Source organism: Spirosoma montaniterrae (assembly GCF_001988955.1).
GTDB lineage: Bacteria > Bacteroidota > Bacteroidia > Cytophagales > Spirosomataceae > Spirosoma > Spirosoma montaniterrae.
In genome coordinates, this window is record NZ_CP014263.1 from 5,599,646 (window position 1) to 5,657,316 (window position 57,671).

Sequence of the window (57,671 nt, forward strand, 5' to 3'; positions counted from 1 at the left end):
AATACTTTAAAGATACACAGAAAGTACTTGAAAGTAAGCGATTTCAGTTGGAAAACGAACTGGCAACCAAAGGCCGCAACTTGCAAAATAAAGCCGCTTTTTTCCAGCAACAGGCCAGTCAGGGAAAGTTGACCCAGGAACAGGGCCGTGCTACCGAAGTGTCTCTGCAAAAAGAACAACAGGATATTCTGGCCTACCGCGAACGGGCGGCCCAGAATCTGGCGGTTGAAGAGCAGAACAAGAACAAGGAGTTATATGACCAGATATATGACTATCTGAAAAAAGTAAATGCCCAGAATAAATACCAGTTTGTATTGGGGTATACCAAAGGTGGTGGCATTCTGTTTGCTAACCCCGATGCCGACCAAACCAAAGTTGTTCTGGACGGTCTGAACAAAGAGTACAAGGAGAAACAGACAAAGAAAAAATAGCATCTGTTGTACGCTACACCAAAAAGAGGTCGGCCTATACGTGTGGGTCGACCTCCTTTTGGTATAGCGTACAACAATAAATTTTTATTGTGTACCAATGGCATAGTTATTGCGACAATTTACCGCATTAGATGTATAGTAACTCTGTACATTACTGAAAACTAATAAATGATATGTGTTGCATATATTTACTGAAATTTCAAGCGGAATTTCAGGTAGGGTATGATTTTTGCCTGTGAAAAGCTAATTCGGTAAGTTTGTCGCGCCTACAGCCGAGGATTAGAACATCGTCCGGTTGGGCCGGTGCCGTATTAGGTCTTGAGGCTGTGATTCTAATACCACTTTTCGGAGTGCTGGCACCGGCCCGCTGGGCGTCCTTCTTTGTCGAGACTGGGTTTTGGCATTTCGTCACAAACCTCTCCCTGATTTCCGGTGTTGTCCCAAATGGCGGCTATCTTTGCGGCCCCATTTCTGTAGTCTTATGGCCTCTGCCCCGATTGTAAAACAAGTTGATATCCGAAACCGGCGAGCGTCGTTTGAGTACGCTTTTCTGGAAAAATATACGGCAGGCATCGTGCTTACCGGCACCGAAATCAAATCGGTACGGCAGGGCAAGGTGAACCTTCAGGATGCCTATTGCCTGATTCATGGCGATGAACTGTTCATCCGTCAGATGAATATCTCTACGTATTCAGAAGGAACGCATTACAACCATGAACCCCTGCGCGACCGAAAGTTGTTGCTCACCAAGCGCGAAATCAAGCGATTGGCCGACAAGCTGAAAGATCAGGGACTGACCATTGTACCGATCCGGATGTTTACGAGTGAACGCGGTTTTGCCAAAATTGAGATTGCGCTGGCGAAGGGTAAAAAGCTGTTCGACAAGCGGGAGAGCATTAAAGAACGCGATGTTGAGCGCGACATGCGCCGGGGAAGCGAATAGTTTTTTTGCTCAATTCTTGCCATTCTGTGGATAACTCTGTAAATTGCTTGCGTACAGAGGGTTCTAAACGCGATATGGGCAGGAAAGTATTAGTCTTAAATCAAGATTACAGCGCACTCAGCATCTGCTCCGTTCCTAAAGCATTTTTGCTGGTTTACTTAGACAAAGCCGAACTCGTAGCCGAATCGGAACAATTTACGCTTCGAACCGTTTCTGCCGAGTTCCCGATGCCGTCGGTGATTCGGTTGCATCGATACGTGAATCTGCCTTACAAGGGCGTTATGCTGACCCGGCAGAATATCTTCAAGCGCGATGGGCACCGCTGCCAATACTGCGGCACTACAGAAGACCTGACGCTCGACCACGTCCTGCCAAAGTCGAGAGGAGGCAAAACCAGTTGGGACAATCTGGCTACGGCCTGTAAACGGTGCAACTCCAGAAAAGGAGACGACACCCCCGACGAAGCGAATATGAAACTGCGCCAGAAACCGTTCAAACCTACGTTTCTGGTTTTTTTACGCGAATTTTCTGACTCCATCGAAGAAAGCTGGATGCCATTCTTAGCCAAGAAAGAAAAGGCATACGTGTAGGGAGGAGTAGGGTTTTAGGGTGTAGGGTGTAAGTGGCTTCGCTGGAAGTACTTACACCCTACACCTTTTTATAGCTTATACCTTATCATTGAACTATTTGGCCGAAAAGTTTGCTTATCTTTGCAGTCCTTTTTTAAGGGCAACTAATTTATAAACTAAAAGTCAGTTCGCCATTGACTCAGCGGCTGACGTACTGAGTGGGTCAGGAAACCGTTTTTTATGAGCAAAACGCAGCAACGCGAACTGCCGGCATTTGATTGGGACCGGGCAGACAACAAAGGATTCGGAAGTGGCTATTCGGATGTGGAGCGCAACCGAATGTTGGAACTCTACGACAACACCCTGTCGGAGGTTAAAGAGAAAGAAGTGGTGATGGGAACCGTAGTAGGAATCACAGACCGTGAGGTGCTGCTGAACATCGGTTTCAAGTCGGATGGGTTGGTGCCAGCTTCCGAATTCCGCGATATGCCGGAACTGAAGATGGGTGATGAAATTGAAGTTTACGTAGAAAATCAGGAAGACCCGAACGGTCAGCTGGTGCTGTCGCGCAAGAAAGCGAAAGTTATCACCGCCTGGCAGAAAATTCAGCGCGCGCTCGACGAAGACCTCGTTATCGATGGTTTCGTAAAACGCCGGACCAAAGGTGGTCTGATTGTCGATATTTATAGTGTAGAAGCTTTCTTGCCAGGTTCGCAGATCGACGTGAAGCCAATTCGCGATTTCGACGTTTTTGTAGGCAAGAAAATGGAAGTGAAGGTCGTGAAGATCAATTATGCAAATGACAACGTAGTTGTATCGCATAAGGTCCTGATCGAAAAAGACCTCGAAGCGCAACGCGCCCAAATCCTGAATAACCTCGAAAAAGGGCAGGTACTCGAAGGCGTTATCAAGAACATGACCAATTTTGGTGTGTTCATCGATCTCGGCGGTGTAGACGGTCTGTTGCACATCACCGATATTTCGTGGGGCCGTATCAGCCACCCGTCGGAAGTGCTCCACCTCGATCAGAAAGTCAATGTTGTAGTACTTGACTTCGATGAGGATAAGAAGCGTATTTCGCTGGGTATGAAGCAATTGCAGGCCCATCCTTGGGATGCCCTCGTTGCTGATATTCAGGTTGGCTCGAAAGTTAAAGGCAAAATCGTGAATGTGGCCGACTATGGTGCATTCCTCGAAATCATGCCGGGCGTTGAAGGACTGATCCACGTATCCGAGATGTCGTGGTCGCAGCACCTGCGCAACCCACAGGAGTTCTTGAAAGTGGGCGATGAGGTAGAAGCCGTAGTGCTGACACTGGATCGTAACGAGCGGAAAATGTCGCTGGGTATCAAGCAATTGACTGAAGACCCCTGGACCCGCCCCGAACTACGTGCCAAATACGCTATTGGCACCAAACACAAAGGTGTTGTGCGTAACCTGACCAACTTTGGCCTGTTCCTCGAATTGGAAGAAGGCATCGATGGTCTGGTACACGTATCGGATCTGTCGTGGACGAAGAAAATTAAACATCCGTCAGACTTCATCAAAGTGGGTGAAGAACTCGACGTGGTTGTACTCGAACTCGATGTCGACAACCGTCGTCTGGCTTTGGGCCACAAGCAACTCGAAGAGAACCCGTGGGATACCTTTGAGACCATTTTCGCCGTGGGCACGGTTCACCGTTGCACAATCCTGAGCAAAAATGACAAAATGGCAACCCTCGAACTGCCCTACGGCATCGAAGGATTCTCGTCGTTGAAGAATTTGGCGAAAGAAGACGGTTCGTTTGCCGAAGCAGGTGAGTCGCTCGACTTTAAAGTGACCGAGTTCTCGAAAGATGAGAAGCGCATCATGCTCTCGCACAGCAAGACGTGGGGTGAGAAAAACGAGCCGGTTAAAGAAGCTAAAGCCCCGAAAGCGGCTAAGCCTTCGACCAGCACGAACCAGCCGGAGCGCGGTGCTACCCTGGGCGACCTCGACGCGCTGGCCGCGTTAAAAGAGCAAATGGAAGGCCGCAACTAAGCTGCCGACTACGAGATAATAAAATGCCCCTGCATCAAGTGTGATACAGGGGCATTTTTTGTTACTTACACGTCATGCACTGACCATTTAAGCAACACGCCGGGAAAACGCAGCCATGTTGATTCGTAATTAATCTGTATTTTTTCTGGCTCGGTTTTCGCCTTGTTGAATAAACGCATATATTTGCAGTCCCAAATGCGCTGGCTTAGGCGCCTGGAAAAAGTGGTTCCGTGGCCGAGAGGCTAGGCTCAGCTCTGCAAAAGCTGCTACAGCGGTTCGAATCCGCTCGGAACCTCCACATAACTGCTCTTCTCAACTGTGTTGTAAGCACAGATGGAAAGAGCAGTTTTTTTGTGAACAACCTCTTTAACAAACCGTTACACACGCATCACGCTTGTGGGCGCACGTAATTACTTAGAACCTTTACAAATAAAATTCAGGGCAAAAAATAACTAAACGTCTATTTTTGCCTATACAGTAATCGTATCGTACTTTTGTGGGCCGATGAAAAATTGGTAGCGAATATGGTGTTCAATTCAACAAATAGATTTGTCAAAATGAGTCGCTTGTCAAGGTTTTGCGGGGTATTGACCCTGTCGATGGCTCTGCTCGTAAATAGCGGTCAGACAAACGCACAGGACTCAGTAGCAGCCGCTGGCGGTGGTCCGGCTGCGGCCACACCAGCCGCTGGCGGTGGGGGTGATGCTGAAAAAGGAAAAACGTTATTTAACAACAACTGTGCTCAATGCCATGCCGTTGGCGATGAAGTAATTGTAGGACCTGGTCTGAAAGGAATTCAGCAGCGTGCTCCAAGTAAAGATTGGCTGTATAAATGGATTCGAAATTCGTCGGCCTTAATTGCGACGGGTGATCCGTATGCTGTTCAGGTATTCAATAAGTTCAACAAAGTACAAATGTCGAACTTCCCGAATCTGACGGACGCCGATATTGATGGCATTCTGGCGTACATCGATCAGGCGAGTGCTCCGGCACAGCAAGCTACTACAGCACCTGCTGGGGGCGGTACTGCTGCTCCGGCTGCTACAGCTACGTCGGGCCCTTCAGAGTTGTTCACTTTCGTATTAGTAGCATTACTTATTGTGATGTTGCTCGTGTTGGGTGTTCTGCTGGCGATTGTAACGATTTTGTCGAAAGCTGTTACGCCTGTTACCCCTGAAGGCACAACCACACAGGCTCCACTGGCGCAGCGTCTGAAAGAGGGATTGTCGAGTGCGTTTAACAATTCGACTCTTCGTTCGATTGTTATCTGGCTTTTTATTCTGGTTGCCACTAAGGAAACAATCGATGGCGCGTTTAGCATAGGTATTCAGCAGGGATACGCACCCAAGCAACCAATAGCGTACTCACACAAACTGCACGCTGGTCAGTACAAGATTGATTGTAATTACTGCCACACAGGTGTAAACAAAGGCAAGTCTGCGCATATTCCAGCGGCTAACGTTTGTATGAATTGCCACGGCGTGATTAAAAAAGAATCGCCTGAAATTCAAAAGATTTATGCGGCAATTGAGCAGAATCGTCCTATTGAATGGGTACGGGTACATAATCTACCTGATTTAGCTTACTTCAACCATGCTCAACACGTAAATGTGGGTAACGTTCAGTGTCAGACTTGCCACGGCGAAATTGAGAAGATGGAAGTGGTTCAGCAGCGTTCGTCGCTGACTATGGGCTGGTGTATTGACTGCCACCGGAAAACGGAGGTCAACACGAAAGACAACGCCTATTACGATAAGTTAGTGGCTTTGCACCGCAAGGAGAGCAAAGAGCCATTAAAGGTTGCTAATATTGGCGGTCTGGAATGTTCAAAGTGTCACTACTAAGCCAATGAGTAATGAACAGTGCCTGCGAATAGGCTCGTTGTTCATTAGTCCATTTACATTATCATTCACAAATACCACGCATGGAAAATACAACCAAACGGTATTGGAAAGGGGTTGAAGAACTGCGCAACGATGCAACGTTTATTAAAAACGCCAACAGCGAGTTCGCTAACCCTGATCTGGGTGAGTCGTCGAACGATCTGGATGGTTTGCTCGGAGGCTCCAATACCCAACGCCGTGACTTCCTTAAAGTAATGGGCTTTGGTATGGCGGCAGTATCGCTCGCTGCCTGTGAAACACCGGTTCACAAAGCCATACCATACATCAACAAGCCGGAAAATGCTTTTCCGTCAATCTCTGATTATTATGCGTCAACTTATGTAGACGGAGGAGATTATGCCGCTATTTTGGTGGAAACCCGCGATGGTCGTCCTATTAAAATTGAAGGCAATCCGGAGTCGAGCATATCAAAGGGCGGTACTACAGCTCGCGTTCAGGCTTCAATATTGTCATTGTATGACATTGACAAATTGAAGAAAGGACCGAGACGGGGTGAAGCTGACATTGACTGGGCTACGGCTGACCGCGAAATCGTTAATCAGTTAAATTCGGTTGCTGGCAGAAGTGGTTCTATTCGCATCGTCACGTCGACTATTCTCAGCCCGGCTACAAAAGCTGTCGTTGCTGAGTTTGTGGCGAAGTACCCGACTACGCGCCACATTATGTATGATGCCAACTCAGCATTTGGCATTGTGCAGGCTAATCAGCTTTCGTTTGGCAAGGCGGTGGTTCCTTCCTATGATTTCAGCAAAGCACAGATTATCGTAAGTCTCGGTGCCGATTTCCTTGGCACATGGATTGCTCCATTGGAGTATGCGAAGCCATACGCACAGGGCCGGAAAATCGGAGCTGTTGGAGGTGGAAAGAAAACCATGTCGCGGCATTATCAGTTTGAGACAGGGCTGTCGATGACTGGTGCTAACGCTGATTATCGCGGTACATATAAGCCGTCGCAGGAAGGCCTGGTCGTTGCGAATCTGTATAATAAGGTAGCAGCTAAATTAGGCGGCAGTCAAATCAGTGTTCCAGCCGTTACGGTTCAATACCTCGACAAGGCTGCCAATGATCTTGCCCGTTCGCGTGGTCAGGCTTTGGTGGTGTCGGGTTCGAATGACCCGAACGTGCAGGTGATTGTGAACGCGCTCAATAACTTGCTTGGTAGCTACAGCAGTACTATCGACCTGAACACGCCGGTCAATTACCGTCAAGGTAATGATGTGCAGATGGACGCCTTCATCAACGACGCCAAAGCAGGTCGTGTGGGAGCTGCGCTGTTCTTTAATGCAAACCCAGTTTACGATCACCCACGTGGTGCCGAACTGGCCGAAGCACTGCCAAGGATTGCACTGTCCGTTTCTTTTGCCGACCGTGTAGACGAAACGGCCTCGTTGTCGAAATATATCACGCCTGCTCCACACTTTTTAGAGTGTTGGGATGATGCCGAACCAAAGGCAGGGCATTATAGCCTGATGCAGCCGGCTATCACGCACATCTTCAAAACTCGTCAGTTTCAATCAAGTTTGCTGACGTGGCTTGGTAAGCCAAATGATTATCAGACGTATTTGAAAAACTTTTGGCGGACCACCTACTACCCGCAGGCATCTGGGTTTGCTTCGTTTGACGCTTTCTGGATCAAGTGCCTGCACGATGGTGTTTTCGAACCGCGTAAGAGTCAGGCAGTTGCGGGTGGTGCCTCGTTTGCAGGTAACGTAACACAGGCTGCTGCTGCCATCGCACAACGTTATAAGCCGACAACGGGCATAGAAGTGGCGTTGTACGAGAAGGTTGGGATTGGCACAGGTTCGATGGCAAACAACCCTTGGTTGCAGGAGATGCCTGACCCAGTATCCAAAGCCTGCTGGGATAATTATGCTGCCATATCCCAGAAAACTGCCAACGAGATGGGTCTCGCCCAAAACGATCTTGTAACGGTTTCAGCTAATGGCAAATCGATAGAACTGCCGGTACTTGTTCAACCCGGTCAGGCCGACAATACGGTTTCGATAGCAATTGGCTATGGCCGAGAAAAGGCGGGTAAAGCGGCAAATGGAGTTGGTAAAAATGCGTTTCCGCTTGCGACATTAGCTGGCGGTTTCGTAAGCTTCTCAGCCGTCAATGCGAAAGTAGAGAAAGCCAGTGGTCGCCGTGAAATAGCACAGACGCAAACGCACGACACAGTGATGGGGCGCCGGGCGGTATTGCAGGAAGCCAAACTGGTTGACTACATAAAGAACCCAATGGCAGGCCGGTATGTGCCGAAGGTAGAAACCTCGGAAGGGCCAACCGAATCAACCAATATTACTCTCTGGCACGGTTACGGGAAGCCAAATCATTCGTGGGGCATGGTCATTGACCTGAACTCGTGCATTGGTTGTAATGCCTGCGTAATTGGTTGTCAGTCAGAAAATAATGTTCAGGTTGTAGGTCGCGATGAAGTAATTATGCGTCGTGAAATGCACTGGATTCGGATTGACCGCTATTACAGCAGCGATGCTGAAGCTGAAGACCTGAAAGGTTTGGAGGTGGCCTCGGCAAATCCTGAAGTTACATTCCAGCCGATGCTTTGTCAGCATTGTAGCAACGCTCCCTGCGAAACAGTATGTCCGGTTCTGGCAACTACGCACAGTACCGAAGGGTTGAACCAGATGACGTATAACCGTTGTATCGGTACGCGTTACTGTGCCAACAACTGCCCATACAAAGTGCGTCGATTCAACTGGTTTAAGTACCATGATAACGACAATTTCGATTACCACTTTAATAATGACCTTGGCAAGATGGTCATCAACCCGGATGTAACGGTTCGGTCGCGGGGGGTTATCGAAAAATGTTCGTTCTGTGTGCAACGGATTCAGGAAGGCAAGCTAACGGCGAAAAAAGAACGTCGCCGACCTATGCCGGATGAGATTCAAACGGCCTGCGCCCAAGCCTGCCCAACAAACGCCATTGTTTTTGGCGATATGAATAATCCGGAGAGTACAATTTCTAAAGTGCTCGAAACGGAGATGAAGGGCCGTGCATTCCATGTATTGGAGGAAATCAACGTAAGGCCGCAGATTTCGTACCTGACGAAGATTAGAAACAAAGACGAGGAACCGAAACAGGAAACACGTCAGGAGTCACAAGCATAGTCATTTTGATTTATGGGGATGTATGGCTGATATTGCAAACAATTGGCTGCAACAAACTGTAAATCGTTTTCTAACAACCAGCAATTAATTCAGTAATAATATGTCGCATGTAACATCAGCCGTAAGAACTCCGCTCGTCACTGGTGGCAAGACCTACGCCGACGTGACGGAGGACATCAGCAGACAGGTTGAAGGGCGTCCTACCCGTGAGTGGACGATTGCTTTTACCATCTCGGTGATTGTACTCATCTACGGATTTGCCTGCGTGTTCTGGACCTGGTGGGAAGGTTTGGGCGTTTGGGGCCTGAATAAAACCGTTGGCTGGGCGTGGGACATCACCAACTTCGTATGGTGGGTAGGTATCGGTCATGCCGGTACGCTGATCTCAGCCATTCTGCTGCTGTTTCGTCAGAAGTGGCGGACGGCTGTAAACCGCTCAGCGGAAGCCATGACCATTTTCGCCGTTATTTGCGCGGCCAGTTTCATTATCATGCACATGGGCCGTCCGTGGCTGGCTTACTGGGCACTCCCTCTGCCAAACACGTTTGGTTCATTATGGGTGAATTTTAAGTCGCCACTTGTTTGGGACGTATTTGCCATCAGTACTTATTTTACTGTGTCTTTGGTATTCTGGTACATGGGCCTGTTGCCTGATCTGGCAACTATCCGTGACCGGGCACGCAGCAAAGTGTCACGCTATATTTATGGTGCGTTTTCGTTAGGCTGGAATGGTTCTGCTAAAACCTGGGCGCGTTATGAATACATGAGCCTGATTCTGGCGGGTCTGTCTACTCCGCTCGTATTATCAGTTCATACGATTGTAAGTATGGACTTTGCAACGTCCGTAATTCCAGGCTGGCACACGACTATCTTCCCACCGTACTTTGTGGCTGGTGCTATCTTCTCGGGCTTTGCGATGGTGCAGAACCTGATGTTGATTATCCGTGTGGTGTTCAAACTCGAAGATTACATTACAGTCGAGCATATTGAGTCGATGAATAAAATCATCACGCTCACCGGTTCGATTGTAGGGGTTGCTTACCTGACAGAGTTTTTCATCGCATGGTATTCGGGTGTTGAATTTGAAAGTTACGCATTCATCAACCGGGCAACCGGGCCGTATTGGTGGGCTTACTGGGCCATGATGACCTGCAATGTGATTTCGCCACAGTTGTTCTGGTCTCGGGCCATTCGACGGAGCGTTGTCTGGACGTTCACCTTGTCGGTTGTTGTGAACATTGGTATGTGGTTCGAGCGGTTTGTGATTATTGTTACGTCGCTGCACCGCGATTACCTGCCGTCGAGTTGGGCAATGTTCCACCCTACACTTTTCGACATCAGCGATTATATCTTCTCGTTTGGGTTGTTTTTTACACTGTTTCTACTTTTCTCGAAATTCCTGCCTGTTGTTAATATGGCGGAGGTGAAGACGATCATTAAGTCGTCTTCAGAAAAACTGCCTGCTTCAGTATCGGGAGTGGCAAAGGGAGAGCGCGTTACGAGTCCAACCTTTAACAAGAGTGCAGAGTAAACTTTAAAATTCTGCTAAATATTGCTCTGAGCAATATTTAGCAGAATTGAAACTGAACCATCACTATGTCAGACGTAACTAATAACAGTAAATTTCTGGTCGGTATTTACGACGACGATGATGTTGTACTTCATGCCGTTAAAGAAGTTAAAACGGCTGGTGTCCGTATCCACGAAGTATATACGCCATTTCCCATTCACGGATTAGACGTTGCACTGGGGCATCCACGCACTCGTTTGGGTATAGCTGCTTTTCTGTTCGGATTATCGGGTACTATTACGGCCCTAACTTTGACTGCCTACACGGAAAGCTTCGACTGGCCGATGATCGTAGGTGGTAAAGATTCATACTCGCCGATTGTATATGTACCGGTAATTTTTGAACTGACGGTATTATTCTGTGCATTAGGTATGGTTGGTACTTTCTTGGTATCAAATGGATTAGGCCCAACCGTAAAGCCATTAATGTACGATCTGCGTACAACGGACAACAAATTTGCAATGGCTATCGATCTGAGCAAAAATAGTCTTGGCGAAGGTGACATTGAACGGATTTTAAAGAATTCGGGAGCCGCTGAGGTAAACATCAAGCAGTTTTAATCGGCAGAAGCAAGAAAATGAGTAAACATACAACGATTACCACACTGGTTGCAGTTGGGCTGCTTTTGGGAGGAGTTTCCTGTAAGCGTAGCCATAACGATACGGGGTTGGAGTTTGCCCCGCAGATGTACGATGCAGTTGGTTATGAGCCATACCGGCAAATACGTCCGAATACGATAAACCCATATGGGCTGAACATGCGTGATCCTGCTCGGGGAACGGTGTCTCGCGCCAACTACCGTACCACATTCGGGACGGGAGATAGCGCAACGACTGATCTGATGGTGTACAATATTCCTAAAGACAGCATCTCAATAGCTGAGCGCACGTTGACCAATCCTATTCCGGAGACTGAAAAATCCCTTGAAGAGGGCAAAGTTCTGTACGGTCGTTATTGTGTCCACTGTCATGGTGAAGGTGGTAAAGGCGATGGGCTGGTAGGCAAGGAGTATAAAGGTGTACCCAGCTATTCGGCAGATGCCTACAAAACCATGAACGACGGTCATATATACCATGTCATCACGCATGGTAAGGGCCGCATGTGGCCACACGGCTCGCAAATGACGCCTGAAGAGCGTTGGAAGATCGTACAATATGTACACAAGTTACAACAAGGATAATTTGAATCATTAAGTTTAGGCGAATCGTACGCCACGACTTAAGAATCGAAAACTGAAAACTGTACAGAATGGCATCGGCTCATGCAATACCGTCGTTAGACGAACAATATGAATTTACTGCCGAATCGAAGCGTCGACTTCTGATCGGTATTGGCACCGGAGTGGCATTAGTTGCTATCGGTTCGTATCTGCTGGCTTCAGGAGCAGGTGGTCATGAAGCACACGAAGTTGTCCATGGAACCGGGGCCAGTGAAGGGCATGATGCAGGACATCATGCTTACAAATGGACTAACCGACTGTGGGCAAATGTCTGGCTTAATGCAGTCTATTTTGCTGGTGCGTCTGTTATTGGAATGTTTTTCATTTCCTATAACTATCTGGCGCAGGCGGGCTGGTCGTCTGCATTTAAGCGTATTCCGGAAGCAATGCCTGCCTACTTGCCATTTATGGGTGTAGCTATTCTGGCCGTTTTCTTCATTGCTGGTCATGATCTCTTTCATTGGACACATGAGGGATTATATGACCCTAAGAGTCCTGATTATGATCATATTATTGCGGGTAAGAAGGGGTTTCTTAATACGCCCTTCTATTTGACCCGCTTGGTTCTGTACTTCACGCTTTGGTACGTATTGTGGCGTATGCTGCGCAATTTCTCACTTCAGGAAGACCTTCATGGTGGAACGGAGTATTATGAGAAAAGTATTAAGTGGGGAACGGCTTTCTTGGTGGTATTCGCTGTAACCTCATCTACTTCAGCCTGGGATTTCGTTATGTCAATCGATACCCACTGGTTTAGCACCATGTTCGGTTGGTATACATTAGCGAGCTGGCACGTTACAGGTCTGGCAATCATCACGTTAACTGTCGTAACGCTGAAAGAGCGTGGTTACTTGGCTATTGTTAACGAAAGCCATCTACATGATTTAGGTAAATTTATGTTTGCGTTCAGCATTTTCTGGACATACGTCTGGTTTGCCCAATTTATGCTGATCTACTATGCAAATTTACCGGAGGAGACTATCTACTACCAGGAACGTTTTAGCGGATACGGAGGCATCTACAAAGCACCGTTTTTTATAAACATCTTCCTAAACTTTGTTTTTCCATTCCTTGTTCTAATGACGAGGGATGCAAAGCGTACATACATCTTCCTGAAGTTAGCTGCCATCGGTATTATTGTTGGTCACTATTTCGATTTTTACACCAACATTATGCCGGGTACAGTGGGTGAACATGGTGGGTTTGGTCTGATTGAATTTGGGATGATACTTATTTTTGCCTGTGGCTTTATGTGGTCGCTTTCTACACAACTTACCAAGGCAAACCTCATCCCTAAAAATCACCCGATGCTTGAAGAAACACTGCATCACGACATTTAACAATTAATCGTTCGTAACATGGTTTATATAGTCGTTTTATTATCGGTAATTTTCCTGGGACTGGCGGGTTTGGTCGTCTCACGGATGGCCGCCGTTGTTAAGAACGCAGCCGGGCCAGTTGAAGAAGAGCGGATTGGTATGAGTAATCGCATCAATGGCGCAATGATGCTCGTTTTCCTTGTTCTTGGATTATTGGGCGCGGTTTGGTCTTACTTGCACGCATCACAGTACTTCTTACCAGAAGCATCGTCACCCCACGGACGTCGGACGGATTTTCTGTTTTGGCTTTCGATGGGCATTATTACTGCGGCCTTCTTTATCACTAACGCGCTGCTGTTTATCTTTTCATGGCGTTACCAGTATAAAGCAGGTCGAAAAGCTGCTTACTATCCGGAGAACCACAAGTTAGAACTCATCTGGACGGTTATTCCGGCTGTGGTAATGGCTGTGTTGGTGTTCACTGGTTGGCGTGCATGGCGGGACATTATGTCAGAAGCTCCGGCAGATGCGCAGGTGTTTGAGATTGTTGGCAAGCAGTTTAACTGGATTGTGCGTTATCCGGGAGTTGATGACAACAAGCTTGGTGCTTACAACTATAAGTTGATTGATAATAACAATGACAACGGGATTGACTACACGGATGAAGCTTCTTTTGATGATTTTACGTCTACAACGGAACTTCATATTCCAGTAAACAAGCCTATCCTGTTGAAGATTCGTGCACGTGATGTGTTGCACAGTGTGTTTATTCCTCACATGCGGGTGAAGATGGATGCTGTTCCCGGTATGCCAACGCGATTCTGGTTTGTTGCCGATAAGACGACCGACGAAATGCGTAACATGACAGGTAATCCTGATTTTGGATACGAGATTGCTTGTACGGAAGTATGCGGACGGGGCCACTTTTCAATGCGTATTCGATTGATTGTGGAGGATGAAGCATCGTGGCAGGCGTGGTGTAAGGAGCAGAAGCCTTTGCTGTCATCTACACCGGAATTGGCTGCACGTATTCCAGCAAACCTGAAAGCCAAAGCAGCTAAGTATTTGCCCGCAGACGAAACGGCAGCTTCTGCCGACAGTGCAACGGCTTTAAACGCACGGGGAGGCATTTCACTGACTCGGGCTTCTATTCGATAACTTCTAATAACAACTACCAAATACTATGGCGACTTCAGTAGCTAACCCGGCAATTGATGTTCATGCCGTTGAGCATGACCACCACGAGCCGCAGAGTTTTTGGCGTAAATACATTTTCTCGGAAGATCATAAGACCATTGCAAAACAATACCTGATATCAGGTATTTTCTGGTCGATCATCGGGATTAGTATGTCTGTGATTTTCCGTCTTCAGTTGGGTTTCCCAGCAATGAAAATGGACTGGCTGCGTCCCGTTCTGGGTGGCTGGATTGACGATGCCGGCAAGTTGGATCCGGATTTTTATCTGGCACTGATTACCATGCACGGTACTATCATGGTATTTTTTGTACTGACGGCTGGGTTGAGTGGCACGTTCTCTAACTTTCTGATTCCTCTTCAGGTTGGTGCACGTGACATGGCTTCAGGATTTTTGAACATGTTATCATACTGGTTCTTCTTTTTAGCCAGTGTTATCATGTTGTGGTCGTTATTTATCGAAACAGGACCAGCAGCAGGTGGTTGGGTTGTTTATCCGCCCTTAAGCGCATTGCCACAGGCACATAAAGGTTCTGAATTGGGTATGACGTTATGGTTAGTTAGTATGGCCCTGTTTATTGTGTCACAATTGCTGGGTGGTATTAACTATATTACAACGGTGATTAACTTGCGGACGCGGGGTATGTCGTTCAGCAAATTGCCGTTGACTATATGGGCATTTTTTCTGACGGCAGTATTAGGTCTGATTTCATTCCCCGTGTTGCTGTCGGCTGCATTGCTGCTGATTTTCGACCGCAGTTTTGGTACAAGCTTCTACCTATCAGAGATTTACATCAACGGAGAAGCTTTGCCGAATGTGGGTGGTAGTCCGATTCTTTTCCAGCACTTGTTCTGGTTTTTAGGACACCCGGAGGTATACATCGTACTACTACCGGCTCTGGGTATGACTTCGGAGATTATTGCTACGAACTCCCGTAAGCCTATTTTTGGCTACCGTGCTATGATCGCGTCCATGATGGGTATTGCGTTTCTTGCCTTTATCGTGTGGGCGCACCATATGTTTGTGACTGGTATGAACCCATTCTTAGGTTCGATCTTTATGTTTCTTACGCTTATTATCGCTGTTCCTTCGGCTGTAAAAGCGTTTAACTACATCACAACCTTGTGGCGTGGTAACATCCGGTTTACTCCGGCTATGTTATTCTCAATCGGTTTAGTGTCGTTCTTTATTTCAGGTGGCCTAACAGGTTTGATTCTGGGTAACTCGGCTCTTGATATTCAATTGCACGACACTTACTTCGTAGTAGCACACTTCCACCTTGTAATGGGTGCTGCTTCGGCTTTTGGTCTACTGGCGGGTGTTTATCACTGGTTCCCGAAAATGTTCGGTCGTATGATGAACGAAAAATTGGGATACATCCACTTCTGGCTCACGTTTATCGGTATTTATTTAGTATTCTTCCCGATGCATTACGTAGGCATTGCTGGCTTCCCTCGCCGTTATTACGCTTTCACAAGCTATGACTTCACGAAGAATATCTTCGCAGATATGAATAGCTTCATCAGTCTGGCGGCTATCTTCACATTTACGGCACAGTGGATTTTTGTCTGGAACTTTGTGTATAGCATATTCAAAGGCAAAAAAGCTCCTCAAAATCCCTGGAAGTCGAATACGCTGGAGTGGACGACACCCATCAATCCAGGTCATGGTAACTGGCCGGGCGAGATTCCTGCCGTGTACCGTTGGCCGTATGATTATAGTAAGCCTGGTGCTAAGGATGACTTCATTCCGCAAAACGTACCTTACTCGCAAACTCCAGAATCAAATCTTCCGCATGAGAACGAGTTGATTGTCATGGAGAAAGAAATCGAGGCTCAGAACTTTAATGACCAGTTCAAGCAACCTCATTAATCATACAGAACGCCGATTCCAGAGCTTGTTGTCGCTGACGATTGTAGTTATCTTCCTGCTGATTCTGGCAGGTGGAATCGTCAGGGGAACAGGCTCTGGGATGGGGTGTCCTGACTGGCCTAAATGCTTTGGGCAATGGATTCCGCCCACGGAGGTGTCTCAATTGCCACCAAATTACCAGCAGATATACGGTGCAAAGCTTAAGGGCGAAGTGGAATTCAATGCCGTAAAAACCTGGATTGAATACGTTAACCGGTTATTAGGTGTTCTTTCCGGGTTACTCGTCTTCGCTACAGTAGTCTCTTCCTTCTCTTTTTTACGCAAAGACAAAGCTATTTTCTGGGGCAGTGTAGCTGCGCTTCTCTTAATTGGAGCGAACGGATGGCTGGGTTCGCGCGTGGTGGCAACAGAACTGGCCCATTACATGATCACGTTGCACCTGCTGCTGGCAATACTCGTAGTTTTCTCTTTGCTATTTGTTTACGTTCGTGTCAGTAGCCCGCAACGAGATATTCTGACACCAAAAAAAATACTAGTTAGCCGTTCGTTCAATAAGCTGTTGCTTGTAACTATGCTACTGTCTTTTGGACAGATATTGCTGGGTACACAGGTTCGGGAAGCGTTGGATGAAGTTGTTGGGCGGTTAGGATACGAGCAGCGTGCAAACTGGGTTGATTCGCTGGATTGGCGATTCTATGTGCATCGCTCTTTCTCATTGATCATCCTGGCCTTTCATATAGCTGTAATAGTACGACTTCGAAAAGCATTACATTCTGTATGGCTGACTCAAATCGCTAACGCGCTTATTTGGTTAGTGGTCGCTGAGATAGCTACAGGAGCTATAATGGGATATTTTGGCGTACCAGCATTCGCGCAACCTATTCACTTGCTGTTAGCTGTTGTTATGATTGGCTTTCAATTTATGGCCTGGCTCATTGTAAATCCAAGTTTAAGTTTGTCGAAGGAGGCAAGTCGTAAAGCACACTTACTGGAGATTTAAGATGGAGAAAGTTATTGCCTTACGCATGGTAAATGCGAAAGTAAAGGCTTATGTAGAGCTACTAAAACTTAAACTAACACTGGCCGTTGTCTTCTCTGGCGTGTTTGGTTATTGTTTGGCGGCTGACCATATTGATTGGTTAAAAGTGGCGGTTCTGGTTATAGCTTCAATAGCGATGACGGGAGCGGCTAATATTATTAACCAGATTATCGAGAAGGAGTCTGACAAAGTCATGAAGCGCACGGCGACGCGACCTCTGCCTACCGGGCGGTTATCTGTGGCGGAGGCTGCTACGTTTGCGTTTGTCTTGTTCAGTATCGCCTGTTTCCTGTACGTTGAAGTATTCAATCTACGAGCCGCAGCGTTGGCCGTTTTGTCACTGCTGCTGTATGGGTTTGTTTACACACCGTTGAAGCGTAAAGGGCAAGTTGCGGTGTACGTAGGCGCATTGCCAGGCGCGTTCCCGCCGATGATTGGCTGGGTAGCTGCTACCAATCATTTTGGCTGGGAACCGGGTATATTGTTTGCCATTCAGTTTTTCTGGCAATTCCCGCATTTCTGGGCTATCGGCTGGCTGGCGTTCGACGAGTACAAAAAAGCAGGCATTCAAATGATGCCAGGAAGTGGAAAAAACACTGAAACTGCGTTTCGGATCATGATTTACACCCTTTTCCTGGTTCCTGTTGGTTGGTTGCCTTATATGCTTGGTATGACGGGTATTCATTCGGCATTAGTCGCTATGATTGGCGGAATCTTGTTCCTTGCCCAAACGTTTCACTTAATGAGAACCTGCACTGATAAAGCAGCTCTGCAAATGATGTTCGGATCATTGCTGTATCTGCCAGTTGTGCAAATTGTTTATCTGTTAGACAAAGTTTAAGGAACCATGAGTGAGCTGGTAAAAGATATTTCGATTATTGAGGAGCCTGAAGAAACGCTCTCGATGAATCCCCGCAAGTTTATCCTGTGGTTATTTATCGTGAGTATCATCATGCTGTTTGCTGCTATGACCAGTGCCTATCTGGTTCGGCGTGCTGAAGGAAACTGGCTGGAATATAGTATTCCACCTGTGTTCTCGTATAGTTCAGTTGTATTAGTACTTAGTAGTCTGACGATACACTGGGCTTACTTAGCTGCAAAAAAAGACAACTTTGGCAGTCTGAAAATAGCAATAACTGTTACTTTTGCACTCGGTATTGCCTTCCTGTACATGCAGTTTCAGGGTTGGGTGGCCTTAGTCGATCAGAAGGTTTTTTTTGTGGGTAATCCAGCAGGCTCGTTTATGTACATTTTCACCGGTCTGCACGGGTTTCACTTAATTTCCGGCCTGATTGTTCTGGTGTTCGCCTTAGTTGCTGCATTTCGCTTGAAGATCCATGCCAAAAGCTTAAATCAGCTTGAAATAGCCGCCACCTATTGGCATTTTCTGGATGTACTTTGGCTGTATCTGTTTTTCTTTTTAGTGTATTTTCATTGATAATCGTTTAGACGCATGGCGGCTACTGCAACGACCGAGGCTGTGACAAATGACTCGGAACAACTATTCGACAAAAAGACCTGGATGGGTGGCGTAGAGCCGATGAAAGTGAGTTACGGAAAACTTATGATGTGGTTTTTCTTAATCTCAGATACTTTCACGTTCTCAGCTCTGCTTGTTACGTACGGTCTGATTCGCTACAGTTACCCGGCCTGGGATCCGGCTATTCATGGGCAGGAGTTTGCATTCTCAAACCTCTACTGGCCCGTACCCGACCATGTGTTTGATGCCCTGCCGTTTTTACACGGTGTACACGCTCCTCTGATCTTCGTGGGTATCATGACGTTCATTCTCATTTTCAGTAGTGTGACGATGGTGCTTGCCGTTGAAGCAGGCCACCGCATGGACCGCGCTGATGTGGAGAAGTATATGCTTTGGACAATTCTGGGCGGATTCACCTTTTTGGGTAGTCAGGCGTGGGAATGGTCACACTTTATTCATGGCACAGAAACGGGCACAGTCATCAGCGAAATCGTGAACGGACAAACAATCCAGCGAACAATTTTCGGTGCTAACTTAGTGGAGAACCAATATGGCCCACCAGCGTTTGCTGACCTCTTTTTCTTCATTACAGGTTTCCATGGTACGCACGTATTTAGCGGTGTTGTGCTCAATATCCTGATTTTCTATCGGGCCGCTACGGGTCTGTATGACCGGCGTGGTCATTACGAAATGGTGGAGAAAGTGGGTCTTTATTGGCACTTCGTTGATCTGGTCTGGGTATTTGTGTTCACCTTCTTTTACCTTGTCTAAGCTACACTATTATCATGGCAGATAACACACATCACCACAGCGGCCACAATACAAACGAAATCCCGGCAGCGAATACGGGGAAAATCTGGCGTACATTCTGGATTCTGGCCGGAATTACGGCGATTGAATTTACATTGGCCTACGTCATGAAGGCTGGTGGTTTCAGAACCTCGCTGTTCGTTATCATGACCCTTGTAAAAGCGTTTTACATTGTTGGCGAGTTCATGCACCTGAAGCACGAAGTGAAAAGCCTGATCTGGGCTATCGTTGTGCCGATCATCTTTATCATATGGTTATTGTTGGCCCTGATGCTTGAAGGCGGGTCAATTTTCCAACTAAGATAAGTTATGAGTACTAAATTAAAAGCCGGGATCCTGCTTGCAACGCTGGTGGTCCCGGCTTTGCTATATCTATTCCTTCGGTTCGGCACGCAAAACCACTTTACGTTACCCCGCTACCTGCCTAAAATCGATTCGGCAAAAGGTGAACCATTAATGGGTAAGGTTGTAATGCCCGATGGCAGTGAGAAGATTGATACAATTTACAACCGGATTCCACCTTTCAAGCTGATTGACCAGAACAGTGATACCGTTGGTCAGTCGCTGGTAGAGGGTAAAATATATGTAGCCAGTTTCTTCTTTACGCGTTGCGGGACTATCTGTCCTAAAATCTCTTCGCAGCTTACGCGGGTACAAAGTATTTTCCAGAAAAATCCCGATATTCTATTCCTTTCACATACAGTTGATCCTGAACATGACCGGCCCGAACAACTAATGGCGTATGCAAAACGCTATGAGGCCATTCCCGGAAAGTGGTATTTCCTGACCGGAACCAAGACCGACATTTACGAACTCGCCATGCACGGCTACTTCCTGCCCGTTGTCGATGCCGGTCTGAAAGAGGGTAAACCCGACGAAACTTTTATCCATAGCGAAAAGTTGGTATTAGTAGATAAAGACGGCATTGTACGCGGTTTTTATGACGGTACCGACAAGAAAGACGTTGACCGGTTGGTGCTCGAAATCAGAGTTTTGCTGGACATCTACAGCAAAGTCTGAAACTGTTCTGAGTCGCAAAAAAGCTTCGCTCGCTACGTAAATCAGGGAAGTATTGTATGGAAACGCTGCAACCTATTCAGGAACGCAAGGCAAATCGCATTATTAACATTTTGTCGATTGTTATTCCAGTAGCCGTAGCAATCTTGCTGGGTATTCGGCAAAAGGCGGATTTAGGTTATTGGACAACTTATCTGCCTCATATCAACGCTGTTATCAATTCCATCACGAGTCTGCTGCTGGTTTTAGGGCTATATTTCATACGGCAGGGAAATGTGCTGGCGCATAAACGCACGATGTTAACAGCCTTTGCGCTCGGTTCCGTGTTTCTGGTGAGTTATGTTCTTTATCACCTAACTAACGAATCGACGCCGTTTGGCGGACAGGGCTGGATTCGCCCGGTGTACTATTTCCTGCTTGTGTCGCACATTGTGTTGTCGATTGTTGTTGTATGGTTTGTATTACGGGCAGTTTATTTTGCGCTGACCAGTCAGATCGCAAAACACAAACAAACAGTGAAGTGGGCATATCCCATTTGGTTGTATGTAAGCATAACGGGTGTGATTGTGTATTTTCTGATTGCCCCGTACTACACTCATTAAATCAAATAAAGCGATGAGAAATGGTAAGGTGTGGTTAATATTGGTTGCATTGCTGTTGGTATCTGCATCCGATCTGCTGGCGCAATGTGCTATGTGCCGGGGTACGGTTGAAAGTACGGTTAGCAATGGCCGGAGCATTATAGCCTCGGAACTGAACTTTGGTATTCTTTATTTATTGATTGTTCCGTACCTGATTGTTGCCACCATCGGTTACCTCTGGTATCGCAACAGTAAACGTGAACATGAAAGACGTCTCGAAATTACAGGCCGTGTTCGGCGGGCTTTGTCCCAAATGTAGACAGGGTAAAATTTTTTGTAAGCCTTTCTACTCCCCGCGCGGCTTCGACGATATGCACGAACATTGTCCGCACTGCGGGTTGCGTTACGAAGTAGAACCCGGTTATTTCATTGGGGCGATGTATGTCAGTTACGCCATTTCGGGTGGGGTTGCGCTTGTGCTGGGATTCCTGCTTTTTTATGTCTTCAATGACCCTGAAGGCTGGATTTACGCAGCCATTATTGCACCAGCAATGATAGTGATTGCGCCGGTAAACTTTCGCATGTCGCGCGTTATTTGGCTACACTACGTGGCTGGCATTAAATACCAGCCGGGACTGTAAAAGCGGTTCTAACACAAAGACACGGAGAACATAGAGAGAAATCTTTGTGAACTCCGTGTTTTTGTGTTTAAAAAAATTATATCTACGCAACCTTGTCTGCTTTTCGTGCATCTTGCCGTTGAACCTAAACGTATATGCTGCGAATTATACCATTCTTCACGACTGAAAACCAGCTTGTAGCCGCGTTGAAGCGGGGCGAAAGCAGGGCGCATAAAGTCGTGTATGAGCGGTTTGCGGGGAAGATGCTGGCGGTTTGCACACGATACTGCGCTAACCGGTCCGACGCGGAAGAGGTGATGCTCGATGGCTTCATGCGCGTGTTTGAAAAAATTGGACAGTTTCGTGAAGATGGCAGCTTTGAAGGCTGGATTCGGCGGATTATGGTGACGGAATCGCTGATGTTTTTACGCAAAAACCGGCAGTGGCGGCAAGAAATACCGTTAGATAACGTAACGGCTGAACCCGATTATGCCTGGGCCGATACGGCCATAAACGAAAATGATTTGCTGCGAATTGTGGGCCAACTGCCCGATGGTTATCGGACGGTTTTTAATCTCTACGCCATTGAAGGCTATTCACACGCTGAAATTGCCGAAATGCTTGGCATCAACGAAGGAACCTCGAAATCACAGTTGAGCCGCGCCCGCACAATGCTGCAAAGTTTAGTAAAGAAAACCGAACAGGAACAATATGAGCGAAAACACTGGAAAACCGCCAATTGACGACCTTTTTGCCCGCAAATTGGGTAAGATGTCGTTGCCGCCCAGTCCTGATGGATTTGAGCGGCTACAGGCGCGTATGGGGCAACGGCAAGCCGAACCCCGGCTCGTTGTCTGGCGCAACCCTACAGTGCAGCGTGCATTGGCACTTGCCGCCTGCCTGCTACTGGTATGTCTGTTCGGCTGGCTATACCTGCGCTCCGACAATGGCAAACGTTCCGGCGAAGCGCAGGTAGCCACGAATCGAAACATAGAAAAACCAGGTGAAAGCACAACGGGCGAGCCACAAACGGCCACGTCGCCATCGTCTGGAACCGAACTCGAACCTACGGAGGTAACGAGCAATCAACTTGCCGATGCACGGTTGGCCGAAACACAGCGGCTACCACGTCAAAGCAGTAGCACTGCGCAAAATGAGGGTCGGGCGGGGTCGATAAGTGAACTGGAAAAAATTCAGCCCCAACCGGGTCAGAAACTACCAGTTGAACAACCCGTTGAAAAATCGATACTGGCCCAGCAACAGCCAGTTTCGACGGATGAAAAAACTCAGTTTGTGCCGAACAAAACCGAAATGCAGACAGAAGCCGTGGCCGTTGCACCCCCGAAAGTGGCTCCAGCCGAACGCGTGTTGGTTGTAACGATTGCTGAACCAGCAACGTTGACAGCAGCGCGTCAGGTCGCTGAAAAAGCTACGGAAAAAGCTGTAGAGAAAGCCGTTGTGGCATCGGTAGAGAAGTCAGAAAAAGAACCCAAAGCAAATGGTTTCTGGCAGCAGGTACAACGGGTAAAAAAAGGCGAAATTTTTGCCAGTCGTCATGCAACTGACGATGAACTGGGCTTGCTGGGCCGTGCCTACAGTGGGCTAAAATCGAATTTTGATAAAGAAAAACCTGCTAAACAATGAACGGTTTTCGTCGTATAGCCGCCGTTGGAATCGGCCTCGTATGCATCGCAATGGCCGCGCAAGCGAACCCAGCCGATTCGCTTGTCATTCGATTTGCCAATAAAACCCGGATGGTAATCTACGCACCCGATAAGGCAGGTATTCAAGCCCTGTCGAATTATGATCTCAACAAGATTGTGCGCGAAATGAGTATGCAACTCGACTCGGTGCCGGGCGGCAAAACGGCAATTTCACGCGATGGCGACAACTACCTGCGCGATACGGTGCTGGTAATGACAAAAAATAAAGATGGCGTGCGTATCGTCGTGAAAAGCTCATCAGACTCAACCCACTCCGATACGGTGCAGGTGAAACAGGAATATAAGCGCGAATCGAAACGCCGGAGCATCGGCTCATGGTCACGGAGTATCGATTTCCAGATCGGTTTCAACACGTGGTTGAATTCACCAAATGCACCGCTCTGCGTAGCCTGCCAGACAGACCCAACTGCAAATCGCCCTGATTTAAGCCCGCTGGGGTCGCGCTATTTTGCCGTTGCCTTTAGTCAGCGTCCTACTCTTATCAATGGCAAACGGGCGAAACTAAGCTTGTATTTTGCGGCTGAAGCGTCGTGGAATAACTTCATGTTTCAGGAAGACGTTCGGGTCGAGAAGGGCATCAATTACACGCAGTTTGTGCCGTTCCCCGAACCGTTGCGGAGAAGCAAGCTAACGACTTTCGCGGCCCAGCTACCCGTAGTACCCCGCGTGAGTTTTTATAATGCAGCCGGTCGGCGGGTGTTCCACATTGGCGTGGGCGGCTTCATTGGTTATCGGCTCGACAGCTACTCGAAAATCCGGCGGGCCGATGGCGGTCGTGACAGGCGGCACAGCAATTTTTACCTGAACGACCTGCGCTACGGCTTAGTGATGCATCTGGGCATTCTCCGTACCAATCTGTTTGCCAAATACGATCTGAACCCGATTTTCCAAACACAACGCGGCCCCGACGTGCGGGCATTAAGTTTCGGTATTACGTTCTGATGCTATCAAAAACGGTTTCAATTATTGGATGCGGCTGGTTGGGCCTGCCTATCGCCGAGCAGCTTTTGCACGAAGGCTATACAGTTAGAGGAAGTGCTACGTCTGTTGAAAAGATAGCTGTGTTGCGGCAAAAAGGTATCGACGCGCACCTGTTGACACTTTCGCCCGAACCTGTAGGTAATTTGTCGACTTTGCTGCAAGCGAAGACGTTGCTGATAAACATTCCACCCAAAGCCGGGAAGATGGGCAGTGCGTTTCATCCGCAGCAGATACAACAGATCGTAACAGCGGTGCGGCATTCGCCCATACAGCATGTTATCTACGTCAGTTCAACGTCAATATATCCTGAACAAAACCGGATTGTGACCGAGTCAGACGTGACCGCTCCACCACTGTCTGCTGCGCCTGCCCTCGTCGAAGCTGAGCAACTCGTTCAATCGCTCGAATCTACCTGCACAATAACCATTCTGCGTTGTGGTGGACTAATGGGGTATGACCGTATTCCCGGCAAGTACGTGGCTGGCCGGACGGTGGACAGCGGAGCCGTACCGGTCAATTATCTACATCGCGACGATGCCGTTCGTATCGTAAATAGCTTTGTTGCAGTGCCGAAATCGGGCACATACAACGTTGTTGCGCCCGAACACCCTACACGCGAGGCCGTTTACCGAAAAAGCTGTGCCGATTTTGGCTATGAGTTACCCACGTTCGTTATGCCAGTCGAGCCAGTATCGTACAAAATTATTAGCTCTCAAAAACTGATTCAGGCAATCAGCTATGAGTTTATGTACCCGAACCCGCTGGACTTTTTCTACGAGCTACCCGCGCAGCAACGCCCGTAGTCGATTGCCCGAAAAACCGTCCGTAGAGGTTGGGCGCGGGGTAGCCGACGTAGCGCGGTTCAAGGCGGCTAAGAACATAAAATACCCTTGCGCATGCCAGGCTCTGAAACGCTCGCTAACCGTGTAATCATGCGTGGGGAGATAGGCCAGCAATTGGTCGAGATCAAATTTCTGGGCCGCAATGCCAACGCCTGCTCGCTGCCCGTCGATGGCATTGCAAGACTGCTCGAAGTGATTCGGTTGCGGAATCATCAGCGCGGGCTTGCCCAAATAAGCCGCTTCACAAACCGACTCGAATCCTGCTGTAGTCACAATGGCCCGACAACGTGCCATGAACTCCAGAAACCGCTTACCGTCGATGGCATGATAGGTCAACGTATCGTCTACGCGCTCATCGGGGCCGGATGCGGCTGCGTGGAAGGCGTCAATTTTAATGCCGGGATGTTGCTGATGCGCTTTCAGTAGTTCGGTTTTTAAGCCCGGTTGTGTTACGTAAGCCAGTAGCGAATCGCCGGGGGAGGGCTGTAGCTGCGTTATTTCCTGCCGAAGCAGGGGCGGCACTACACGCACCCGGTTGCGGGGTTCGTCGGGTTGTTTGTCGAACGAGAGAGCCAGCAATTCACGCGCCCCGAAACAGGTAAGCAACGTATTGATTCTAAACGCCTGTCGGTAAAGCCATTGCCCTTTGGGCCGCTGGAAATTAGAATGAAATGCGAAATACTGATGCGCAATGCAGATCATCGGCACCGACGGACGCAGGAGTGCGTAGGTCAGCCCACCAAGCATTTCGTAGAAATTCACGACCACGTCGGGCCGTTCGGTTTCAATAATCTCGTGAACCAATTTCAGACTTCGCCAAAACGGGCGGCTATAGCGAATGGCCTGTACCGTTGTTTTAAACGGCTCAAGTTCGTTGGTTCCGGCGTTGTATACTAAGCCAGGACTAAATACGGGGGTGATGGGTGCCGTAAACGTATTGCTGAAAAAAGCCGGAACGCTTCGATGCTCGGTTACACCCACTAATGCACCAATAACCTGATGCCCCGCTGTTTGCAGCATCTGCGCCAGCGATAATGCCTGTGTTAAATGACCACGGCCTTCGCCCTGTACTAAAAATAAAACACGCATGTCTGAGTACTAATTGATTCTGAACGGTTTTCAGCATGTCGGGCTTAAACCATCCCGGTGGTCAGTTCAATCTGTGCCTGTTGACGCGCTTTCTTGGCCGCTTTTTTTACCAGTGCTTTCTCCTCATCGTCTTCGGCGAGGTCTGACGTATAATAAAGCAGGCTCCAGTTACCGTCATGGTCTTCAACTAAAGCACTGAGCGATTCGACCCAGTCGCCGGAATTCATGTAGATGATGCCATCGAAATTGTGGATGGCCGGTTGGTGAATATGGCCGCAAATGACCCCGTCGCAATTGCGCGCACGGGCCAGTTCGGTCAACTTCTGCTCATAGTCAGAGATATAACTAACCGCCTGTTTAATGCGCCCTTTAATCTGTTGCGAAAGCGAATAATAGGGTAGGCCGCGCCATGTGCGATACTGATTATAAAACTTATTGACCCACAGCAGAAACGTGTAGCCCAGGTCGCCCAGGTAGGCCAGCCACTTGAGTTGTGATGTAATAGAGTCGAAGACGTCGCCGTGGGTGATGTAAAACTTTTTATCGTTCGACACCAGCGTATAGTCTTTACGAATCGAAAAGTTTTTGCCCACTTTCAGAGGCATTACCTGATCCAGAAAATCGTCGTGATTGCCGCGCAGGTAAACAACTTTGGTATCGTAGTGAACGATTTGCTTTAAAACTGTTTTAAAGAAAGCAGTGTGTTTTTTCTTCCAGGTGCCGTACTGTTTCAACTGCCAGCCGTCGATGATGTCGCCGTTGAGAATTAATTTTTGGCAGGAGTAATTTTGCAGAAACTCAGTAGCCTCCTTTGCTTTCGACCCGGCAGTACCGAGGTGAATATCAGAGAGTACAATCGTGCGGAACTGTGTACTTGATTTCATGAACGAATTTACTATTCAGATATGAAGTACGATTTACCCGATTGTTACCAAATTGGTAAAAATATAGCTGCGTGAAACATTTTTTTCACATAAACTTAATAGAGGGTTCAATTTTTTACGAAGAACTCTACACAGTGAACGTCAATGGAAAATCCGGTGCTTATTTTCGGCGCGGGCAGTTTAGGCTTAACGGCCTTAGATCTGTTTCAGCGCAATAACGTGGTTGTGTATGGCCTGCTCGATGATAACAAAGAGCTGCATGGTCGCGAGTTTGGCGATATTTCCGTACTCGGCGACACGGACGACGATGGTTTCCTGAAACTAATCGGCCAAAAATGTGAAGCCTTTGTTGCTATTGGCGACGGGCGTGTGCGCAAACGATTAGTGAAAATGCTGAACGAACGGCGTAAAATACAGCCTGTCAACGCTATTCACGACACAGCTATCGTATCAGTTACCGCCAGCATTGGTCACGGTAATTTAATAGCCGCCCGCGCTGTGGTCAATCCGTTTGCTGAAATCGGGCAACACTGCCTTGTACAGTCGGGAGCCGTTATCGAAAGTCAGGCAAAACTGGGCGATTACGTCCATATTGGTACGGGAGCGTTAATCAATAGTGGCGTAACAATAGAAGAAGGAGCGTTCATTGGCGCAGGCGCAACGATTGTGGCGGGTGTAAGCATCGGCAAAAACGCCCGCATCGGAGCCGGCTCCGTAGTAGTCGAAAACATAGAAGCCGGGATAACGGTATTCGGCAACCCGGCGCGGAAATTGTAACGTAGAGACGCAAGATGTTGCGTCTCTTTATGCGTCAGCAAATACCATCCGGTTACGAGACGCAACATCTTGCGTCTCTACGTGTTATTCCACATACAATACCTCATTTGCCAGAAAATCCTGGTAGGTGTGTTCAATACCATCTTTGAGATCGGTGGTGTGTTTCCAGCCCATTGCGTGTAGCCGCGACACGTCCATTAATTTACGCGGGGTGCCATCGGGTTTTTCGGTATTCCAGCGGAGTTCGCCGTCAAAACCGACGGTAGCCTTCACAATTTCGGCCAGTTCTTTAATGGTCACGTCTTCGCCTGTACCGATGTTTACAAACAGTTCGCCGTTGTAGTGTTGCATCAGGTAGAAGCAGGCATCGGCCAGATCGTCGGCGTGCAAAAACTCGCGCCGGGGCGAGCCGGTTCCCCATACCTCAACTGTAGGCTGATCGTTCACTTTCGCTTCGTGGAACTTCCGAATCAGGGCAGGCAGCACGTGCGAACCGTTGAGGTCATAATTATCGTTAGGGCCATACAAGTTCGTTGGCATGGCCGAGATGAAGTTGCAGCCATACTGACTCCGATAGGCTTCGCACAACTTGATACCCGTTATTTTAGCAATGGCATACGGCTCATTGGTAGCTTCAAGATAGCCACTCAGCAGGTACTCTTCTTTGAGCGGTTGCGGGGCCATCTTCGGATAAATGCACGATGAACCGAGAAACAGCAACTTCTTCACGCCTGTTTCATAGGCGCTGTGAATGATGTTTGACTCGATCATCAGGTTATCGTACAAAAATTCGGCACGATAGGTGTTGTTAGCCAGAATGCCACCTACTTTGGCTGCCGCCAGAAACACGTACTCAGGCCGTTCGTCGGCGAAGAAAGCGGCTACGGCTGCCTGATTGCGGAGGTCAAGTTCAGAAGAGGTGCGGAGCAGGAGATTTTCGTAGCCTTCAGCCTGAAGTTTACGAACAAGAGCCGAACCCACCATGCCCCGGTGTCCGGCTACGTAGATACGAGCGTGTTTTTCCACAGTAATAGTTTTGTCCGACAGTTGGAGCCGGTCGCGGATGAGTCACAAAATAATGTGCTGTTGCACAACGTTGCAAAGCTAACAAACTAATCGGAGCAATCGTTTGCCGAATGTATGTTTGATACCAAAGTTAATATATCGACGCTTACAGTTTTACTATATGCTGGTTTTGTGTCTTTCGCTGATGCACAGACAACGGCTCCGGCATCGCTGACAACAGCCAGTAAACCTGTGTTGGCCCCGTCGGGCGCGGCTCCGTCGCCCCTGTCGTCGTTTTCATCGGTCTCCGAGTCGATGAAGACGCTGGGCGTACCAACAAAAGAATCATTGAAGGAACAGAAAGATGGCTACGTTTCGTCGTTGAACGGGCAGAAAGATGCCTATGTGTCGAGTATTGTTCCGGCAGATTTGGGGTTGAAGATAAAGCAGTTAAAGAAGCAGAAAGCGGATAAAAAAGCGAAATCGAAACTGCTGCGAACCGAATACGAAGGGCTGTCGATGGTAAAAGCCTACACCAAATTTGGCAGTGGCGACCGCACCATTATCGAAGAATTTTACGTACTGCGCGACAACGACGCAGTTAAGCCCTTGCCTTACATACGCGAAGTGATGCGCTACTACCAACGGTCGGGCCGGGTGTCGAGTTCTATTATCCGCGATGAAGGCACAGGGCTATTGCTCCACGGGCCATACAAACGCTATCAAAACGGCGAACTGATCGAAGAAGGGTTTTACTACGGTGGCATGAAAGATGGTCGCTGGGAAAAATACGACGCCAATTTCATGCTTTTAGACAAAACGCGCTGGCACCGGGGCGTTCCTGCCGAATCGAGACTGACCTATTATGACTCCACGCACCGGAAAATCAAGGAAATTGTTCCCGTCGATTACGGTAAAGTTCGTGGCACCTACATGGCTTTTTATGAAAATGGCAACTTAGCTGAAGAAGGCAAATACGACAACGGCGTGAAGGTTGGCCGCTGGACCGAGTACCACCCAGCCACGCCCAACGGTCGGCGGTTGCGCAAGAAGTTAACGCAACATGCTTCCTCGCAATGGGACACCGACTTCGAGCCGTTTGTGCTGACTGAGTGGGACGAAAAAGGCAAAGTCATCTTCGAGCGCAGTAAGGAAAAAGTGGTGCAGGAAGACGAGACGGAGAATTGATACATGGGGAATTATACAACAGAAAACTATGAAAGCATTAATTGGAGTTGTAATCATCACTTGCCTGCTAAGCGTAAGTAGTAAGGCTCAATCGGCGACTCCTGCAAAGCTTCATTTTCTTAATGTAATAAATGGATTGAGTAAACCCGAAATAAAGACAGCAAACGAGATGAAAAAGCCAATACTGCTTAAATCACGTACTTGGGTTACTATACAGACAGCAGGCGATAGCCTGGGTTTGATTTTAAATGGTAAGCCTTACTCTATCCGCTTTGAACCTAATAAAGAATACTATTTCGTTCTTCAGGCAAATTACACAGGGTGGGTGATTACTGAAAAGTCGGAGCGAGAGTTCATTCTAACGGCTGCCGTTAATTCCGCAAAAGGGCCTGAAATATATGTGCTAAGTAGTGTTACAGATTGACTCATTTTAATGTTGAAGCTGTTTAGGCTTTCTTTTTTCGGTTGATTCTTCTTAAAAACAACACTACAAAGGCCAGCCAGTGGAACGAAAGCCAATTCTCAATATTCGTTTCGTAACGGACCAGCAACGTTTTGAAGCTGTCCAGCCAAGCGTTCGCCTGCTCAATAACGGTGCGCCGTTTATAAAGTTCTTCGTCAAAATAGGTCCACTCAGTCAATGGGCCACCTGCCGAGCGGGGATTAGCCGCAAGGTTCGCCTGAATATCCCGTTGCTCACAAGCCAGCCGTAAGGTATGGGCATCAAACCCGCTATCCGCATTGAGAAACAGCCCTTTAAGACTAATCTGAACCGATTCCAGCAGGAGGCATAGTTCCTCAAAAAGTTTGTCAATCTCAAAGAGGTCATGATGGTTGCCCGCCTGTGGAGTGGCGCAAGCCAATGGTACGCCCGCATTATCAGCCACAAACAAACTGGTTGTCGTCTTAGCCGCTTTACGGCCCTGATAGCCAACAGCTTGCCCGCCGTTTTTAACCCGGGTGTGGCTACCGTCAAGTTGAATGCTCGACAAATCCAGAAATCGCTTGTTGAGCCGCAAGACGTTCAACCAAACTCGTTTCCAGCCGGGCCGCCGGAGCGGAGCCATCCTTACGCCACTCATTAAAGTGATAGTAAACGCCTTGCCAGGTCAGTTTCTCCCCATCAAAAAACTGCTTTACAGGCAGTTGGCGCCACTGGCAGCCCGTTTTGAGTTTGTAGATGATGGCCTCGATCAAGGCTATCGGGTCTACTTTGATGTCTTTCCCTCGCTGGCCCAGACTCAGGTGGGGCAGTATCCAGGTTTCAATCGTAACTTTGTCCAAGACTTCCATGAAGAGCAAGAATTTGTGTTTCGCACCTCAAATTTCGCACTTCTTCGGAAGTCTTTTTCATTATCCTAAACAGCTTCGTTGATTACAGACTATGTCTACGATCAACACTACTTGAACACTCCCTCCGGGTCGGGCATTTTGGCTAACAACTCGTTCAGGTAGCTCAGGTCAAGCCCCGACAGGTCAATAGCGCGGGCTTTGTGAAAATACGACCAGGCTTTGGCGTAGTCGGCTTTCAGATAATTCAACAGTGATAACTTCTGGTAGGGCGTGGCATGGGCCGGATTCAGCACAACGGCTCGTTGCAGATGCTGGTCGGCTTCGGCCAATACGTCTGGGTCGGCTTTTTCCTGATAATACTTTAGTTGCACCGTTGCCAGGTCGGTCATCAGCGTGGCGTTGCTATCGGCTACGGTCAGCCCGCGTTTCAACATCCGAATAGCGTCGGGCAGGCGATCTTTCTGATAGCTGACCACGCCCAGACCCCAGTAAGCATCGGGATTGCGGTCGTTAAGCAGCCACGCCAGATTGAAGCGGTAGGCAGCCGTATCCAACTGCCCGTCCATCACATAATCCCAGCCCCGGTTGGCAAAAAATTCGCTCGCTTCGGTTCGGCTGGCAAAATTGCGGTCACAATCATTCAGAAAATGAATTTCGGCATCGATCTGAGCGGCTGTTTTTGAGCGTTCACCAAAAAGTGGGAGCGTATTTGGGTCGCCAGTGGTTTCGGCTACTGCGTTAGTCTGAGCGGTAGCAGGAGCAGCTTCAGCCGTAGTTCCCGGCTGTGGCACGGACACGGTTGTTGTATGGCTCACTGTGCGGGCCGTTGACGGGCGTGCCGAGGTAATAAGCTGTTTTGGCTGCGCTAACGACAGAAAAGGCATGGCAACCAAACTCAACTGTACCAGATTCATCCGAACGTTCATACTCGCTAACACTGGGGCATTGTTTCGGTAAAACGAAAGGGGAAACCAAGTTAGTACATCTTTGGCAGATTAACGACGCCCCCCACGCGGCCCGGCGCGTTTGGCACCGCCCGGCTTCGCTCCTGCGCCGGGCCGACTGCCGCCCGAACGTGGTCCAGCAGGCCGGGAAGCCGTTTTTCCGCCACCCGATGACCGGCTTTTATTTTTTGCCCCTCCTCGTCCTTCCGGTGTATTTTTAAGTTTTTTATCATGAAAAGCTCCCAGAAAAGTGGGATCTTCTTTCCGACGTTGTTCATCCATTTCGCGCAGCATCGCCTGCTGCTCATCAAACGGCGTTTCTGTTACCTCAACTTCCATTGGCATCGGTTGGCGCGGAATGGTCATCCGAATAATTCGCTCAATCTTCTGTACGTGGTAATCTTCTGCTGTGGTGACAAATGTGATGGCCTCGCCCGTATGATTCGCCCGGCCTGTGCGCCCGATGCGGTGTACGTAATCTTCGTAAATCAGCGGCACGTCGAAATTGATGACATGGCTCACTTCGGCCACGTCGATGCCGCGTGCGGCTACATCGGTGGCAACCAGAACGCGAATGTTTCCTTCCTTGAAGGCTTCCATTGAGTTGATACGCGTATTCTGACCTTTGTTGGCGTGAATCACCCGAATCTGATTGTCGTCCACCACTTTCCGTGCCAGAAACTTATAAATGTTTTCGGCAGTGGTTTTAGTGCGGGCAAAGACGATGCCGCGCTGAAACGAAGCACGCGTGACGAGGTATTCGAGCAGGTTGATTTTAGTGCGGAAATTAGGCACCTCATAAATAAGCTGACTTACCATTTCGGCGGTCGATGCCTGGGGCGTAACCTCTATCCGAATCGGTGCTTCCAGAAACTCCGCCGACAGCCGCTCGACCCGAGCACCAAACGTGGCCGAAAACAGCAGATTTTGTCGCTTAGTAGGAATGACTTCCAGAATCGACCGAATCTGTGGCATAAAGCCCATGTCCATCATTTTGTCGGCTTCATCGAGCACCATCGTCCGAATATCTTTTGTGACGATATGGCCCAGCCGGTAGAGGTCCATGAAACGGCCCGGCGTGGCAACCAGCAAATCGACGCCTTTTTCGAGGGTTTCAATCTGCGTTTTGGGGCCAAGACCACCGTAAAGAGCCAAATGCCGTAAGTCGGTGTATTTGCCTAAATCGGATACGGCTTCGGCAATCTGCATCGCCAGTTCGCGGGTAGGAGCCAGAATCAATGCTCGTGGATTTTTGCCCTGAGCATACTTGATTTTCATGAGCAGCGGCAATAAATAAGCCGCCGTTTTGCCTGTGCCAGTTTGGGCAATGCCCAGCACGTCGTGATTGCCTAAACTCAGCGGAATGGTTTTCTGCTGAATCGGTGTCGGCTCCGTGTAACCGAGGTCGGCCACGGCGTTCAGCAGTTGCTTATTTAACTCAAATTGGTCGAACGAAGTAATTTCCATAAAAGTCTGGGTCAGGCCGAGGTCTGGCCCGTCGATAGTTACACGGGTATGCCGAAGGTTGGTTCAGCCGTTAAAAATTTTTCAAAACCCGCTCAACACCACTAACATAGCCGGAGCCGAACAGATTCACGTGAACAAGTAATGGATATAGATTGTAGATGGCAACACGCTCCTCGAAGCCGCTAATGAGCGGGAAGGCTTCATCGTAGGCATCGTAAAACCGCTGCTCAAAACCGCCGAACAGCCGCGTAAAGGCCAGTTCGGCTTCGCGGTAGCCGTAATACACCGCCGGGTCGATGAGGGCAGGCCGACCGTCGTCGGTGACGAGCGTGTTGCCCGACCAAAGATCGCCGTGCAGCAGGGCTGGCCGTTCGTTGGGCAGCAAATCGGGTAAGCATGTGCCAAGCCGAAGTAGTGCGTCATAGGCTGTTTTCGGCAGCAGACCTTTATACAGGGCCATGCCCGCCTGTGGTAGCAGCCGTTGCTCGAAAAAGAACGCCGGGCCGTTGATTGTGAGCGGATTGGCCTGCGGAAGTAAGCCAATAAAATTATCGAAATGCAGTCCGAATCTGGGCTGCGTATGCGAGTGTAATTCGGCCAGCGATTGCCCCAGTGTTTCCCAATAGGTGCGGTTGGGAGAGCCGGGACCTATGTATTCCAGAATCAGAAACGACTGCCCGTTATGTTGCCCATAACCAATTACCTCCGGTATGGTGAGCGCGTCGGCCTGTCGAAGTAAATCAAGCCCGCGTGCTTCGGTCTCGAACAGCGTGGGGTGGTCAAGCGCGTGATTCCATTTCACGAAAAAAACGCCTTCCGACGAAAACACCTGGGCCGCCGTATTAATGTCGCCCCCCGACAGAAACTGCGTTTCAATCACCTCAACCGACTGTCCTAATGCCTGAAACAGAATGCTCTCAAAAAAAGAAAATTGCTCGTCGCCCCAAAAATTCATACAAATTTGTCATGCCGCCGAAGGAAGCATCTTCGGTAGCGGTGAGCGATACATGCATTAACTGCTGAACCGAAGATGCTTCCTTCGGCATTGGACCGGCGCACCGGCATGACAAAAAATGAATCCACAAATTCAAAAATTACACCAGATCGCCGGGAAACCCGAACGGCGCATCATTGGCCTGATGTCGGGTACGTCGCTCGATGGGCTTGACGTGGCTTTGTGCCGGATTGCAGGCAGCGGCCCTGCTACTGCCGTTACACTCGAACGCTTTGCCACGGTGCCGTACACCGATGACTTAAAAAACGATATTAGAACGATTTTCGCCAAATCGGAAATCGATTTCGAGGAACTTTGTTTACTGAACCCCTATATTGGGCGGTTGCACGGGCAGATGGTTCTCGATTGTCTACGCGAGTGGGGCATTTCGCCAGTTGACGTGGACGCGATTGCCAGCCACGGCCAAACGGTTTATCATGCCCCGAAAAGCCAGCATCAGCGCGATAAGTTCCCCAATGCGACCCTGCAAATCGGCGATGGCGACCATGTAGCCGTAACAACAGGTATCATTGCGCTCAGCGATTTTCGGCAAAAACACGTAGCCGCCGGGGGGGAGGGAGCACCCTTAGCCGTGTATGGCGATTACTTCATGTTCTCGAAAGCTGGTGAAAACCGCATTCTGCTCAATATGGGCGGTATTGCCAATTTTACGTACCTCCCTGCCGATGAAGACGCCACTGTCGTATTCACCACAGACACCGGGCCGGGAAATACCCTTCTGGATGCTTACGCCCGCAAATTTCTGAACAAACCTTACGACGAAAACGGGGCGTTGGCCGCCAGCGGCACTGTCGACGCCGATTTGCTCGCTGCTTTGAAAAGCAACCCGTTTTTCGACGCGCCGTTCCCGAAAACTACCGGCCCGGAAGTGTTTAACCCAGCTTATGTAGAAACCGCCAAAATCCGCAGTCAAACTACTCACATTGCCCCCGCCGACCTGATGGCAACGCTCGTGCAGTTCAGTGCCGATACCATTGTGGAGGCTGTTGGCCGTTTACCCCACCCCAACCCCTCCCCTGATTTCAGGGGAGGGGCTTACGCCGTGTACATGAGTGGGGGCGGTATGCACAATCCGGCTCTGACAGGAGCCATTCAGCGTCAGTTACCCAACTGTACATTTGGCCGGACCGATGAATTAGGCATCAACGGTGATGCAAAAGAAGCCGTATTATTTGCCGTGCTGGCGAACGAATGCCTAACGGGTGGAGATACGAGTTTCGGTGATCGGCAAGGCGTGCCGAGCGTGACGATGGGGAAGATTAGTTTGCCCGGATAGCTTAGCTTTTCGGTCTGAACACGCTCATTTTCTCGACGTGCGTAGTCAGAAACGGGCCGCCGATGAGGTCGATGCAGTACGGAATGGCTGGAAATACTACCGACAAACACTGGCCGATAGCTTTGGGTTTGCCGGGCAGATTCAGCATAAGTGTATGATTACGAATACCCGCCGTTTGGCGCGACAGGATGGCCGTAGGAACGTATTTCAGGCTTTCCTGCCGCATCAGTTCGCCGAAGCCGGGCATCAGTTTCTGGCAAACGGCCTCGGTTGCTTCCGGCGTAACGTCGCGGGGAGCCGGGCCGGTGCCGCCGGTAGTCACAACTAAGCAGCAGCCTTCCTGGTCGGACAGTTCGATGAGCGTGGCTTCAATTTGGTCCTGCTCATCGGGAATGACGCGGTACACGGGTTGCCACTCGCAACTGAGCCATTCGGTCAGCAGCGCAACAACGGCTTTACCCGGAATGTCTTCGTAAACGCCCGCACTGGCCCGGTCTGAAACGTTGATAATGCCGATTTTTATCATGACTGACTAATTTAAAGGGGGGTTGTGCCACTTGCGTAAATGGCTAAACAGCCATCTTCTTGAAAGGAGGTCTCCTGTATAAATTGGCTAATATTGTTTCGATAGCGAGTTAGTAAATCAACTATTTCGTCATTGGTAAGATTGCCTGTTTTAAACCAAATTATTTTCGGAGGAGGGCCATACAGAGTTGTTAAGTTATACAAGTCTTCATCGAAAGTGACTATGGTAAAACTATGTTGGCGGCTGTATCCCCAGATCGTTCTGTCATCTTTCTCATACAGGCCGTGATCGCGAACTGTTTGCACCACAGGGTAGACGCCAGCTAATTTTTTAGCGACGCGATAGGAGATGTTTTGGTCGAGTAATAGCTTCATGCCGCAATTCGAAGCCGGTTTTCTTTATCAGCCGCAAATGCTAAACTGGCATAGATATCATCTTTAGTTAATTCTGGGAAATCGCTGACTATGTCATCAAAACTCATACCAGCGGCCAGCCAGCCTAACACATCGCCAACGGTAATACGCATGTTCCGAATGCAGGGTTTTCCACCCCGTTTCCCCGGTTCGATAGTAATAATTTGTCGGTAGTCAACCATAATTCCGTCTTTTCGGCAAAGATAATGCTATAGTGATTTACTTAGCACCGCCAGCCATCGTGCATACGCTTCGGTGTAGCGTTCCTGATCGCGGATGGTGGGGTCGACGGTTTTCGTGACATGCAGGCCCACGAAGGCGTCCTGAGCGGTCTTGTAATGTCCCAGCCCCAGCCCTGCTCCTCGTGCTGCTCCCTGCGCACCATCGGTATTGTATAGTTCGATAGCCGCGCCTGTCAGGTTGGCGAGCGTATCGCGGAAGAGGGGGCTGAGGAACATGTTGGCCTCACCCGCCCGGATGGTTTGCAGCCCTACGCCCACGCTTTCCATAACCTGAATGCCGTAATAGAGCGCGAAAACAATACCCTCCTGTGCGGCCCGAATCAGGTGCGGAAGACCATGCCGTGTTAGTTGCAGACCATGAAAGCTGGCTCCCGGATCGGCGTTTTCCAAAACCCGCTCGGCACCGTTGCCAAACGGCAGACACAGCAGCCCATCGGCCCCAACGGGTGCTTCATGAGCGAGGTGGTTCATGTCATCGTAACTGATGCTCCGGCGCAGTACCTGATTCCGCAGCCAGCTATTGAGAATGCCCGTACCGTTTACGCACAACAGCACCCCGTAGCGCGGAGCTTCAGAAGTGTGGCTCACGTGCAGGAAGGTGTTCACCCGCGACTTCGGGTCATAGTCGGCCCGGTCGCTGACGCCATATACCACGCCCGACGTACCCGCCGTGGCAGCAATCTGCCCCGGTTCGAGCACATTCAGCGAAAAAGCATTGTTAGGCTGATCGCCAGCACGGTAGGTAATGGGCGTTCCGGCAGCAAGACCCAGTTCGGCGGCAGCAGTGGCCGTGAGTTGACCCTGCTCGGCAAAGGTAGGGCGGATGACGGGGAGCAGCGATGTATCAAAGCCGTAGTACTGCATCAAGAAGTCGGCGGGCTGGCCGTTCCGGAAATCCCACAAAACTCCTTCCGACAGGCCCGGCGCGGTGGTTACGATATTGCCCGTCATGCGTGCTGCGAGGTAATCGCCGGGGAGCATAAATTTGTCGATTTCGGCAAAAACACCTGGTTCGTTGGCTTTCACCCAGGCTAATTTGGCGGCTGTGAGATTGCCCGGCGAGTTGAGCAGGTGCGATAGAATCCGCTCATGACCAAGCTCATCGAACGCCTGATTTCCATACGCAACGGCCCGGCTATCGCACCAGATAATGCTGGGGCGCAGTACGTTGAACGCTTTATCGACCACCACTAAGCCATGCATCTGATAGGAAATGCCGATAGCCACTACCGACTCAGGTTTTACGCCCGACTGCTGCATTACTGTCTGGCTGGCCCGGCAGGCATTCTGCCACCACAGGTCGGGCTGCTGTTCGGCGAAACCCGGCTCGGGCGAGTCGATAGCCATTTCAGTTTCCGGAAAAAAAGCCGATGCCACCACTTTACCAGTGTCGGCATCGAGCAAACAAGCTTTAACAGACGAAGAACCGAGGTCGAAACCGAGGAGATACATTATTCAGGGAATGGTTTGTAGTTGATAGCGAAAGGCGTTTCGGTCAGTAAAATACCGGACATTGCTTACTTTATCTCAACGGTGTATTATCGAAAAATTTTCATTCTTTCATCATTTTATAACTATCGACTGTGTTAGTTTCGACATAAAACATTTGTATTGATGAAAATTTCGCAATTATTCATCAATAGCAGATAAACCCCGTCATGCACTTTCTCAAATTCCTGCTTCTGCTCCTATCGGTAACCGCCTTTGCTCAAACACCTGCCACTGACTGGACCAACGCCTACTGGCCTGCTCGCTGGATTCTGCACCCTACCGCCCCGGTGCGCCAATACGGTATTTTTCATCTCCGAAAGACTATCGACCTGCCGCAAAAACCAGTTCGGTTTGTGGTTCACGTATCGGGCGATAACCGTTACCGGCTGTTTGTAAATGGCCGCGCCGTGGGCATGGGTCCGGCCCGCTCCGATACCCAGAACTGGAACTACGAAACCTACGACCTCGCGCCCTATTTGCAGGCAGGCCGTAATGTGCTGGCCGCGCAGGTCTGGAACATGGGCGATGGCATTCCCTTCGCGCAGATGAGTTATCAGACGGGTTTTGTACTTCAGGGCGATTCAGACGCCGAGAAGGTTGTTAATACCGACGCAAGCTGGAAGGTCTACCAGAATCCAGCCTACTCACCCATTAAAAACGACATCGCCAAAATGCGGACGTATATCGTGGTGGGCGATGGCGACCGGGTCGATGCCGCGCAATATCCCTGGGGCTGGGAGCAGCCTAATTTCGACGATAAAAACTGGCTGGCAGCCAAACCGCTGGGTTTTCCGACCAAGCCACGCGGTCTCGGCACCGATGGTAACTGGGGTTTAGTGCCGCGCCAGATTCCAATGATGGACGAGCGGCCCGAACGGCTGGCAACAGTTCGGCGCGTGGAAAATGGAAAAATGGACGCCGGTTTTTTGCAAGGCAAAACGCCCGTTACGGTGTCGGCCAACACAAAAGCCGTGTTTCTGCTCGATAACGGTGTGCTGACCAATGCCTACCCTGAACTGACCGTTAGCCGGGGAAAAGGTGCGACCGTTACGCTGGGGTATGCCGAAGCATTGTTCGATGCCAGCGGCAAAAAAGGCAATCGAAACGAGATAACGGGCCGAACCATGCGGAGTTTCGACGATCAGTTTGTGGCCGATGGCGCCGACCGCCGAACGTTTCGACCGCTGTGGTTTCGGACGTACCGCTACTTGCAACTGACGGTCGAAACCAAAGACGAACCGATCACGCTGAACGATCTGGTTGGGCAGTTCACGGGCTATCCGTTCGTAGAAAAAGGGCAGTTTACGACCAACGACACAACACTGAAACAAATCTGGAACGTGGGCTGGCGAACGGCCCGGCTCTGCGCAGGCGAAATGTATTTCGACTGCCCATACTATGAACAGTTGCAGTATGTAGGCGATACACGCGTACAGTCGCTGATTTCGCTTTACGTAGCGGGCGACGACCGCCTAATGCGAAAGGCTATTCTCGACTATGACCACAGCCGTTTCAACGAGGGACTGACACAGAGCCGCTACCCTTCGGCTGATTTTCAGGTGATTCCGACGTTTTCGTTGTTCTGGGTTTGTATGATTCATGATTACTGGATGCACCGGCAAGACGATGCGTTCGTGAAGTCGATGCTGCCGGGCGTGCTGGGTGTGCTGAACTGGCACGAAGAACGTTTAGCCAAAAATAACCTGAACGGCCCGCTCAACTGGTGGAATTTTGTGGACTGGGCCTGGCCCTGGACCGAAGAAACGCGCATTGGCGGGGTGCCGCCCGGTGTTCGCGAAGGGTCGAGTGTGCTGACGCTGCAACAGGCGTATACGTATTTCCGGGCGGGCGATTTGCTGGCGCATTTCGGGCAGAACGAACGCGCCGAACATTACCGCGAACTGGCCCGCCGACTCAACCGGGCCGTATATAGCCAATGCTGGGATGCCGGACGCGGCCTGCTGGCCGATACACCGGCGAAGAAAACGTTCAGCCAACACGCCAATATTCTGGCCGTGCTGACTGATGCCGTGCCGAAAGAGCAGCAAACGGCTTTGCTAACCAAAACCATGACGGCTACGGATATAACGCAGGCTACGTTTTACTTTAAATTCTACCTGTTCGAAGCGTTGAAGAAAACGGGCTCGGGCGATCAACTCATCCCGCAGCTCAAACCCTGGCGCGACATGCTGGCAATGGGCCTGACTACCTTCGCCGAAAACCCCGAACCCACCCGCTCCGACTGCCACGCCTGGAGTGCCTCGCCCCTTTACCAGTTTCTGAGCACTACCTGCGGCATCCGTCCCGCCGAACCCGGCTTCCGCTCCGTCCGCATCGACCCCGCCCTCGGCGACCTGACGAGCGTAGAAGGTCGCGTACCACATCCGCAAGGCGACATTGTGGTACAATTCCAGAAAACCGCAACAGGTAGCCTTACCGGCAGCGTTACCTTACCCGAAAAATTGACCGGAACGCTGCGCTGGAACGGCAAAACGCTGGCGTTGAAGGGCGGAAAACAAGCGGTTTCTATGTAGAGACGCAAGATTTTGCGTCTCTTTCGCTGACGCATTGGAGACGCAAAATCTTGTCGCTCCGGCGCACCGGTCTCTACAAGCCCAGATAATAGTCGTAGCCTCGCTCGGCCCAGAAATCGCGGGGGCGGGTGTCGCTGAAAAAGATGCGCCCAATGCGTTTGAGGTTCTTTACGCCGTATTTGTGCGGAATAATCAGCCGAACGGGTGCGCCGTGGGCGTTGCTGATAGGCTGACCATTCAGCTCGTAAGCCAGCAGCGTTTGCGAATGCAGCGCACTCGCCATGTCGATGCCAACGTAATAGCCTTTGTCGGGCGTTTCCAGACCGACGTACTCGAAAAGTTCGCTGGCGTTGCCGGGTTTCGTGCCGAGTTTGTAGCGTTCGAGAAAGTCGGCCAGCCGCGCTCCGCCCCAGTGCTGAATCTGACTCCAGCCTTCTACGCATTTGAAATCATATACCAGTTCGTGCTTGGGCAGCGTGCGGATGTCGTCCATTGTCAGGTATAGCGGATTCTGCTCGTCACGGTCTACGTGCAATTTCCAGTCGGCGGGGAGGGGCGTTCGGAGGCCGTCGTAGCCATTCTGACGGGGTTGTTTGGCCGCCCTATCGAGCGGGTAAGTTTTCACTAAGTTGGCATTGCTGAAATACGTTCGGGCAATGGTCTCGTTGGCATCGAGTACCCGGCGCAGGGGCTTTTTGGCACCGTATAAATTAGGGCTGTTTTTTATCCATAAATAAACGCCAATCGGCACCGTTGCCGCCAGCGCGAACAGGCCAAATGCTTTCAACGTTTGCCGACGCACTGCCGATTCAGGCAGGTCGCTTTCGGGCAGTTTGGGTTCGGGATTGGTGTTGATGGCCGGTTTCATGAGAGGGCTGGATTAATCGGTGGGGCAACTGGGGGCGTTTCAGGGGCTTGTTCGGTGGTCATCGCCTGTTCAGGATCGTCTGGTTTCAGTACCTCAAAACCAGTAATAATGCTCTGAAAATTGCGCCAGCCAGCCCGAATTACCTGCGCAATGTGAACGATGAAAAAAAGTACATAACCAATGGTAAGCGCGAAATGAATAAGCCGGGCCGTTTCGTAGCCGCCCACCAGAGCCGTGAGCCAGTGAAACTGTGTAGGTTTATAGATAGCATAACCCGTCAGCACCGAGCCAACGCCCATTAGCATAATCGAGAAATAAGCAATCTTCTGCGCCCCGTTGTATTTCACAAACGGCGGCTGGGTTTTGCGTAATCCGAGGTCGTAAAGCGTTACCTGAACCGCTTCCCGAAACGAATTGCGATCTGGCACCAAATGCCGCCACTCGCCCGAAACAAACGTGTAGCCCACATACAGAACGCCATTCAGCAGAAATAGCCACATAAACACAAAGTGCCACGCCATACCCTCGGCCAGCCGACGCGACACGCCTAATGCCTTATAAAATCCATCAGGAAAAAACGAAATTAGTGTCCAGTCGCCGAGGGTGATTTTGTACGGATCGTAGGCCCAGTAGATGAGCAGACCGCTCCAGATCATGACAAACAGCACCGGGAAGTTAATCCAGTGAAACCAGCGAATGGCGAGCGGATGCTTGTGAACAATGCGGGGCATAGGCGTTGATTTTCTGAGCAATGTGTTACGAAGGCAGAACAATGTACGCAAATCGTTTTTAAATCGGATGTATGCATGGAAGCTTATTTTTTAACTTGCGGCCAGCACAGTAAAAACTCAGAAATGCACATCAAAACCCTCGATACCGGCCCGTTCAAACTCGACGGCGGAGCCATGTTCGGCGTAGTACCGAAAACCCTGTGGCAACGTACTAACCCCGCCGACGACCGCAACCTCTGCGAGTGGGCACTCCGCAACCTGCTCATCGAAACCACTGACGCCAGCGGCAAACCCCGGCTACTTTTGGTCGATACGGGCGTGGGCGACAAACAGGACGCTAAATTTATGGGCTTCTACGACCTGCCCAACGGCAAAACACTGCCCGATGCCGTGCAACAGGCTGGCTACACCCTCAGCGACGTAACCGACGTACTGCTGACGCACCTGCACTTCGATCATGCGGGCGGGGCCGTGCGCTGGGCCGATGCGGGCCGAACCCGGCTCGAACCCACGTTTCCGCGTGCTACCTACTGGAGCCACAGCCAGCAGTGGGCGTGGGCCATGCAACCCAACCCCCGCGAACGGGCTACCTACCTGCGCGAGAACATTATGCCGTTGCACGAGAGCGGTCAACTGCGCTTTAGCGATCAGCATGAACTGGGCATCCCTGGCATTGAGCTATTGTACGTAGATGGACATACGGAGAAAATGCTGATGCCCAAAATAGAGACAAATGGACAAACGCTGCTCTTCTGCGCCGATCTGATTCCATCGGCATCGCACGTGCCGGTGCCGTATGTAATGGGATACGATGTGCGCCCATTGCTGACAATGGACGAAAAAACGCAGTATCTTACCCGCGCTGTGCAGGAAAACTGGCTGCTCGTTTTTGACCATGACCCGACCTGCGAAGCGGCCACGGTTGAGCAAACGGAAAAGGGCGTCCGGGTAAAGGAGAAGGGGCCATTGGCGGAGTTTATATGAAGCCGTACCGGGCGAACGTTCCCGATTCAACTTTGGGCAAACTAAACGTTGCAGCCTGCCGTTAAAAAGGGTATGAAAATCGGCTTAGTATTATCCGGTGGCGGAGCGCGGGGTATAGCGCACCTGGGCGTCATAAAAGCCCTTCAGGAAATGGGTATCCGGTTCGATCAGATTGCCGGAACCAGTGCCGGAGCCATTACGGGCGCACTGCTGGCACAGGGCTACACGCCCGATGAAAGTCTGAAAATCGTTGAATCGTCGTCGTTTGTGCGGCACCTGCGCCCGGCCTGGAACCGTATGGGGCTGTTACGCATCGACACGGCCATTGACCTCTACAAAAAGTATATTCCCCATGACTCGTTCGAGCAGTTGCAGATTCCGCTCCACGTGCTGGCTGTTGACCTGAACGACGGCGAACAGGTTATTTTCGATAAAGGCGAACTGATTCGGCCCGTGCTGGCGTCGTGCTGTCTGCCGGGCATTTTTGAGCCGCTGCTTATCAATAAACGGCAATACGTTGATGGGGGTGTGCTAAACAACCTACCGGTCGATGTAATCGAACATAAAGTTGATTTTCTGATTGGGTCGCACTGCAACGTGCTGGGTCAGGGAACCCGCAAGCCAATTTCATCCATGCGGGGTGTTATCGAGCGCAGTCTGGTACTGGCCGTACAAAGCAAGACCAAAGAGCGATTCAGCCGGTGTGACATCCTGATCGAACCCCCCCAACTGGCTGAGTACGGAACCCTCGACGTCAGCAAAGCCCGCGAGTTGTTTCGGATAGGCTATCAGTACACGCGCACAATGGCCGATCAGATTGAAAAACGCTTCAACGCACCCGTTGCTAAAACGGACTGATACTGTTGCTGATACATCGTACAAAAATGCCGGGCTTAACATCCGGCATTTTTGTTTTGGTAGAAGTCTATAGGAAATGTGGCTAAACTTTTGGTCAGGTAGCCAAAATTGACTTTTTCCAATTATTTGTTTTGTATACCGTATAAATACTTACTGAAAGATAATTCTGATTTAGGCCAATTTTTATAAATAGTACATGATATAACTAAGTACTACTTTGTTAGGTACAAAATATTATTTTGAATTACACAAACTCGATATAATAATAATCTGTAAAAAGAAATAGTATAAAAATTTTTGATAAGTTTTTTTGAATTGCTTAGTTTTGCTGAACGTGAATGTTTTCTTAACCTAAATTAAATTTACTATGAGTAGAATTCTACTGGTGGGTATGCTTCTTGTGTGCTCACTCTGGGTGCCAGCATGGGCCCAGGAGCGAACTATTACGGGTAAAGTAACCGCTGCCGAAGATGGTAGTCCAATGCCCGGTGTATCGGTGGTAGTGAAAGGCACTACGCGTGGAGCCAATACCGATGCCAACGGCATGTATTCGATTAGTGTACCTGACCGAAAAAGCCAATTGGTTTTTAGCTTCGTCGGTACAGCTACACAGGAGGTAGAAGCGGGAAACCGTTCAGTAATCGATGTACAACTGGCAAACGATTCGAAACAACTTGGTGAGGTAGTCGTAACGGCGCAGGGCCTGGTTCGGGAGAAACGCGCTTTAGGATACGCCGTAACCGCCGTTGACAAGAAGTCGATTGAAGACCGTCCGCAGGCCGACGTAGGGCGGGTGCTGCAAGGCAAAGTTCCTGGCGTGAACATCACGGCTACGTCGGGGGTGTCAGGTACGGGCACCAACATCACCATTCGCGGGTATTCGTCTATCACGGGTTCGGTGCAGCCGCTGTTTGTGGTCGATGGGGTTCCTTTTAACTCCAACACCAACACGCGGGCTACGGGTCAGACGGGAGTTACCGATTTTACCAGCGGCTCTCAATCATCATCGAGCCGTTTTCTGGATTTAGACCCCAACAACATCGAGAATATTACCGTGCTGAAAGGGTTGGCCGCCACCGTAACCTACGGCGATCAGGGCCGGAACGGGGTAATTCTGGTGACGACCAAGAACGGTACGCGCAAAGCCCGCAAAACCGAATTCACCGTTACGCAGTCGCTCTTCACCAACACAGCGCACCTGCCGCGTTATCAGAACGATTACGTAGGTGGCTTCCAGCAAAATTTAGGCTATTTCTTCAGCAACTGGGGACCAACGCTCGCAGAGGCCAAAATTTATCCGTCGCAGAACACTAACCCAGCTCTGACGAACCATCCTTTCGCTTTTTTGTCTGTAGCCGCCACAAGGGCCGCTATGGCCGATTACGTGACATCGGTTAGCCCGTATACCATGCAGATTTTCCCCAACAACGTGAAAGATTTCTTCCGGCGGGGCAATATCTCCAACACGGCACTGAACATTTCGGGTGGTGGCGAAAAGGTCAGCTATAACGTATCGGTTGGCTATAACAACGAGCAGGGCTACATTCCTAACAACGGTCTCCGACGGCTGAACATTGGCCTGGGCCTGAACGCGCAGATGAGTAAGCGGCTGTCGATGCAGACATCCATCAACTTCGCCAACACCGATCAGTTTTCGCCCCCGCTCAGTGCCGGTCAGGGCAACAACGCCAACGACTTCCCCTCGGTACTGGCAAACGTGATGTACACCCCGCGTCAGGTTGACCTGATGGGCTGGCCCTACGAAAATCCGATTGATGGCAGTACGGTTTATTTCCGTAGCGGCAACGACATTCCGAACCCCCGCTGGGTGCTGAATAACTACAAAACTACGGGCGTTGTAAACCGGATCTTTGCCTCCAACACCGTCACGTATGATTTAGCTAAAGACCTGACGCTGCTTTATAAAGTGGGCTTGGATACCTACGACGAAGTGCAGGAGTTCAAACTAAACAAAGGTGGCGTTGCGCTTGTGAATGGCTTGTATAACACGCTGAACTTCAAAAATACCATCTGGGATAACACCCTGCTGTTGTCTTACAACCGTTCAGTGAGCGAAAACCTGTCGTTATCGGGTAAGTTAGGTGGCAACATGCGAAATGACCGGTTTAGCCTGTATAACATCAACAGTCAGAATCAGTTAGCCCGCAACCTGTATAAGCATAATAATTTTATTGACAACGTAGCGTTCGACCAGACCACCGAGCAGACCCGCATGGGTATTTTCGGCGAAATAACTGCCGACCTGAACAACTATCTGTTTGTTAATTTGGCAGGCCGTAACGACTGGACCTCGACCGTTGAGCCAGAAAATCGCCGTATCTTCTATCCATCGGGTAGTGTCTCGTTTGTGCCAACAACTGCCTTCAAAGGATTAGAGTCGCCTTTTATGAGCTTCCTGAAAGTGCGGGCCGGTTATGGTACGTCGGCGGGTTTCCCGAATCCTTACAGCACCCGCAACATTCTGGCTCAGAGCGCACGCGGCTGGCTGAACGCTGCCGGAGCACCTGTACAGACGCACTCCGTTGATAACACACTGGGCAACGCCAACCTGAAGCCGGAATTGCACACCGAATACGAGTTGGGTCTGGAAGGTAAATTTTTCAACAATCGGATTAATGTTGACCTGACGTTGTACCGCCGGATTACCCGCAATCTGATTACCAGATCGCCCCTCGATGCAGCTACCGGCTTTACCGAAACCACCATCAACCTCGGTAAAATTCGTAACCAGGGTATCGAGTTGAGCTTGTCGGGGAATATAATTCGTCGCGGTGATTTTGCCTGGGATGGAACGTTCAACTTCTCGCGCAACGAACCCTTGGTGATGGACCTCGGTGGCACCTTGCAGGAAGTTCAGGTAACGGGCTTTGGCTCGGCGTTGGGTAACTACGCAGTGGTGGGCAAACCGTTCAACATCATCAAAGGAACGGGCTACCGGCGCAATGAGCAGGGGCAGTTTCTGATTGATAATCAGGGGTATCTGCAAACCACTACCTCGCCCATTGTTCTGGGCGACCCCAACCCGGCCTTTACCACCAGCTTCATCAACGATTTCAGCTTTAAAGGCTTCTCGTTCAATATGATGTGGACGTATCGGCACGGCGGAGCTATGTACTCGTCAACAGCGGGTGCGCTGCTCGGGCGCGGCCTGACCTACGACACGGGACTGGAAAAAGGGTATGACCGTGCTCAGACGTTCATCTTCCCCGGCGTAAAGGCCGACGGCAACCCGAACGACATTCAGGTAACGGCGTCGGACGTAGGCTTCAACAACCTGTATTTCTTTGGCGATGAGGGGCGTATTTTCGACGGTTCTACGATTCGTCTTCAGGAGTTATCGCTGGGCTACCAACTGCCCACCTCACTGCTGGGCCGAATTGGCATCAAGCGGGCAACGATTTCTTTGACCGGCAACAATATCTGGTATAAGGCACTCAACTTCCCGCCGGGCCTGAACTTCGATACCGATAACTTAGGGCTGGGCGTTGGCAACGGGATGGGCTTTGAATTCCTGACCGGGCCAAGTTCGCGCCGACTGGGTGGCACGCTTAAACTGACGTTCTAACAACAAGTACCTGCGAGATAGACATAGCTCCAATTCGTAACTCATGAAAGAAATGTTTAAACCAATAAAACTGTTCGCATTGGCTTTGTGCGCAGCCGTTGTCAGTTCGTGCGAACTGAACCTGCTCGACAACCCCAACGCCGTAACGGCAGCCAATACAGACATCAACTACCTGCTCAGCCAGATTGAGCTGAACTATGCTGGGCAGCGCGCTGGCGGTATTACTCCCACAACACTCAGTCATTTCAATCAACTAACTGACCCCACCATGCGGTTGGTGCGGATGCTGAATGCTGGAGCCGCTATTTACGACAACGCCGTTACACCCGGCAGCACCGATGGTGCCTGGACAACGGCCTATGCCGGTATCCTGAACGATGTGAAAACCATTATTCCGCTGGCCGAACGGGGCGAGTTATTCGTTCATGCCGGTATCGCCCGGACGATTCGCGCTTCGGTAATGGCAAACATGGTGGATGTATTTGGCGACGTGCCCTTTACGGAAGCGTTGAACCCTGAGAATTTCAACCCTAAAACCGACGGGGGAGCCACCATCTATACGGCTGCTATTGCCGATTTGGATAAGGCCATTGAGAACTTCAATGCCCGCTCCAGAGCCGGAGCCACCGGCGATTTGTTCTACGGCGGAACCGCCGATAGCTGGATTCGGGTTGCCAATACGCTCAAACTGAAGATGCTGCTGAACCGGCGATTAATCGACAAGGCCGGTGCTACGTCGGGCATAAACAGCCTCATTACGGGTGATAAACTAATTTCGACGGCGGCTCAGAATTTTACGTTTAAGTTCGGATCGAACCTGACTAACCCCGATACGCGCCACCCCAGATATGCTGGTCAATACTCACCAACGGGCGGGGGCGATTATCAGTCTAACTCGTACATGGGAACTATGTACGACAGTAAAGGTTTTCCTGATCCGCGTATGCGGTATTACTTCTATCGGCAGGTAGTTCGCAACCCAACCGACGTAAACGCATTGCGGTGTATTACGAATCAGCGACCATCGCACTACGGACCGAACGACGTTTTCTGCCTGCCCACAACGGTTGGCTATTGGGGCCGCGACCACCTCAGCAACGAGGGGATTCCACCCGATGGACTGCTTCGCACGGCCTGGGGTCTGTATCCGGCAGGTGGCTTGTATGATAACGATGCTGGCCGTCCGGTTTCGCTGGGCGCGGGTGCAGGTGGAGCCGGTATCCATCCAATTATGATGCGCTCGTTCGTCGATTTCATGCTGGCCGAAGCTGCACTTGAACTGGGCACTACGGGCAATCCCCGCGCCCTGCTGAAGTCAGCCATCGAAAAATCAATGGCCGATGTTCGGGCGTTTGCATTAGCAACAACCGAAGCGGGTAAAATTGCTACGTTTGAAGGAGACCAGAAGATTGTTTGGGCCGATCAGGTAACGCGTTACGTGAATCAGGTGCTGACAACGTATGATGCCGCCACTACAAACGACGCCCGGCTGAACATCATCGCTACCGAATACTGGCTTGCCCTGTATGGCAATGGTATCGAAGCCTATAACCTGTATCGACGTACCGGCAAGCCGGCCAATCAGCAGCCCGCCCTGGATCCCAATCCGGGTGTGTTCGTGCGGTCGTTCTACTACCCAACGTCGTTTATAGCGCGGAATGCAAACGCCAAGCAGAAAGCTAACGTATCGGTTCCCGTATTCTGGGACAACAACCCGGCAACCCTTACCCGATAGTTCGGCTACCTTCTTTAACGATCAAAACAGACAACAATGAAATACATTCATAATTTTTCTGTCATCCTGCTAATCGGCCTGCTGATCATGTCGTGCAAGACAGAAATGATTGAACGAATCGATGAGTTCAATTTGGAGCAGGGCGGTTATATGCGAACGGTAAGCCCGTTTCCGGTTGCGGCTACTACGTTTAGCGTAAGCAAAGCCAACATGAGCGGTACGAAAATGGAGTTCGTAGCCGAAGCCGTCACGCCAAATCAGGGTGCATTGTTCGCTTCTTACGACTTGTCGATCCGGTTCATAGATGCTACACCAGCCAATGGCACCAAAACCACCACGTCTGCTGCGTTGCGGTCGATTCCAGCCTCGGCCTACGCTAAAGACGCCACAACGGGCTACCCACGTGCTACCATCACGGTTACGGGTGCAGAAGCTCTTGCCGCCACTAAACTAACAGATGCCGATATATTGGCAGGGGATCGGTTTGAGATAACAGCAGTGATGCGGCTAACCAATGGGCGGTCGTTCACCGCATCGAATACGGGCCTCAACATCACGGGCGGAGCCTTTTACAGTTCGCCGTTCTTCTACCGTTTAAACGTAGTAAACTAAAAGAAGCAGAAAGGCTAAAGTCGATTCAAACAGAAAAAAAGCAGGTCATTCGGCCTGCTTTTCTGTTTGGTATTCATAGTAGCGAATGAAAATTATACGCTTTAACTGATAGGAGAGTCCAGGAACTGTCAAAATTTTATACGGCAAAACCCTTTTTATTCGTTTGTATGATGGTATATTGACTGTTTGTTGTGTTCATGCATCGCACACCCACTAAAACGTCATGATACGCTGTTTGCTCAACCCAGACCAACATCTATGAGGAACCAATACCGAATTGCTATTTGGGGAATATTACTGACGATGCTGCCTGGTTTGCTGTGGGCGCAGGGTCGGCGTATTTCCGGTCGTATTACGTCAGCGCAGGATGGTCAGCCGCTGCCGGGTGTGAACGTTGTGGTTAAAGGCACCACCAACGGGGTCAGCAGCGATGCCAATGGCAACTACAGCATCGTGTTGCCCGATGGTCAGAATGTGCTGCTGTACACGTCCATTGGGTCGGCGTCGCAGGAGATTGCTGTTGGCAATCGCACCGTGCTGAACGTGCAGATGCAGGAGGTCGTGAATGAACTGAGTCAGGTAGTCGTAACGGGCTACAACACCACGCAGCGCAAAGACATCACGGGTTCTATTGCATCGATTTCGCCCGAAAAATTCAAGAATATTCCAGCCGCCAGTTTCGATCAGGCACTACAGGGGCAGGCTGCCGGGGTGCAGGTTACGCAGTCGTCGGGTACGCCGGGCGGAGGGCTGATGGTGCGCATTCGGGGAAATACGTCGATTTCAGCCGTAAACAGGCCCCTGTTTATTGTGGATGGTGTGCCGGTTGAAGATGGCAACCTGTCGGCGCGGGAATTTGGTGGGCAGCAGGACAATGCTTTTGCTCTGTTCAATCCGAACGATATTGAAAGCATTGAGGTGCTGAAAGATGCTTCAGCCAAAGCTATTTATGGTTCGCGGGCGGCAAACGGCGTGGTACTGATCACGACCAAGCGAGGCCGCTCCAACGCGAAAACTGTTTTCAGTGCCGACGTGCAGCGCGGTCTGACCGACGTTGTGCGCCGACCCGACCTGCTGAACGCGTCGGAACTGCTCGACCTCCAGCGCGAAGCCGTGCGAAATGCGGGCAAAGACCCCGACCAATTAGGTCTTATCAAAGGTGTTACCGATGGCGTAAATACCGACTGGGTCGACGCCGTTTTGCGAAAAGGGGTCTATCAGCAGTATCAGCTATCGGCGCAGGGCGGCAACGAAAAAACGCAGTTTTACCTCAGCGGCAGTTTTCGCGACGAAGAGGGCGTTCAGCTTAACAACCGCTTTTCCCGCTACACCGGTCAGCTTCGGCTCGACCATAAAGCCACCAGCAAACTCTCGTTCGGCACCAATATTACTTTATCAAGTGCCCGCAACGACCGCGTAAAAGGTGATAACTTCTTAGACGGCGTGTATTCGGGAGCTGTCAAAAGTTTGCCCTACTACGCGCCTTACAACGAACAGGGTAAACTCTACGGCCCCAACGACCCCAACTATGCTGGTTTCCCGAATTTTAATCCGGTGGGGCAGGCTGTGTTGCCGCGATTCCGGGCATATACGTTCAAAATGCTGGGTGGCATCTATGCAGAATATGAAATCATACCAAATCTGCGGTTGCGCTCAAAAGCCAGCGTCGATTACAATAACGTTACCGAAGATCAGTTCGAGCCGTCGTCAACAGCTATTGGCGGATTTTTGCCCAGTGTTGGCGGACAGGGATACGGCGTATACATCAACTCGCAGCTCAGTACGTTTATCAACACCAACACGCTGACGTATAATTTTCGGCTAAACGAAAAGCATCGGTTCAACGCCCTGCTTGGCGGAGAAATTCTACAGCGTACCGAACGCACCGGCGATGTGTCGGGCCGGATTTTTCCGAGCGACGATTTCACGTACATCACATCGGCGGGCGTTGTTGACCAGGGATCATCGTTTGTGGTCAACAACGGGCTGCTGTCGGGCTTTAGTGAAGTAAGCTATAATTACGACGACCGCTTTCTGAGTACGCTGACTGCCCGCTACGATGGTTCGTCGCGGTTTGGACAAGATCGGCAGTTCGGATTCTTTCCATCGGCGTCGGTGGCGTGGCGGCTGTCGCAGGAGAAATTCCTGCAGCGGTTTACGTTCCTCAATGACCTTAAACTGCGAGCCAGCTACGGCTTCACCGGTAACGAGCGCATCGGCGATTTCCAGTTCCTCGGCACCTGGTCATCAGTTACCTACAGTGGCTCAACGGGCGTAGGGCCGCAGGCACTGACCAACCCGGCTCTTCAATGGGAGCGTACCCGTGAAGCCAATGTGGGTATCGATGCATCGTTTTTCAATAGTCGGCTCAGCGTTATCATCGACGTTTACGACAACCTGACCGACCGGCTGTTGTTTGCCCAGCCTATTCCGCAAACAACGGGCTTCGCCACTGTGCAGGGCAACATCGGTAAAGTAGCCAACCGGGGCGTTGAATTAACCATTTCAACCGTCAACATTGATCGGGCGGCTACGGGGGGCTTGCGCTGGAACACCAATTTCAATGTCTCCCATAATGACAATAAAGTGGTCGAGTTGGTGAGCAACGAGCCGATTTTCCGGGGCTACACCGCCGACGGCGTCAGCCAAACGAACGTTGTGTTGCCGGGGCATCCGCTGGGTACGTTCTGGGGCCTGAAATTCCTCGGTGTTGACCCCGCAACAGGCGACGCCATCTACGAAGATAAAAACGGCGATGGCCGAATTTCCCCCGACGATGGGCAGGTGATTGGCAACGCGCAGCCGTTGGTGTACGGCGGTCTGACCAACACCGTGTCGTTTAAAGGGATTGATCTGAGTGTTTTCTTCCAGGGGTCGTTTGGTAATAAAACCCTGAATTTCACCAATGCAACCCTGCTCAACTCCGGGGCCGATCTGCAAAACAACCAAAGTCGGCTGGCTCTGAAACGCTGGCAGAAAGAGGGCGACATCACGAACGTACCGCGCTACCAGTTCGAGAATACGTTCAACAACTTCCATAGCAGCCGGTATCTGGAAGATGGCTCGTTTCTGCGGTTGCGTAACGTGTCGCTGGGCTACAACATTCCGAAGCGTTGGCTGGCTAAATACAAGGTTGCCAACCTGCGCGTCTACGGCTCAGCCACCAATCTCTGGACACTGACGCGCTACTCCGGGCCTGATCCTGAGGTGAGTACGCTCGATGGTTCGACAACGGCGCAGGGTATCGACTTTTTCACGTTCCCCCAAATCAAGACCATATTTGGTGGTATTTCGCTGACATTTTAACCGGCTTCAGGCGGCTTAACTACTTACGATCTTATGTTTCGATACGTTCGATATAGTTTCATTATCATCCTGTTCTGTCTGGCATCGTGTCAGCAGGTGCTGGAACCGAAACCCGTCAATCTGCTGGTCGATGAGCTGGTTCTCAACGAGCCAAACGACGTTGAACCGGTTCGGATTGGCATGTACAGTGCCTTGCGCGGCACAGCGGCTCCCACCGTTATTGCCGGTGATTTTACCGCCGACCATATTCAGCATAACGGCACCTTTACGGATTATCGTGAGTTGGGCACCAAGCAGATTACAGCCGCCAATGCAGCGGTTGGGTTACTGTGGCAATCGTTGTTTCGCACCATTTACGTCGCCAACTTCATGCTTGAAAAGCTACCCGACGTGGCTGGCGTTCGGGAAGCCCGGCGCAAAGAAATACTGGCCGAAGCCCGTTTCATTCGCGGATATGCCAACTTCATCGGAACCAATACCTTCGGCGATTTTCCACTGGTAACCACCACCGTTCAGGCTACGAACCGCACCATTGGCCGGTCACCCAAAGCGCAGGTACTGGCTTCGGTTCTGGCTGATTTTCAGGCGGCTCTGACCGACCTGCCCAATGTAGAAGCTGGCTCCACCAATGCGCTCACCAACGCGGCCTACATCAATAAGGTAAGCTGCCGGGCTATGCTGGCGCGGTATTATTTGTACCAGCGAAACTGGGCGCAGGCCGAACAACTCGCCACGCAGGTGATTTCGTCGGGTGTGTACACACTGCAAACGAGCTTCGCCGATGTCATCGTGAAAGACTTTAATAATGAGTCGATTATTGAGGTGGGTTATTCTGTGACTGATGATCCGCAAACCAGCACATCACTTTTTCCAAATGGGCTTAGTCTGAATAATTTGCTGGTGGGTCGGCGCGAGGTGATTCCATCAAATCAGTTAGTGGTTTCATTAGTCTCTGCCGAAGCGGGCACACGCCGGCAAACCATCTCATTCAGTACGCAAAATCTGCGGGGCAACGACAACGGCTGGACGGTTGAGAAATACGGTCTTGCTCTGGAAGATAACAACAACATCGCGCTGATTCGGCTGGCCGAGATGCACCTGATTCGGGCCGAAGCACGGGCGCAGCAGGGTCGCCTGACCGGTGCCAACGGAGCCGTTGCCGACCTGAACGTGCTCCGAACACGCGCCAAAGCGCCGGCCATTGCGCTCACGGCGCAGGCCGAGGTGCTGCTGGCCGTAGAGCGTGAACGCATCTATGAGTTGGCTTTTGAAGGACATCGGTGGTACGACCTCGTCCGCACGGGCCGGGCGCAGGTCGTAATGTCGTCGTTCTCGCCCAACTGGAACAGCCGCTTTGAGTTATGGCCTATTCCACAATCCGAAATTCAGCAAAATCCAACCATCAGAACCCAGCAAAATCCGGGGTATTGACATGAAATTACCCCACCCCAACCCCTCCCCAGAAGGGAGGGGCTATAGCATAGATGCTTCAGTGGAAGCCCCTCCCTTCTGGGGAGGGGTTGGGGTGGGGTGAACACATAAGCAAAATTAAAATTGGTATTAAGCAGCCATGAAACGAATATTTCTACATAGAGAAGTAAAAACAGGCTGGGTTGGGCTGTTGGTGGCAATAGCGTTCGGCTGGCTGGCTGTAGGCTGCGAAGAGCAGGACCTGGACCGCACGTTTCAGGGGCCTTATTTCGTGCGTTTTACCGACTCAACGATGACGGTTAAAGAAAGCGTGTCGAAGCCGGTCGTTGTTCGGGTGCATAACGTGGGGCCGCAGCAAACCACGCCTATCACCGTAAATTATGCCATCAGCGGCTCGGCCCGCGAAGGCCGCGACTTTACCATTCCTGGCACGAAAGGGACGGTAGTGATTCCGGCCAATCGGAACTTTGGCGAAATTCAGGTGCAACTCATCAACAACGCCAACAACATTCTGGAGTCGCAGTCGCTAACGTTCACGCTTACGGGCGTACAGCCAAACACGTTTCAGCTTGGCTTAGGCAGTAGTGCCGAAGGAGGGGGCGGTCGGCTGGGCCGGTCGATGACGCTGACCATTCAGGACGATTGTTTGTTCGGCGGAACCTACACCGGAACCATGCGGGTCGGTACACAGACGGCTACTGTATCCGACATTGACATCAGCAGCAGCGACTGTAAACAGTACACAATCAGCAACTGGAACATTGGCATTCCGTTCTTTTCGTTCGATGCCATCAAACCTACCCTACGGTTTATCGATAACGGCGACAATTCGCTGACGATTCCGGCCCAGGGAAACAGCGATCTCAACACGACCGATACCCTGCGCGGCACGGGCGCGTGGAACCCCCGCAATCGGGTTATTACGCTTAACCTCGAAGCAAAACTCCGGCTCAGCAATAACCGCGACACTGTGCTGCGGTACGTGCAGACCTATACACCTCAATAAGCCACCGACTCTACCCGCAACTCATGTACCGTTTTGCTATGAAAACACTTCTTCGATTTATACTGCTTCCGGTTTTGTGTGGCGTGCTATTCGGCGGCTGTTCTGAACGGCTTGAGCCAAAACCGCTGACATACACGCAGTTATTAACAGGTACAACCAAGAAAAGCTGGCGGGTAGTATCGGTTATCATCAACGATAACGGGCAGTCGTCGGGCGTGATTCCGATTCAGCAGGCGGGCATTCCGGCCTGTTTTGCCGATGATCTGTACACGTTCTACGCGAATGATGAACGGCGGTTGGAAATCAGCGAAGGAGCTACTAAATGCAGTCCCAACGACCCGGATATCTACGTTACCGATAGTTGGATATTAGTGAATGCCAATGCCTCGCTGGAATTTGTACTGCCTATTCTGGCAGGATTCCCGATTCCGTTTACTATCAAAAACCTGACCGGCGACGTACTGACTGTCGAATATTATTTCGGCGACGTTAACGCCAGCTATCGGTTTACGTTCAACGCAGTGAGATGACGAACTTTAGAAACAAACTATGAATCGATTACTACTACTTCTTTGTCTATGCGTTAACGTCGCGGCCTTAGCGCAGAGGCCGGTGCAGCAATGCGCTACGATGGAGATGGATAGCCTGCTGCGGGCGCGGCATCCTGAATTGGGTACGCTCAATGATTTTGAGCGCGAACTGCAACGGAAGATCGTGCAGATGAAAGCCCGCATGGCGTCGGCGAATGGGCGGGTAGCCGCACCGGTCGTTACCATTCCTGTCATTGTTCACGTTGTGCATAATGGCGAAGCGGTTGGTACGGGGCGCAACATCAGCGCGGCTCAGGTGCAGGCGCAGCTCGAAACCCTGAACGAAGATTTTCGGCGTAAACCGGGCACGCGTGGCTTCAACGATAACCCTGTAGGGGCCGATATCGAGATCGAGTTTTGCCTGGCTACCGTTGATCCGCAGGGCCGTACCATGGCCGAGCGGGGTATCGACCGCGTCAATGGCAACCGTAGCACCTGGGACCGCGACGCTATCGAGGGTGTACTGAAACCCAGTTCGTTCTGGGACCCTAACAAGTACTTTAATATCTGGGTAGTTGAGTTTGCCAGTGCCGACCGGCTGCTTGGCTACGC

Annotated in this window: 54 protein-coding genes and 1 tRNA gene (2 of these 55 running past the window's edge); 41 read left to right on the top strand and 14 right to left on the bottom strand. The window is 50.4% G+C overall.

Going from position 1 to position 57,671, the window contains the following annotated elements:
- From AWR27_RS24130 to AWR27_RS24255, 26 genes are all read left to right on the top strand, one after another.
- Positions 1–431, top strand: partial view of an OmpH/Skp family outer membrane protein gene (locus AWR27_RS24130; RefSeq protein ID WP_077133548.1) — the 3' portion only. It extends 175 nt beyond the left edge of the window; 431 of the gene's 606 nt are visible here — the last part of the coding sequence; the start codon falls outside the window, past its left edge; the stop codon is at positions 429–431.
- A gap of 481 nt (positions 432–912) precedes the next feature.
- Positions 913–1,374 carry an SsrA-binding protein SmpB gene (smpB, locus tag AWR27_RS24135; protein WP_077133549.1) on the top strand — a complete coding sequence of 154 codons (462 nt, stop codon included), beginning with the start codon at positions 913–915 and terminating at the stop codon, positions 1,372–1,374.
- Between the two features lie 74 nt (positions 1,375–1,448).
- A complete protein-coding gene (locus tag AWR27_RS24140) occupies positions 1,449–1,964 on the top strand; it encodes an HNH endonuclease (RefSeq protein WP_077133550.1) in 516 nt (171 codons plus the stop codon).
- A 219-nt stretch (positions 1,965–2,183) separates the two neighbouring features.
- Entirely contained in the window at positions 2,184–3,965 is a 1,782-nt protein-coding gene (gene rpsA / locus AWR27_RS24145) for a 30S ribosomal protein S1 (protein ID WP_077133551.1), read from the top strand.
- Between the two features lie 224 nt (positions 3,966–4,189).
- Positions 4,190–4,263, top strand: a tRNA-Cys gene (locus AWR27_RS24150).
- 259 nt (positions 4,264–4,522) lie between these two features.
- Positions 4,523–5,809, top strand: coding sequence for a c-type cytochrome (locus AWR27_RS24155; protein ID WP_232325918.1), 1,287 nt, complete (start codon positions 4,523–4,525; stop codon positions 5,807–5,809).
- Between the two features lie 80 nt (positions 5,810–5,889).
- Complete coding sequence (locus tag AWR27_RS24160) at positions 5,890–9,000, top strand: TAT-variant-translocated molybdopterin oxidoreductase (RefSeq protein ID WP_077133553.1); 3,111 nt, start codon at positions 5,890–5,892, stop codon at positions 8,998–9,000.
- Between the two features lie 100 nt (positions 9,001–9,100).
- Positions 9,101–10,531: an NrfD/PsrC family molybdoenzyme membrane anchor subunit gene (nrfD, locus tag AWR27_RS24165; RefSeq protein ID WP_077133554.1), complete on the top strand. Its 1,431-nt coding sequence runs from the start codon at positions 9,101–9,103 to the stop codon at positions 10,529–10,531.
- Between the two features lie 65 nt (positions 10,532–10,596).
- Positions 10,597–11,130 (top strand): DUF3341 domain-containing protein, encoded by a 534-nt coding sequence (locus AWR27_RS24170; RefSeq protein ID WP_077133555.1) that lies wholly within the window; start codon positions 10,597–10,599, stop codon positions 11,128–11,130.
- A gap of 17 nt (positions 11,131–11,147) precedes the next feature.
- The gene (locus AWR27_RS24175) at positions 11,148–11,750 is read left to right on the top strand and encodes a c-type cytochrome (RefSeq protein ID WP_077133556.1); all 603 of its coding nucleotides are present in this window, start codon (positions 11,148–11,150) and stop codon (positions 11,748–11,750) included.
- Between the two features lie 68 nt (positions 11,751–11,818).
- Complete coding sequence (locus tag AWR27_RS24180; RefSeq protein ID WP_077133557.1) at positions 11,819–13,129, top strand: quinol:cytochrome C oxidoreductase; 1,311 nt, start codon at positions 11,819–11,821, stop codon at positions 13,127–13,129.
- 18 nt (positions 13,130–13,147) lie between these two features.
- A complete protein-coding gene (locus AWR27_RS24185; protein ID WP_077133558.1) occupies positions 13,148–14,266 on the top strand; it encodes a cytochrome c oxidase subunit II in 1,119 nt (372 codons plus the stop codon).
- Positions 14,267–14,291: 25 nt separating this feature from the next.
- A complete protein-coding gene (locus tag AWR27_RS24190; RefSeq protein ID WP_077133559.1) occupies positions 14,292–16,175 on the top strand; it encodes a cytochrome c oxidase subunit I in 1,884 nt (627 codons plus the stop codon).
- Positions 16,150–17,175: a COX15/CtaA family protein gene (locus tag AWR27_RS24195; protein WP_077133560.1), complete on the top strand. Its 1,026-nt coding sequence runs from the start codon at positions 16,150–16,152 to the stop codon at positions 17,173–17,175. Before AWR27_RS24190 ends, AWR27_RS24195 begins: the two co-directional genes overlap by 26 nt.
- Position 17,176: 1 nt before the next feature.
- Positions 17,177–18,055 carry a heme o synthase gene (gene cyoE, locus AWR27_RS24200; RefSeq protein WP_077133561.1) on the top strand — a complete coding sequence of 293 codons (879 nt, stop codon included), beginning with the start codon at positions 17,177–17,179 and terminating at the stop codon, positions 18,053–18,055.
- A 6-nt stretch (positions 18,056–18,061) separates the two neighbouring features.
- Complete coding sequence (locus tag AWR27_RS24205; protein ID WP_077133562.1) at positions 18,062–18,652, top strand: cytochrome c oxidase subunit 3; 591 nt, start codon at positions 18,062–18,064, stop codon at positions 18,650–18,652.
- Between the two features lie 15 nt (positions 18,653–18,667).
- A complete protein-coding gene (locus AWR27_RS24210) occupies positions 18,668–19,465 on the top strand; it encodes a cytochrome c oxidase subunit 3 (protein ID WP_077133563.1) in 798 nt (265 codons plus the stop codon).
- A gap of 14 nt (positions 19,466–19,479) precedes the next feature.
- A complete protein-coding gene (locus AWR27_RS24215) occupies positions 19,480–19,809 on the top strand; it encodes a cytochrome C oxidase subunit IV family protein (RefSeq protein ID WP_077133564.1) in 330 nt (109 codons plus the stop codon).
- Between the two features lie 3 nt (positions 19,810–19,812).
- Positions 19,813–20,523 (top strand): SCO family protein, encoded by a 711-nt coding sequence (locus AWR27_RS24220; RefSeq protein WP_077133565.1) that lies wholly within the window; start codon positions 19,813–19,815, stop codon positions 20,521–20,523.
- 56 nt (positions 20,524–20,579) lie between these two features.
- Positions 20,580–21,122: a DUF420 domain-containing protein gene (locus AWR27_RS24225; protein WP_077133566.1), complete on the top strand. Its 543-nt coding sequence runs from the start codon at positions 20,580–20,582 to the stop codon at positions 21,120–21,122.
- A 13-nt stretch (positions 21,123–21,135) separates the two neighbouring features.
- Positions 21,136–21,420, top strand: a complete 285-nt coding sequence (locus tag AWR27_RS26190; RefSeq protein ID WP_077133567.1) for a hypothetical protein — start codon at positions 21,136–21,138, stop codon at positions 21,418–21,420.
- Positions 21,365–21,742, top strand: a complete 378-nt coding sequence (locus AWR27_RS24235) for a DUF983 domain-containing protein (protein WP_077133568.1) — start codon at positions 21,365–21,367, stop codon at positions 21,740–21,742. Before AWR27_RS26190 ends, AWR27_RS24235 begins: the two co-directional genes overlap by 56 nt.
- A gap of 134 nt (positions 21,743–21,876) precedes the next feature.
- A complete protein-coding gene (locus AWR27_RS24240) occupies positions 21,877–22,464 on the top strand; it encodes an RNA polymerase sigma factor (protein WP_077133569.1) in 588 nt (195 codons plus the stop codon).
- On the top strand, positions 22,433–23,365 hold the full coding sequence (locus tag AWR27_RS24245; protein ID WP_077133570.1) for a hypothetical protein: 933 nt from the start codon (positions 22,433–22,435) through the stop codon (positions 23,363–23,365). Before AWR27_RS24240 ends, AWR27_RS24245 begins: the two co-directional genes overlap by 32 nt.
- Positions 23,362–24,387 carry a hypothetical protein gene (locus AWR27_RS24250; RefSeq protein WP_077133571.1) on the top strand — a complete coding sequence of 342 codons (1,026 nt, stop codon included), beginning with the start codon at positions 23,362–23,364 and terminating at the stop codon, positions 24,385–24,387. Before AWR27_RS24245 ends, AWR27_RS24250 begins: the two co-directional genes overlap by 4 nt.
- Positions 24,387–25,229: an NAD(P)H-binding protein gene (locus tag AWR27_RS24255; protein ID WP_077133572.1), complete on the top strand. Its 843-nt coding sequence runs from the start codon at positions 24,387–24,389 to the stop codon at positions 25,227–25,229. Before AWR27_RS24250 ends, AWR27_RS24255 begins: the two co-directional genes overlap by 1 nt.
- On the opposite strand, the gene AWR27_RS24260 is transcribed toward AWR27_RS24255, so the two are convergent.
- Together AWR27_RS24260 and AWR27_RS24265 are read right to left on the bottom strand one after the other, a co-directional pair.
- Positions 25,206–26,357: a glycosyltransferase family protein gene (locus tag AWR27_RS24260; RefSeq protein WP_077133573.1), complete on the bottom strand. Its 1,152-nt coding sequence runs from the start codon at positions 26,355–26,357 to the stop codon at positions 25,206–25,208. The two genes, AWR27_RS24255 and AWR27_RS24260, sit on opposite strands and share 24 nt — an antisense overlap.
- Before the next feature lie 44 nt (positions 26,358–26,401).
- Positions 26,402–27,241: a UDP-2,3-diacylglucosamine diphosphatase gene (locus AWR27_RS24265; protein WP_077133574.1), complete on the bottom strand. Its 840-nt coding sequence runs from the start codon at positions 27,239–27,241 to the stop codon at positions 26,402–26,404.
- A 144-nt stretch (positions 27,242–27,385) separates the two neighbouring features.
- On the opposite strand from AWR27_RS24265, the gene AWR27_RS24270 reads away from it, so the two are divergent.
- On the top strand, positions 27,386–28,018 hold the full coding sequence (locus tag AWR27_RS24270) for an acetyltransferase (protein ID WP_077133575.1): 633 nt from the start codon (positions 27,386–27,388) through the stop codon (positions 28,016–28,018).
- A gap of 84 nt (positions 28,019–28,102) precedes the next feature.
- Here the strand turns inward: AWR27_RS24270 and fcl are convergent, their stop codons facing one another.
- Positions 28,103–29,044: a GDP-L-fucose synthase gene (gene fcl / locus AWR27_RS24275; RefSeq protein WP_077133576.1), complete on the bottom strand. Its 942-nt coding sequence runs from the start codon at positions 29,042–29,044 to the stop codon at positions 28,103–28,105.
- A gap of 171 nt (positions 29,045–29,215) precedes the next feature.
- Here fcl and AWR27_RS24280 point away from each other — a divergent pair, with 171 nt between their 5' ends.
- Together AWR27_RS24280 and AWR27_RS24285 are read left to right on the top strand one after the other, a co-directional pair.
- Positions 29,216–30,211: a toxin-antitoxin system YwqK family antitoxin gene (locus AWR27_RS24280; protein ID WP_232325919.1), complete on the top strand. Its 996-nt coding sequence runs from the start codon at positions 29,216–29,218 to the stop codon at positions 30,209–30,211.
- Positions 30,212–30,239: 28 nt separating this feature from the next.
- A complete protein-coding gene (locus tag AWR27_RS24285) occupies positions 30,240–30,635 on the top strand; it encodes a hypothetical protein (RefSeq protein ID WP_077133577.1) in 396 nt (131 codons plus the stop codon).
- 22 nt (positions 30,636–30,657) lie between these two features.
- Here the strand turns inward: AWR27_RS24285 and AWR27_RS25905 are convergent, their stop codons facing one another.
- The 5 genes from AWR27_RS25905 to AWR27_RS24305 all read right to left on the bottom strand — a co-directional run bounded on the left by AWR27_RS25905 (position 30,658) and on the right by AWR27_RS24305 (position 34,870).
- Positions 30,658–31,203, bottom strand: coding sequence for a transposase (locus tag AWR27_RS25905; RefSeq protein WP_232325920.1), 546 nt, complete (start codon positions 31,201–31,203; stop codon positions 30,658–30,660).
- On the bottom strand, positions 31,184–31,504 hold the full coding sequence (locus AWR27_RS25910; protein WP_232325921.1) for a transposase: 321 nt from the start codon (positions 31,502–31,504) through the stop codon (positions 31,184–31,186). Before AWR27_RS25910 ends, AWR27_RS25905 begins: the two co-directional genes overlap by 20 nt.
- Positions 31,505–31,611: 107 nt before the next feature.
- Positions 31,612–32,430 (bottom strand): tetratricopeptide repeat protein, encoded by an 819-nt coding sequence (locus AWR27_RS24295; RefSeq protein WP_077133578.1) that lies wholly within the window; start codon positions 32,428–32,430, stop codon positions 31,612–31,614.
- A 69-nt stretch (positions 32,431–32,499) separates the two neighbouring features.
- Positions 32,500–33,915: a DEAD/DEAH box helicase gene (locus AWR27_RS24300; RefSeq protein WP_077133579.1), complete on the bottom strand. Its 1,416-nt coding sequence runs from the start codon at positions 33,913–33,915 to the stop codon at positions 32,500–32,502.
- Between the two features lie 70 nt (positions 33,916–33,985).
- On the bottom strand, positions 33,986–34,870 hold the full coding sequence (locus AWR27_RS24305) for a fructosamine kinase family protein (protein ID WP_077133580.1): 885 nt from the start codon (positions 34,868–34,870) through the stop codon (positions 33,986–33,988).
- A gap of 118 nt (positions 34,871–34,988) precedes the next feature.
- Here AWR27_RS24305 and AWR27_RS24310 point away from each other — a divergent pair, with 118 nt between their 5' ends.
- A complete protein-coding gene (locus AWR27_RS24310) occupies positions 34,989–36,206 on the top strand; it encodes an anhydro-N-acetylmuramic acid kinase (RefSeq protein ID WP_077133581.1) in 1,218 nt (405 codons plus the stop codon).
- A gap of 1 nt (position 36,207) precedes the next feature.
- On the opposite strand, the gene mog is transcribed toward AWR27_RS24310, so the two are convergent.
- From mog to AWR27_RS24330, 4 genes are read right to left on the bottom strand one after another with little or no spacing between them, the layout of a single operon-like run.
- Positions 36,208–36,732 (bottom strand): molybdopterin adenylyltransferase, encoded by a 525-nt coding sequence (mog, locus tag AWR27_RS24315; RefSeq protein WP_077133582.1) that lies wholly within the window; start codon positions 36,730–36,732, stop codon positions 36,208–36,210.
- A gap of 11 nt (positions 36,733–36,743) precedes the next feature.
- On the bottom strand, positions 36,744–37,106 hold the full coding sequence (locus tag AWR27_RS24320) for a DUF5615 family PIN-like protein (protein ID WP_077133583.1): 363 nt from the start codon (positions 37,104–37,106) through the stop codon (positions 36,744–36,746).
- Positions 37,103–37,327 carry a DUF433 domain-containing protein gene (locus AWR27_RS24325; protein WP_077133584.1) on the bottom strand — a complete coding sequence of 75 codons (225 nt, stop codon included), beginning with the start codon at positions 37,325–37,327 and terminating at the stop codon, positions 37,103–37,105. The genes AWR27_RS24320 and AWR27_RS24325 overlap by 4 nt, the downstream gene beginning before the upstream one ends.
- Before the next feature lie 27 nt (positions 37,328–37,354).
- Positions 37,355–38,839, bottom strand: a complete 1,485-nt coding sequence (locus AWR27_RS24330; RefSeq protein WP_077133585.1) for a xylulokinase — start codon at positions 38,837–38,839, stop codon at positions 37,355–37,357.
- 206 nt (positions 38,840–39,045) lie between these two features.
- Here AWR27_RS24330 and AWR27_RS24335 point away from each other — a divergent pair, with 206 nt between their 5' ends.
- Positions 39,046–41,412, top strand: a complete 2,367-nt coding sequence (locus tag AWR27_RS24335) for a family 78 glycoside hydrolase catalytic domain (protein ID WP_077133586.1) — start codon at positions 39,046–39,048, stop codon at positions 41,410–41,412.
- A 73-nt stretch (positions 41,413–41,485) separates the two neighbouring features.
- On the opposite strand, the gene AWR27_RS24340 is transcribed toward AWR27_RS24335, so the two are convergent.
- Both AWR27_RS24340 and AWR27_RS24345 read right to left on the bottom strand, forming a co-directional pair.
- Positions 41,486–42,280: a molybdopterin-dependent oxidoreductase gene (locus AWR27_RS24340; protein ID WP_232325922.1), complete on the bottom strand. Its 795-nt coding sequence runs from the start codon at positions 42,278–42,280 to the stop codon at positions 41,486–41,488.
- A complete protein-coding gene (locus tag AWR27_RS24345; RefSeq protein ID WP_077133587.1) occupies positions 42,277–43,011 on the bottom strand; it encodes a cytochrome b/b6 domain-containing protein in 735 nt (244 codons plus the stop codon). The genes AWR27_RS24340 and AWR27_RS24345 overlap by 4 nt, the downstream gene beginning before the upstream one ends.
- A 123-nt stretch (positions 43,012–43,134) precedes the next feature.
- Between AWR27_RS24345 and AWR27_RS24350 the strand changes: the two genes are divergently transcribed.
- From AWR27_RS24350 to AWR27_RS24395, 10 genes are all read left to right on the top strand, one after another.
- Positions 43,135–43,995 (top strand): MBL fold metallo-hydrolase, encoded by an 861-nt coding sequence (locus AWR27_RS24350; protein WP_077133588.1) that lies wholly within the window; start codon positions 43,135–43,137, stop codon positions 43,993–43,995.
- A 72-nt stretch (positions 43,996–44,067) separates the two neighbouring features.
- Positions 44,068–44,853, top strand: a complete 786-nt coding sequence (locus AWR27_RS24355; RefSeq protein ID WP_077133589.1) for a patatin-like phospholipase family protein — start codon at positions 44,068–44,070, stop codon at positions 44,851–44,853.
- A 367-nt stretch (positions 44,854–45,220) separates the two neighbouring features.
- Positions 45,221–48,439 (top strand): SusC/RagA family TonB-linked outer membrane protein, encoded by a 3,219-nt coding sequence (locus AWR27_RS24360; RefSeq protein ID WP_077133590.1) that lies wholly within the window; start codon positions 45,221–45,223, stop codon positions 48,437–48,439.
- Between the two features lie 43 nt (positions 48,440–48,482).
- Positions 48,483–50,174 carry a SusD/RagB family nutrient-binding outer membrane lipoprotein gene (locus tag AWR27_RS24365; protein WP_232325923.1) on the top strand — a complete coding sequence of 564 codons (1,692 nt, stop codon included), beginning with the start codon at positions 48,483–48,485 and terminating at the stop codon, positions 50,172–50,174.
- A 36-nt stretch (positions 50,175–50,210) separates the two neighbouring features.
- On the top strand, positions 50,211–50,786 hold the full coding sequence (locus tag AWR27_RS24370) for a hypothetical protein (protein WP_077133591.1): 576 nt from the start codon (positions 50,211–50,213) through the stop codon (positions 50,784–50,786).
- A 258-nt stretch (positions 50,787–51,044) separates the two neighbouring features.
- Entirely contained in the window at positions 51,045–54,092 is a 3,048-nt protein-coding gene (locus tag AWR27_RS24375) for a SusC/RagA family TonB-linked outer membrane protein (protein ID WP_077133592.1), read from the top strand.
- A gap of 33 nt (positions 54,093–54,125) precedes the next feature.
- The gene (locus AWR27_RS24380) at positions 54,126–55,523 is read left to right on the top strand and encodes a RagB/SusD family nutrient uptake outer membrane protein (protein WP_077133593.1); all 1,398 of its coding nucleotides are present in this window, start codon (positions 54,126–54,128) and stop codon (positions 55,521–55,523) included.
- 139 nt (positions 55,524–55,662) lie between these two features.
- Positions 55,663–56,529 carry a Calx-beta domain-containing protein gene (locus AWR27_RS24385; protein ID WP_077133594.1) on the top strand — a complete coding sequence of 289 codons (867 nt, stop codon included), beginning with the start codon at positions 55,663–55,665 and terminating at the stop codon, positions 56,527–56,529.
- Positions 56,530–56,567: 38 nt separating this feature from the next.
- The gene (locus tag AWR27_RS24390; RefSeq protein ID WP_077134183.1) at positions 56,568–57,059 is read left to right on the top strand and encodes a hypothetical protein; all 492 of its coding nucleotides are present in this window, start codon (positions 56,568–56,570) and stop codon (positions 57,057–57,059) included.
- Positions 57,060–57,078: 19 nt separating this feature from the next.
- Positions 57,079–57,671 carry the start of a M43 family zinc metalloprotease gene (locus AWR27_RS24395; RefSeq protein WP_077133595.1) on the top strand. 1,762 nt of this gene lie beyond the right edge of the window, so 593 of the gene's 2,355 nt are visible here — the first part of the coding sequence; its start codon is at positions 57,079–57,081; its stop codon lies beyond the right edge, outside the window.

Excerpts from the sequence above, each read along its gene's own strand:
- smpB (WP_077133549.1), top strand. The coding sequence starts at position 913 with ATGGCCTCTGCCCCGATTGTAAAACAAGTTGATATCCGAAACCGGCGA.
- AWR27_RS24140 (WP_077133550.1), top strand. The coding sequence starts at position 1,449 with ATGGGCAGGAAAGTATTAGTCTTAAATCAAGATTACAGCGCACTCAGC.
- rpsA (WP_077133551.1), top strand. The coding sequence starts at position 2,184 with ATGAGCAAAACGCAGCAACGCGAACTGCCGGCATTTGATTGGGACCGG.
- AWR27_RS24155 (WP_232325918.1), top strand. The coding sequence starts at position 4,523 with ATGAGTCGCTTGTCAAGGTTTTGCGGGGTATTGACCCTGTCGATGGCT.
- AWR27_RS24160 (WP_077133553.1), top strand. The coding sequence starts at position 5,890 with ATGGAAAATACAACCAAACGGTATTGGAAAGGGGTTGAAGAACTGCGC.
- nrfD (WP_077133554.1), top strand. The coding sequence starts at position 9,101 with ATGTCGCATGTAACATCAGCCGTAAGAACTCCGCTCGTCACTGGTGGC.
- AWR27_RS24170 (WP_077133555.1), top strand. The coding sequence starts at position 10,597 with ATGTCAGACGTAACTAATAACAGTAAATTTCTGGTCGGTATTTACGAC.
- AWR27_RS24175 (WP_077133556.1), top strand. The coding sequence starts at position 11,148 with ATGAGTAAACATACAACGATTACCACACTGGTTGCAGTTGGGCTGCTT.
- AWR27_RS24180 (WP_077133557.1), top strand. The coding sequence starts at position 11,819 with ATGGCATCGGCTCATGCAATACCGTCGTTAGACGAACAATATGAATTT.
- AWR27_RS24185 (WP_077133558.1), top strand. The coding sequence starts at position 13,148 with ATGGTTTATATAGTCGTTTTATTATCGGTAATTTTCCTGGGACTGGCG.
- AWR27_RS24190 (WP_077133559.1), top strand. The coding sequence starts at position 14,292 with ATGGCGACTTCAGTAGCTAACCCGGCAATTGATGTTCATGCCGTTGAG.
- AWR27_RS24195 (WP_077133560.1), top strand. The coding sequence starts at position 16,150 with ATGACCAGTTCAAGCAACCTCATTAATCATACAGAACGCCGATTCCAG.
- cyoE (WP_077133561.1), top strand. The coding sequence starts at position 17,177 with ATGGAGAAAGTTATTGCCTTACGCATGGTAAATGCGAAAGTAAAGGCT.
- AWR27_RS24205 (WP_077133562.1), top strand. The coding sequence starts at position 18,062 with ATGAGTGAGCTGGTAAAAGATATTTCGATTATTGAGGAGCCTGAAGAA.
- AWR27_RS24210 (WP_077133563.1), top strand. The coding sequence starts at position 18,668 with ATGGCGGCTACTGCAACGACCGAGGCTGTGACAAATGACTCGGAACAA.
- AWR27_RS24215 (WP_077133564.1), top strand. The coding sequence starts at position 19,480 with ATGGCAGATAACACACATCACCACAGCGGCCACAATACAAACGAAATC.
- AWR27_RS24220 (WP_077133565.1), top strand. The coding sequence starts at position 19,813 with ATGAGTACTAAATTAAAAGCCGGGATCCTGCTTGCAACGCTGGTGGTC.
- AWR27_RS24225 (WP_077133566.1), top strand. The coding sequence starts at position 20,580 with ATGGAAACGCTGCAACCTATTCAGGAACGCAAGGCAAATCGCATTATT.
- AWR27_RS26190 (WP_077133567.1), top strand. The coding sequence starts at position 21,136 with ATGAGAAATGGTAAGGTGTGGTTAATATTGGTTGCATTGCTGTTGGTA.
- AWR27_RS24235 (WP_077133568.1), top strand. The coding sequence starts at position 21,365 with ATGAAAGACGTCTCGAAATTACAGGCCGTGTTCGGCGGGCTTTGTCCC.
- AWR27_RS24240 (WP_077133569.1), top strand. The coding sequence starts at position 21,877 with ATGCTGCGAATTATACCATTCTTCACGACTGAAAACCAGCTTGTAGCC.
- AWR27_RS24245 (WP_077133570.1), top strand. The coding sequence starts at position 22,433 with ATGAGCGAAAACACTGGAAAACCGCCAATTGACGACCTTTTTGCCCGC.
- AWR27_RS24250 (WP_077133571.1), top strand. The coding sequence starts at position 23,362 with ATGAACGGTTTTCGTCGTATAGCCGCCGTTGGAATCGGCCTCGTATGC.
- AWR27_RS24255 (WP_077133572.1), top strand. The coding sequence starts at position 24,387 with ATGCTATCAAAAACGGTTTCAATTATTGGATGCGGCTGGTTGGGCCTG.
- AWR27_RS24260 (WP_077133573.1), bottom strand. The coding sequence starts at position 26,357 with ATGCGTGTTTTATTTTTAGTACAGGGCGAAGGCCGTGGTCATTTAACA.
- AWR27_RS24265 (WP_077133574.1), bottom strand. The coding sequence starts at position 27,241 with ATGAAATCAAGTACACAGTTCCGCACGATTGTACTCTCTGATATTCAC.
- AWR27_RS24270 (WP_077133575.1), top strand. The coding sequence starts at position 27,386 with ATGGAAAATCCGGTGCTTATTTTCGGCGCGGGCAGTTTAGGCTTAACG.
- AWR27_RS24285 (WP_077133577.1), top strand. The coding sequence starts at position 30,240 with ATGAAAGCATTAATTGGAGTTGTAATCATCACTTGCCTGCTAAGCGTA.
- AWR27_RS25910 (WP_232325921.1), bottom strand. The coding sequence starts at position 31,504 with ATGGAAGTCTTGGACAAAGTTACGATTGAAACCTGGATACTGCCCCAC.
- AWR27_RS24295 (WP_077133578.1), bottom strand. The coding sequence starts at position 32,430 with ATGAACGTTCGGATGAATCTGGTACAGTTGAGTTTGGTTGCCATGCCT.
- AWR27_RS24300 (WP_077133579.1), bottom strand. The coding sequence starts at position 33,915 with ATGGAAATTACTTCGTTCGACCAATTTGAGTTAAATAAGCAACTGCTG.
- AWR27_RS24305 (WP_077133580.1), bottom strand. The coding sequence starts at position 34,870 with ATGAATTTTTGGGGCGACGAGCAATTTTCTTTTTTTGAGAGCATTCTG.
- AWR27_RS24310 (WP_077133581.1), top strand. The coding sequence starts at position 34,989 with ATGAATCCACAAATTCAAAAATTACACCAGATCGCCGGGAAACCCGAA.
- mog (WP_077133582.1), bottom strand. The coding sequence starts at position 36,732 with ATGATAAAAATCGGCATTATCAACGTTTCAGACCGGGCCAGTGCGGGC.
- AWR27_RS24320 (WP_077133583.1), bottom strand. The coding sequence starts at position 37,106 with ATGAAGCTATTACTCGACCAAAACATCTCCTATCGCGTCGCTAAAAAA.
- AWR27_RS24325 (WP_077133584.1), bottom strand. The coding sequence starts at position 37,327 with ATGGTTGACTACCGACAAATTATTACTATCGAACCGGGGAAACGGGGT.
- AWR27_RS24330 (WP_077133585.1), bottom strand. The coding sequence starts at position 38,839 with ATGTATCTCCTCGGTTTCGACCTCGGTTCTTCGTCTGTTAAAGCTTGT.
- AWR27_RS24335 (WP_077133586.1), top strand. The coding sequence starts at position 39,046 with ATGCACTTTCTCAAATTCCTGCTTCTGCTCCTATCGGTAACCGCCTTT.
- AWR27_RS24340 (WP_232325922.1), bottom strand. The coding sequence starts at position 42,280 with ATGAAACCGGCCATCAACACCAATCCCGAACCCAAACTGCCCGAAAGC.
- AWR27_RS24345 (WP_077133587.1), bottom strand. The coding sequence starts at position 43,011 with ATGCCCCGCATTGTTCACAAGCATCCGCTCGCCATTCGCTGGTTTCAC.
- AWR27_RS24350 (WP_077133588.1), top strand. The coding sequence starts at position 43,135 with ATGCACATCAAAACCCTCGATACCGGCCCGTTCAAACTCGACGGCGGA.
- AWR27_RS24355 (WP_077133589.1), top strand. The coding sequence starts at position 44,068 with ATGAAAATCGGCTTAGTATTATCCGGTGGCGGAGCGCGGGGTATAGCG.
- AWR27_RS24360 (WP_077133590.1), top strand. The coding sequence starts at position 45,221 with ATGAGTAGAATTCTACTGGTGGGTATGCTTCTTGTGTGCTCACTCTGG.
- AWR27_RS24365 (WP_232325923.1), top strand. The coding sequence starts at position 48,483 with ATGAAAGAAATGTTTAAACCAATAAAACTGTTCGCATTGGCTTTGTGC.
- AWR27_RS24370 (WP_077133591.1), top strand. The coding sequence starts at position 50,211 with ATGAAATACATTCATAATTTTTCTGTCATCCTGCTAATCGGCCTGCTG.
- AWR27_RS24375 (WP_077133592.1), top strand. The coding sequence starts at position 51,045 with ATGAGGAACCAATACCGAATTGCTATTTGGGGAATATTACTGACGATG.
- AWR27_RS24380 (WP_077133593.1), top strand. The coding sequence starts at position 54,126 with ATGTTTCGATACGTTCGATATAGTTTCATTATCATCCTGTTCTGTCTG.
- AWR27_RS24385 (WP_077133594.1), top strand. The coding sequence starts at position 55,663 with ATGAAACGAATATTTCTACATAGAGAAGTAAAAACAGGCTGGGTTGGG.
- AWR27_RS24390 (WP_077134183.1), top strand. The coding sequence starts at position 56,568 with ATGAAAACACTTCTTCGATTTATACTGCTTCCGGTTTTGTGTGGCGTG.